The 57671-nt window shown below is 67.4% G+C and carries 49 protein-coding genes (1 of these 49 running past the window's edge); 14 read left to right on the forward strand and 35 right to left on the reverse strand.

Features of this window, described 5'->3' with window-relative positions:
• Nucleotides 1-144 precede the first annotated feature (144 nt).
• From glpK to ACFRJ8_RS03115, 3 genes are all read right to left on the reverse strand, one after another.
• Nucleotides 145-1659: a glycerol kinase GlpK gene (gene glpK, locus ACFRJ8_RS03105; RefSeq protein WP_377984694.1), complete on the reverse strand. Its 1515-nt coding sequence runs from the start codon at nt 1657-1659 to the stop codon at nt 145-147.
• A 42-nt stretch (nt 1660-1701) separates the two neighbouring features.
• Nucleotides 1702-2454, reverse strand: a complete 753-nt coding sequence (locus ACFRJ8_RS03110; RefSeq protein WP_377984695.1) for an MIP/aquaporin family protein — start codon at nt 2452-2454, stop codon at nt 1702-1704.
• 158 nt (nt 2455-2612) lie between these two features.
• On the reverse strand, nt 2613-4394 hold the full coding sequence (locus ACFRJ8_RS03115; RefSeq protein ID WP_377984696.1) for a glycerol-3-phosphate dehydrogenase/oxidase: 1782 nt from the start codon (nt 4392-4394) through the stop codon (nt 2613-2615).
• Between the two features lie 123 nt (nt 4395-4517).
• Here ACFRJ8_RS03115 and ACFRJ8_RS03120 point away from each other — a divergent pair, with 123 nt between their 5' ends.
• The 4 genes from ACFRJ8_RS03120 (at nt 4518) to ACFRJ8_RS03135 (ending at nt 8462) form a co-directional block, all read left to right on the forward strand.
• On the forward strand, nt 4518-5480 hold the full coding sequence (locus ACFRJ8_RS03120; RefSeq protein ID WP_377984697.1) for a sugar-binding transcriptional regulator: 963 nt from the start codon (nt 4518-4520) through the stop codon (nt 5478-5480).
• A 92-nt stretch (nt 5481-5572) separates the two neighbouring features.
• On the forward strand, nt 5573-6442 hold the full coding sequence (locus ACFRJ8_RS03125) for an aldo/keto reductase (RefSeq protein WP_377984698.1): 870 nt from the start codon (nt 5573-5575) through the stop codon (nt 6440-6442).
• A gap of 11 nt (nt 6443-6453) precedes the next feature.
• On the forward strand, nt 6454-7380 hold the full coding sequence (locus tag ACFRJ8_RS03130) for an alpha/beta fold hydrolase (RefSeq protein WP_377984699.1): 927 nt from the start codon (nt 6454-6456) through the stop codon (nt 7378-7380).
• The gene (locus ACFRJ8_RS03135; protein ID WP_377984700.1) at nt 7377-8462 is read left to right on the forward strand and encodes a glycosyltransferase family 4 protein; all 1086 of its coding nucleotides are present in this window, start codon (nt 7377-7379) and stop codon (nt 8460-8462) included. The genes ACFRJ8_RS03130 and ACFRJ8_RS03135 overlap by 4 nt, the downstream gene beginning before the upstream one ends.
• 12 nt (nt 8463-8474) lie before the next feature.
• Here ACFRJ8_RS03135 and ACFRJ8_RS03140 read toward each other — a convergent pair whose 3' ends face one another.
• The 13 genes from ACFRJ8_RS03140 to pyrR all read right to left on the reverse strand — a co-directional run bounded on the left by ACFRJ8_RS03140 (nt 8475) and on the right by pyrR (nt 23985).
• Nucleotides 8475-10655, reverse strand: a complete 2181-nt coding sequence (locus tag ACFRJ8_RS03140) for a primosomal protein N' (protein ID WP_377984701.1) — start codon at nt 10653-10655, stop codon at nt 8475-8477.
• A gap of 210 nt (nt 10656-10865) precedes the next feature.
• Nucleotides 10866-12101: a methionine adenosyltransferase gene (gene metK, locus ACFRJ8_RS03145; protein ID WP_377984702.1), complete on the reverse strand. Its 1236-nt coding sequence runs from the start codon at nt 12099-12101 to the stop codon at nt 10866-10868.
• A 77-nt stretch (nt 12102-12178) separates the two neighbouring features.
• Nucleotides 12179-13492 (reverse strand): bifunctional phosphopantothenoylcysteine decarboxylase/phosphopantothenate synthase, encoded by a 1314-nt coding sequence (locus tag ACFRJ8_RS03150; protein WP_377984703.1) that lies wholly within the window; start codon nt 13490-13492, stop codon nt 12179-12181.
• A 52-nt stretch (nt 13493-13544) separates the two neighbouring features.
• Nucleotides 13545-13805 carry a DNA-directed RNA polymerase subunit omega gene (gene rpoZ, locus ACFRJ8_RS03155; RefSeq protein ID WP_090581074.1) on the reverse strand — a complete coding sequence of 87 codons (261 nt, stop codon included), beginning with the start codon at nt 13803-13805 and terminating at the stop codon, nt 13545-13547.
• Nucleotides 13806-13844: 39 nt separating this feature from the next.
• Nucleotides 13845-14417 carry a guanylate kinase gene (gene gmk, locus ACFRJ8_RS03160; RefSeq protein WP_277525875.1) on the reverse strand — a complete coding sequence of 191 codons (573 nt, stop codon included), beginning with the start codon at nt 14415-14417 and terminating at the stop codon, nt 13845-13847.
• Nucleotides 14418-14455: 38 nt separating this feature from the next.
• Nucleotides 14456-14773, reverse strand: a complete 318-nt coding sequence (gene mihF / locus ACFRJ8_RS03165; RefSeq protein ID WP_277525874.1) for an integration host factor, actinobacterial type — start codon at nt 14771-14773, stop codon at nt 14456-14458.
• 190 nt (nt 14774-14963) lie between these two features.
• A complete protein-coding gene (gene pyrF, locus ACFRJ8_RS03170; protein WP_377984704.1) occupies nt 14964-15830 on the reverse strand; it encodes an orotidine-5'-phosphate decarboxylase in 867 nt (288 codons plus the stop codon).
• Nucleotides 15823-19122, reverse strand: coding sequence for a carbamoyl-phosphate synthase large subunit (carB, locus tag ACFRJ8_RS03175; RefSeq protein WP_377984705.1), 3300 nt, complete (start codon nt 19120-19122; stop codon nt 15823-15825). Before carB ends, pyrF begins: the two co-directional genes overlap by 8 nt.
• Nucleotides 19122-20375 (reverse strand): glutamine-hydrolyzing carbamoyl-phosphate synthase small subunit, encoded by a 1254-nt coding sequence (carA, locus tag ACFRJ8_RS03180; protein WP_377985173.1) that lies wholly within the window; start codon nt 20373-20375, stop codon nt 19122-19124. Before carA ends, carB begins: the two co-directional genes overlap by 1 nt.
• A gap of 37 nt (nt 20376-20412) precedes the next feature.
• Nucleotides 20413-20934: a hypothetical protein gene (locus ACFRJ8_RS03185; protein ID WP_377984706.1), complete on the reverse strand. Its 522-nt coding sequence runs from the start codon at nt 20932-20934 to the stop codon at nt 20413-20415.
• Nucleotides 20931-22319 (reverse strand): dihydroorotase, encoded by a 1389-nt coding sequence (locus ACFRJ8_RS03190; RefSeq protein WP_377984707.1) that lies wholly within the window; start codon nt 22317-22319, stop codon nt 20931-20933. Before ACFRJ8_RS03190 ends, ACFRJ8_RS03185 begins: the two co-directional genes overlap by 4 nt.
• Nucleotides 22319-23377, reverse strand: a complete 1059-nt coding sequence (locus tag ACFRJ8_RS03195; protein WP_377984708.1) for an aspartate carbamoyltransferase catalytic subunit — start codon at nt 23375-23377, stop codon at nt 22319-22321. Before ACFRJ8_RS03195 ends, ACFRJ8_RS03190 begins: the two co-directional genes overlap by 1 nt.
• Nucleotides 23374-23985, reverse strand: coding sequence for a bifunctional pyr operon transcriptional regulator/uracil phosphoribosyltransferase PyrR (gene pyrR / locus ACFRJ8_RS03200; protein ID WP_377984709.1), 612 nt, complete (start codon nt 23983-23985; stop codon nt 23374-23376). Before pyrR ends, ACFRJ8_RS03195 begins: the two co-directional genes overlap by 4 nt.
• 139 nt (nt 23986-24124) lie before the next feature.
• Here pyrR and ACFRJ8_RS03205 point away from each other — a divergent pair, with 139 nt between their 5' ends.
• The gene (locus ACFRJ8_RS03205; RefSeq protein ID WP_377984710.1) at nt 24125-25387 is read left to right on the forward strand and encodes a PrsW family intramembrane metalloprotease; all 1263 of its coding nucleotides are present in this window, start codon (nt 24125-24127) and stop codon (nt 25385-25387) included.
• A 57-nt stretch (nt 25388-25444) separates the two neighbouring features.
• Here the strand turns inward: ACFRJ8_RS03205 and ACFRJ8_RS03210 are convergent, their stop codons facing one another.
• The 16 genes from ACFRJ8_RS03210 to ACFRJ8_RS03285 all read right to left on the reverse strand — a co-directional run bounded on the left by ACFRJ8_RS03210 (nt 25445) and on the right by ACFRJ8_RS03285 (nt 41014).
• Nucleotides 25445-26434 carry a serine hydrolase domain-containing protein gene (locus ACFRJ8_RS03210; protein ID WP_377984711.1) on the reverse strand — a complete coding sequence of 330 codons (990 nt, stop codon included), beginning with the start codon at nt 26432-26434 and terminating at the stop codon, nt 25445-25447.
• Nucleotides 26435-26568: 134 nt separating this feature from the next.
• Complete coding sequence (gene nusB, locus ACFRJ8_RS03215) at nt 26569-26979, reverse strand: transcription antitermination factor NusB (RefSeq protein WP_091251831.1); 411 nt, start codon at nt 26977-26979, stop codon at nt 26569-26571.
• Nucleotides 26979-27542 (reverse strand): elongation factor P, encoded by a 564-nt coding sequence (gene efp / locus ACFRJ8_RS03220; protein WP_018773146.1) that lies wholly within the window; start codon nt 27540-27542, stop codon nt 26979-26981. The genes nusB and efp overlap by 1 nt, the downstream gene beginning before the upstream one ends.
• A 155-nt stretch (nt 27543-27697) precedes the next feature.
• Nucleotides 27698-28216: a tetratricopeptide repeat protein gene (locus tag ACFRJ8_RS03225; protein ID WP_377984712.1), complete on the reverse strand. Its 519-nt coding sequence runs from the start codon at nt 28214-28216 to the stop codon at nt 27698-27700.
• Entirely contained in the window at nt 28216-29307 is a 1092-nt protein-coding gene (gene aroB / locus ACFRJ8_RS03230) for a 3-dehydroquinate synthase (RefSeq protein WP_377984713.1), read from the reverse strand. The genes ACFRJ8_RS03225 and aroB overlap by 1 nt, the downstream gene beginning before the upstream one ends.
• Nucleotides 29307-29861: a shikimate kinase gene (locus ACFRJ8_RS03235; RefSeq protein WP_377985174.1), complete on the reverse strand. Its 555-nt coding sequence runs from the start codon at nt 29859-29861 to the stop codon at nt 29307-29309. The genes aroB and ACFRJ8_RS03235 overlap by 1 nt, the downstream gene beginning before the upstream one ends.
• Nucleotides 29862-29926: 65 nt before the next feature.
• The gene (gene aroC, locus ACFRJ8_RS03240) at nt 29927-31126 is read right to left on the reverse strand and encodes a chorismate synthase (RefSeq protein ID WP_277525862.1); all 1200 of its coding nucleotides are present in this window, start codon (nt 31124-31126) and stop codon (nt 29927-29929) included.
• A 26-nt stretch (nt 31127-31152) separates the two neighbouring features.
• Nucleotides 31153-32046, reverse strand: a complete 894-nt coding sequence (locus ACFRJ8_RS03245; protein WP_377984714.1) for a shikimate dehydrogenase — start codon at nt 32044-32046, stop codon at nt 31153-31155.
• A complete protein-coding gene (gene mltG / locus ACFRJ8_RS03250) occupies nt 32043-33773 on the reverse strand; it encodes an endolytic transglycosylase MltG (protein WP_377984716.1) in 1731 nt (576 codons plus the stop codon). Before mltG ends, ACFRJ8_RS03245 begins: the two co-directional genes overlap by 4 nt.
• Nucleotides 33770-34354 (reverse strand): Holliday junction resolvase RuvX, encoded by a 585-nt coding sequence (gene ruvX, locus ACFRJ8_RS03255; RefSeq protein ID WP_377984717.1) that lies wholly within the window; start codon nt 34352-34354, stop codon nt 33770-33772. The genes mltG and ruvX overlap by 4 nt, the downstream gene beginning before the upstream one ends.
• 10 nt (nt 34355-34364) lie before the next feature.
• On the reverse strand, nt 34365-37043 hold the full coding sequence (alaS, locus tag ACFRJ8_RS03260; protein ID WP_377984718.1) for an alanine--tRNA ligase: 2679 nt from the start codon (nt 37041-37043) through the stop codon (nt 34365-34367).
• Nucleotides 37044-37215: 172 nt separating this feature from the next.
• Nucleotides 37216-37482, reverse strand: a complete 267-nt coding sequence (locus ACFRJ8_RS03265) for a DUF6167 family protein (protein WP_377984719.1) — start codon at nt 37480-37482, stop codon at nt 37216-37218.
• A gap of 20 nt (nt 37483-37502) precedes the next feature.
• Nucleotides 37503-37877, reverse strand: coding sequence for a DUF948 domain-containing protein (locus ACFRJ8_RS03270; protein ID WP_377984720.1), 375 nt, complete (start codon nt 37875-37877; stop codon nt 37503-37505).
• A gap of 180 nt (nt 37878-38057) precedes the next feature.
• Nucleotides 38058-38684: a 30S ribosomal protein S4 gene (rpsD, locus tag ACFRJ8_RS03275; protein ID WP_018773157.1), complete on the reverse strand. Its 627-nt coding sequence runs from the start codon at nt 38682-38684 to the stop codon at nt 38058-38060.
• Nucleotides 38685-38884: 200 nt separating this feature from the next.
• A complete protein-coding gene (locus tag ACFRJ8_RS03280) occupies nt 38885-39283 on the reverse strand; it encodes a cupin (protein WP_377984721.1) in 399 nt (132 codons plus the stop codon).
• 249 nt (nt 39284-39532) lie between these two features.
• On the reverse strand, nt 39533-41014 hold the full coding sequence (locus tag ACFRJ8_RS03285) for a replication-associated recombination protein A (RefSeq protein ID WP_377984722.1): 1482 nt from the start codon (nt 41012-41014) through the stop codon (nt 39533-39535).
• Between the two features lie 71 nt (nt 41015-41085).
• Between ACFRJ8_RS03285 and ACFRJ8_RS03290 the strand changes: the two genes are divergently transcribed.
• From ACFRJ8_RS03290 to ACFRJ8_RS03315, 6 genes are all read left to right on the forward strand, one after another.
• Nucleotides 41086-41730 (forward strand): acVLRF1 family peptidyl-tRNA hydrolase, encoded by a 645-nt coding sequence (locus ACFRJ8_RS03290; protein ID WP_377984723.1) that lies wholly within the window; start codon nt 41086-41088, stop codon nt 41728-41730.
• A gap of 470 nt (nt 41731-42200) precedes the next feature.
• Nucleotides 42201-44654: a galactose oxidase-like domain-containing protein gene (locus ACFRJ8_RS03295; protein WP_377984724.1), complete on the forward strand. Its 2454-nt coding sequence runs from the start codon at nt 42201-42203 to the stop codon at nt 44652-44654.
• Complete coding sequence (locus ACFRJ8_RS03300; protein ID WP_377984725.1) at nt 44651-45376, forward strand: hypothetical protein; 726 nt, start codon at nt 44651-44653, stop codon at nt 45374-45376. The genes ACFRJ8_RS03295 and ACFRJ8_RS03300 overlap by 4 nt, the downstream gene beginning before the upstream one ends.
• Before the next feature lie 113 nt (nt 45377-45489).
• A complete protein-coding gene (locus tag ACFRJ8_RS03305; protein WP_377984726.1) occupies nt 45490-46779 on the forward strand; it encodes a glycosyltransferase in 1290 nt (429 codons plus the stop codon).
• Nucleotides 46780-46820: 41 nt separating this feature from the next.
• Nucleotides 46821-48443, forward strand: a complete 1623-nt coding sequence (locus ACFRJ8_RS03310; protein ID WP_377984727.1) for an ArnT family glycosyltransferase — start codon at nt 46821-46823, stop codon at nt 48441-48443.
• A 25-nt stretch (nt 48444-48468) separates the two neighbouring features.
• Nucleotides 48469-49737, forward strand: coding sequence for a glycosyltransferase (locus ACFRJ8_RS03315; RefSeq protein ID WP_377984728.1), 1269 nt, complete (start codon nt 48469-48471; stop codon nt 49735-49737).
• Nucleotides 49738-49755: 18 nt separating this feature from the next.
• Here the strand turns inward: ACFRJ8_RS03315 and ACFRJ8_RS03320 are convergent, their stop codons facing one another.
• Nucleotides 49756-50718, reverse strand: a complete 963-nt coding sequence (locus ACFRJ8_RS03320) for a GNAT family N-acetyltransferase (RefSeq protein ID WP_377984729.1) — start codon at nt 50716-50718, stop codon at nt 49756-49758.
• Between the two features lie 101 nt (nt 50719-50819).
• Nucleotides 50820-52610: an aspartate--tRNA ligase gene (gene aspS / locus ACFRJ8_RS03325; RefSeq protein WP_377984730.1), complete on the reverse strand. Its 1791-nt coding sequence runs from the start codon at nt 52608-52610 to the stop codon at nt 50820-50822.
• A gap of 145 nt (nt 52611-52755) precedes the next feature.
• Here aspS and ACFRJ8_RS03330 point away from each other — a divergent pair, with 145 nt between their 5' ends.
• Entirely contained in the window at nt 52756-54114 is a 1359-nt protein-coding gene (locus tag ACFRJ8_RS03330; protein ID WP_377984731.1) for an APC family permease, read from the forward strand.
• On the opposite strand, the gene hisS is transcribed toward ACFRJ8_RS03330, so the two are convergent.
• Nucleotides 54111-55454: a histidine--tRNA ligase gene (gene hisS, locus ACFRJ8_RS03335; RefSeq protein WP_377984732.1), complete on the reverse strand. Its 1344-nt coding sequence runs from the start codon at nt 55452-55454 to the stop codon at nt 54111-54113. The two genes, ACFRJ8_RS03330 and hisS, sit on opposite strands and share 4 nt — an antisense overlap.
• Before the next feature lie 277 nt (nt 55455-55731).
• Here hisS and ACFRJ8_RS03340 point away from each other — a divergent pair, with 277 nt between their 5' ends.
• Nucleotides 55732-56538: a peptidylprolyl isomerase gene (locus tag ACFRJ8_RS03340; protein WP_377984733.1), complete on the forward strand. Its 807-nt coding sequence runs from the start codon at nt 55732-55734 to the stop codon at nt 56536-56538.
• Nucleotides 56539-56599: 61 nt separating this feature from the next.
• Nucleotides 56600-57671: the 5' portion of a DUF349 domain-containing protein gene (locus tag ACFRJ8_RS03345; protein WP_377984734.1), read on the forward strand. It continues 641 nt past the right edge of the window; 1072 of the gene's 1713 nt are visible here — the first part of the coding sequence; the start codon lies at nt 56600-56602; its stop codon lies off the right edge, out of view.

The raw sequence follows: 57671 nt of genomic DNA on the forward strand, positions 1-57671 counted from the left end.
GCCGTGGCTGCCCCCCCCTTTCTGGGCCCCCCCCCCCTGGCGCAAAAACGCGGGGGCTCACAACCCCCCGCGCGGCCCAGGTTTCCCTGGCCGGAGCTCTTCATTGTCCGCCGAAGCCGTGCCCGACCGGCGGGTCAGGTGCGATTACTTGACGTCGTCATCAACCCAGTCCATGGACTTGGTGATGGCCTTCTTCCAGAGGCGCATCTGGCGTTCCCGCTCGGCCTGGTCCATTTGCGGCTCCCACCGCTTGTCCTCGGCCCAGTTGGCCGAGCACTCGCCCAGGTCCTTCCAGAATCCGACCGCCAGGCCGGCCGCGTAGGCTGCGCCCAGCGCGGTCGTCTCCACCACTTTCGGACGGATGACGGGCACGCCGAGGATGTCCGCCTGGAACTGCATGAGGGCGTCGTTGGCGACCATGCCGCCGTCGACCTTCAGTTCCGTCAGCGGAACGCCGGAGTCGGCGTTGACGGCGTCCAGCACCTCACGTGTCTGGAAGGCGGTGGCCTCCAGGGCCGCGCGGGCGATGTGGTTCTTGTTCACAAAGCGGGTCAGGCCCACAATGGCGCCGCGGGCGTCCGAACGCCAGTACGGCGCGAAGAGCCCGGAGAACGCCGGCACAATGTACACGCCGCCGTTATCCTCCACCGAGGCCGCGAGGGTCTCGACCTCCGGCGCGCTGCTGATCAGGCCGAGATTGTCCCGCAGCCACTGGATGAGCGAGCCAGTGACGGCGATGGAGCCCTCCAGCGCGTAATGCGGCGCCGCGTCGCCGAGCTTGTAGCCAACGGTGGTCAGCAGCCCGTTCTTCGAGTGGATGATTTCCTCGGCCGTGTTGAAGATCAGGAAGCAGCCCGTGCCGTATGTGTTCTTGGCTTCACCGGCGTCGAACGCCGCCTGGCCGAACGTGGCCGCCTGCTGGTCGCCCAGGATGCCGGCCACCGGAACCTCGCGCAGCAACTGGGAGGTGTGCACTGTGCCGTAGACCTCGGAGGAGGACTTGATGGCCGGCATCATGGAGGCCGGGACGCCGAACGCGTCCAGGATCTCCTGGTCCCAGGACAGCGTCTCGAGGTCCATGAACATGGTCCGCGAGGCGTTGGTCACGTCGGTGACGTGCACTCCGCCGTCGACCCCGCCGGTCAGGTTCCAAAGCACCCAGCAGTCGGTGTTGCCGAAGACGAGGTCGCCGGCCTCCGCCTTGGCCCGGGCGCCCTCGACATTGTCCAGGATCCACTTGATCTTGGTGCCCGAGAAGTACGTCGCCAGCGGCAGGCCCACCTTCTGCTTAAAACGCTCCGGTCCCCCGTCTTTGGCGAGCTCATCCACGATCGGCTGGGTGCGGGTGTCCTGCCACACGATGGCGTTGTAAATCGCCTCGCCGGTGGTCTTGTCCCACACAACGGCCGTTTCGCGCTGGTTGGTGATGCCGACGGCGGCGATGTCGTGACGCGTCAGGTTGGCCTTGGACAGGGCCGAGCCGATCACTTCGCGGGTGTTGTTCCAGATTTCAGCGGGATTGTGCTCCACCCAGCCGGCCTGGGGGAAAATCTGCTCATGCTCCATCTGGCCCGAGGAGACAATGCTGCCGCTGTGGTCGAACACGATGGCGCGCGTGCTCGTGGTGCCCTGGTCGATTGCAACTACGTACTGGTTCATATTGACGTCCTTGTCTGTTTAGCGTGGCAGTTGAACTGAAGGTTAGAGAGGGAGCACAGGCGGGATAATCGGCACGACCGCGGCCACGAGACCGGCAAGGCCGCCGCCGATCAGCGGCCCGACCACCGGAATCCAGGAGTAGCTCCAGTCCGAGGACCCCTTGCCCTTGATCGGGAGCAGGGCGTGCGCGATGCGGGGTCCGAGGTCACGGGCCGGGTTGATGGCGTAGCCGGTGGGGCCGCCGAGGGAAACACCGATGCCCACAACGAGCAGGGCGACCGCCAGCGGACCGAGTCCGGAGGGTGTCCCGCCGAAGGTCAGGATGACGAACACGAGGACAAAGGTGCCGATGATCTCGGTGGCCAGGTTCCACGGGTTGGAGCGGATCGCGGGGCCGGTGGAGAAGACAGCCAGTTTGCTGGCCGGCTCTGTCTCGACGTCAAAGTGCTGCCGGTAGGCCACCCACATGATGACGGCACCCAGGAAGGCACCGACCATTTCTCCGCCGAAGTAGGTCAGGGTTGAGGCGAAATCGACCGGAACGCCGGGAGCGTACAACCTCTTGCCGTTGAGCAGCAGGCCAAAGGTGACGGCCGGGTTCAGGTGCGATCCGGACTGCACGGCAACATAGACACCGGAGAAGACGGCAATGCCCCACCCCCAGGTGACCATGAGGAACCCGCCGTTGTTGCCCTTGGTGCCTTTGAGCGCAACGTTGGCCACAACGCCGCAACCCAACAGGGTCAGCATTGCGGTTCCGAATACTTCGGACAGGAATACTATTCCAAGAGACATCTTTGACTCCTCTATTTTCTGTTGTCGGCCCTTCGCGAGTTTGAAAGACCGTGGGGCCGGCAGCATGTTGGTGCTGCCGGCCAGCCACTGCGCCGGCCGCCGGGGCGGACCGCGCAGTGCTTGCACCCGGGCTTCCCCGCCCGGGCACGCAAGCCGTATCAGGCGACCAGGCTGTGGACCTGGACGCGGTGGAACCGCTCAAGCACCTCCTGCGTGTGGCTGATTTCCTTGGCCCGGCGAGCCGCGTCCCAGCCGAGCGGGCCCGAAAGTGTGTCGGCAACTTCGTTCAGCAGTTCGCCGGTCACGAGGCCCCGGAAGGCCAACGAGGTGCGGCGGATGAGCACGTCCACGAGGTGTCCGACCTGCTCGTGCGCCGCCATGAACTCCAATTCACGGGTGCTGAGCTCGCGGGTGGAGTGCAGCGGCCTGTCGGGTGCACCGGCCGGATCCGCATCCAGGAAGCGGATGACGTCCTCGGCGCGGGTCCCGTAGCGGGTCAGCAGCCCGGTGACGCGGGCGGCGTCGCGGCCGGCCGACATGTGGGCCTTGATCCAGCGCTGGACACCGTCCTCGCTGTCCGGGAAGCCGGCGCCGCCGCCGATGGCGAGCTTCGCCGTCGAGACCTTCCGTACCATGCCGAGTTCGGCCAGGACGTCGCTGCTCAGGTGTTCGGCGAGGGCCCGGAATGTGGTCCACTTGCCGCCCACGAGGCTGAGGACGGCCCCGCCCGCCGCCGCACGGCGTTCGATCCTGTAGTCACGGCTGACGAACCCGGGCTGGGTGGCGTCATGCTTCGGAAGCGGCCGCACACCGGAGAATGTGTAGACCACCTGCTCCCGGCCCACGGGGATGCCCGGGAACACGTGCCCGATCAGGTCAAAGAAGTAGTCGATTTCCGCCTCGGTGCAGACGGCGTCCTGGGCCATGTCGGCGTCGACGTCGGTGGTGCCGACCAGGACGCGGTCCCCCATCGGATAGATCAGCACGATCCGGCCGTCGGTGTGTTCGAAGAAGATTTCCCGGCCGTTGCACGCCGCGAGCAGCTCCGGATGGTCCAGCACAATGTGCGAGCCTTTGGTTCCACCCATGAACGACGACGCCGCCCCCATGGCCTCGTTGGTCAGGTCGACCCAGGCACCGGTGGTGTTCACGATGACGTCGGCGGTGAAGTCGAACACTTCGCCGGTCAGCTCGTCGCGCAGCTGGACTGTAGTCCCGGTGCCCTCGGTGGCGCCGGTGCCGCCTGTGGCGCCCGTCGAAACGAGCGAGACGTAGTTGCTGGCCCGGGCCATGCCGCTGTCCGCACCGCCGGCTTTCTCGCCGTCCTGGAGCACGTCCAGGGTGAGGCGCTCTGGGTTGTGGACTGAGGCGTCGAAGTAGGTGGCCGCGTATTTGATGCCGGGGTGCAGACGGGGCAGCTCGGCCAGGGCGCGCTTGCGTCCGCGGAACTGGTGCCGCGGAACCGTGCCGCCGTCGCGGGAGAAGAAGTCGTACATGCTCAGGCCCACCTTGATCAGGAACGCTCCGCGCTCTGTGTGCTTGCCCTGCTTGTGGGTCAGGAAGCGCATCGGGGCGGCCAGCACTCCGGAGAAGGTGCTGAAGATCGGGATCGTGGTCTGCAGCGGCTTGACGTAATGCGGTGCGATCCCCAGGAGCCTGTTTCGCTCGACCACGGACTCCTGGACGAGGCGGAACTCACCGTTTTCGAGGTACCGGATGCCCCCGTGGATCATGTGGGAGGAGGCACCACTGGCGCCCTGGCAGTAATCGCCACGCTCAACGAGCGCCACATCGACGCCCTGCAGGGCCAGGTCACGGAACGTGCCCACCCCGTTGATTCCGCCGCCGATGATCAAAACCTGAGCGTGCCGCCGCGTCCGCAGCTTCTGCACCGAGGCGCGATCATTCGCCGGTGTGCCGACTGATTCCTTCTGTCCCAAAACTGCTCCCTTGGGTTTGGTTCTGTGCGGCACGCCCGTGGCGCGGCGCCGTTCAACACTATTCTTTGGACTAATGGAAAATGGAGTCAAGCACTATGCACAAACGTGCAGACGGGAAATTTCATGACGCATTCACGCCAGTCCGACGCCCTCCGCGCGGCCCAGCTGTATTACCTCCAGGACCTGACCATGGACGCCATTGCCCGCGAGCTCCGGACGTCCCGGTCCACGGTTTCACGGCTGTTGTCGGCGGCCCGGGATTCGGGTCTGGTGCAGATCCAGATCCGCAGCCCGCTGGACACCGGGCCCGAGCTCGAGAGCATGATCCGTGCCGAATTCAAGGTCGATGTCCACGTTGTCCCGGTGGTGGACACCCTCAATGAGGCGGAAACACTGGACCGGGTGGCCATGCAGGCCGCCCGGACGATCGGACCGCTGGTGGACTCCAACGCCATCATCGGCGTCGCGTGGGGCTCCACCCTCAGCGCCGTGAGCCGGCACCTGACCCGGAAGATCACCCACGACAGCGTGATCGTCCAGCTCAACGGCGCCGGCAACATGCAGACCACCGGCATCACCTACGCCTCCGACATCATGCGACGGTTCGGCAGCGCCTACGGTGCACGGGTGGAACAGTTTCCCGTCCCGGCTTTCTTCGACCACGCCGCGACCAAAACAGCCATGTGGAATGAGCGCAGTGTTCAGCGGATCCTGGAGCTGCAGGCCCGGATGAGCATCGCGATCTTTGGTGTCGGATCGGTCGACGCCGACTATCCCAGCCACGTCTACGCCGGCGGCTACCTCGATGAAGACGACCTGAACGTCCTGGCGACCTCCGATGTGGTGGGCGACGTTGCCACGGTGTTCTTCCGCGCGGACGGATCCTCGGACGGCATCACGCTCAACGAGCGGTCCACCGGCCCGGACCTGGCCCAGCTCCGCCAGGTGCGGCGCCGCATCTGCGTCGTGTCAGGCGCCTCCAAGATCAACGGACTCCGGGGCGCGCTGGCGGCGGGGCTGGCCACCGACCTGATCCTGGATGAGGCCAGCGCCCGCAGGCTGGTCCGGTTCGACGGGCTGTCCTGAGTGGCCCCGGCGCACCGTCACCGGTGCGGCAAGGGAGTGCCGGCGGTCCGGCGGTCCGGCGCCCGCCAGCGCCAGTAGGTAAAGTCATTGTCATGAAACTCTCCCCCCGGCTGACCCTGAACAACGGCGTATTGATCGACCGGCTGGGATTCGGGCTGTACAAGGTCCCCCCGGCCGACGCCGCCAGCCTGGTGACCATGGCGGTCGAGGCCGGCTACCGGCACTTTGACACCGCCGCCATGTACGGCAACGAGACCGGCGTCGGAAAGGGCATCGGTGCCCTGTCGGGATTTGAGGGCACGGGCGGTGAGCCGGGGGAAACCGCGCCTTACGTTTCCCGCGAGGACCTCTTCGTCACTACCAAGGTCTGGAATGACGACCACGGCTACGATGCCACGATGCGGGCGTTCGACACCTCGATGTCGAACCTCGGCCTGGAATACATCGACCTTTACCTGATCCATTGGCCGTGCGCGCGGCGTGGCCTGTTCCCGGACACGTACCGGGCCCTGGAGACGCTGTACCGCGAGGGCAAGGTCCGTGCGATCGGCGTCTGCAACTTCCAGCCGCAGCATCTGGACCGGCTCCTGCAAACGGCCGAGGTGGTCCCCGCCGTGAACCAGATCGAGCTTCATCCCTGGCTGCAGCAGGAAGAACTGCGGGAAAAGCACGAGGTGCTGGGCATCCGCACCGAGGCGTGGAGTCCCTTGGGCCGCGGCCAGGTGCTGAAGGACCCCGTGATCCTGGCCCTCGCCGCCGAACACGACCGCACCGCGGCGCAAATCATCCTCCGTTGGCACCTGCAACTTGGCAACATCGCCATCCCCAAGGCCAGCACGTCCGGGCGGATCCGGGAGAACTTCGAGGTTTTCGACTTTGAGCTCACGCCGCTGGACATGTCAGAGATCGGCGGCCTCGAACGCGGCTTCCGGACCGGCTCCCACCCCGACAACGTCGCATAGGATTCGAACCAATGGAACAAGTGGAAACCGGCCCCTCACGCATGCCTCTGTTCAGCGGCGGACTTGAGGCCCGCACCCGGGCCGCGTCCGCCGAGGTTGACGGCGCCAGGATCGCGTACTGGGTTTACGAACCCGTCCGCGTCACCCCGGAGACCCGCACCATCTTGGTGGTGCACGGATTCCGCGGCGACCACCACGGCCTGCTCCGGGTGGCGGACCAGCTGACGGACATGCGCCTGATCATGCCGGACCTGCCCGGCTTCGGCAGCTCAGCCGCCTTCGGGGGAACCGAGCACAGCGTTCCCGCCTACGCCAGTTTCCTCGGCGGCTTTATGGCCGCGCTGGGCCTGGGCGCTGATACCGTCCTGCTGGGACATTCGTTCGGGTCGATCATCGCCAGCCACTTCGTGGCGGCCCATCCCGGCGCCGTGGCCGAGCTGATCCTGGTCAATCCCATCGCGGCGCCCGCCCTCGAAGGGCCCAAGGGCCTGATGACGAAGCTTGCGATCCTCTACTATGAGGCCGCGGCGCGCCTCCCCCAGCGGCTCGGCCTGGCCCTGCTGCGCAGCCAGGCGATCGTGCGAGTGATGAGCGTGACCATGGCCAAGACCGGGGACAAGGACATCCGCCGGTTCGTGCACGCCCAGCACAGCGCCTACTTCTCCTCTTTCGCGGACCGGGACAGCCTGCTGCAGGCCTTCAAGGCCTCCGTCGGCAGCAACGTCACAGAGGTGGCCGCCGAACTGACGCTGCCCGTGCTGCTGATCGCGGGAGAGAAAGACGAGATCGCGATGCTGGCGGACCAACACAAACTCGCGGCGCGGCTTCCGGACGGGAAGCTGGAGGTCATTCCCGGCGTCGGGCACCTGATCCACTACGAAACCCCCGAACCCGCCGCCCGCTACATCCGACGCTTCCTAAAGGACCACGCCGCGTGAAAATTCTCATCGATGCCCGCTTCACCCGGCTGGACCAGCACGACGGCATTAGCCGCTACGGCGCCAGCCTGATCGCGGCGGCCGCCAGGATCGCCGACGTCTCGATGCTGATCAGCGATCCCCGCCAGCTCGCGCTCCTGCCGGACGTTCCGTACACCGTGATCAACAGTCCTCTGTCCCCGGCCGAGCTCTTCGTGGCGGCGAAGGTCAACAAACTGGGCGCGGACGTGGTGGTGTGCCCCATGCAGACCATGGGCAGCTGGGGCCGCAAGTACGCCCTGGTGCTGACCCTGCACGACCTCATCTACTACGAGCACCCCACCCCGCCCGGGTTCCTGCCGGCCCCGGTCCGGGTCCTGTGGCGTCTTTACCACAAGGCCTTCTGGCCCCAGCGGCTCCTGCTGAACAGGGCCGACATCGTCGCGACCATCAGCTCCACCACGGCGGGCCTGATGGCAAAGTACCGGCTCACCCGGCGCCCGGTCAGGATTGTGGGCAACGCCCCCCAGCACGGCCACACACCGCGCGACCCGGGGGCAGGTGCCGACAAGACCCTGCTCTATATGGGTTCCTTCATGCCCTACAAGAACGTGGAAACGATGATCCGCGGCATGGCGGAGCTTCCGGACATGACGCTCCATCTGCTGAGCCGCATCACCCCGGAGCGGCGGGGCGAACTGGAGGCCCTGGCCCCGCAGGGCGCACACATCGTCTTCCACAACGGCGTGACGGACGCGGAGTACGAGGCCCTCCTGGCGCGCACCACCGCCCTGATCAGCCTGTCCCGGGCTGAGGGTTATGGGTTGCCGCTCGTCGAGGCAATGTCGCACGGTACGCCGGTGATCGCCAGCGACATCCCGATCTTCCGGGAAGTCGGCGATGACGCCGTCAGCTACGTGCACGCGGATTCGCCGTCGGAGTTTGCTGGGGCTGTGCGCGAGCTGGAGGACCCCGACCTGTGGAAGGCCCGTTCCCGCCGTTCGGTGGAGCGGGCAGCCGACTTCAGCTGGGACGAGTCGGCGCGACGGCTCGTGGCCGTCGCCGAAGAGGCCGTCGCGCTCCGGAGCCGGAACAAAAGCTAGCTCTGGCCGCGGCTAGAGGACGTCCACGCCGTCCAGGCGCAGCTGCACCGGGTCGTCGCTGCGCTTGGCTGCGGCTGCCGCCTTGACGGCGCGCATGACGGCCGTGGCGTCCGCCGCCTGGGCGTAGGGGATGAACAGCAGGGTCCGGACGTCCTCGCCGGCATCCCGCGGCGCGGAATCCCGTGACGCAGCATCCCGTAACGGCGTGCGGCCGGCCCCTGCGGCAGCAGGCAGGATGACGGGCGCAGGACCGGCCGTCCGGAGGACGGTTCCCTGCGCCGCCAGCCGCTGCGCAATGGCATCGGTGAAATGGCCGACGGCGGTCCTGCCTCCGGTGACGGAGGCAACCCGCACGGCGGGCGGCAGCTGGAGCTCCTGCCGCAGTGCCAGTTCCCGGCTGGCGTATCCGGCGGGATCCCAGCGCAGGAGGGCCCCCACGCCGGCGGCGTCGTCGGCGGTAATGACCACCAGCCCGCCGTCGTGTGCCGGCCGTACCAGGGCCGCGGCGTTGAACCAGCGGCGGACTGCGTCCTCCCCTGCCCTCAGGTTTTCCCGGCGCAGCAGCGAGTCGCCGTCGAGCAGCAGGGCCGCGGCGTACCCGCCGGTGGCCACGGGTTCGGCGCCGACGGTGGCCACCACGAGGGCGGCCGTCTCGGGAACGGTGGCCTTGATCTGGTCCCCTGAGGAGGTGATGACCGGTTTCCCCGGGAAGGCCCGGCCCAGCTCCTCCGCCGTGCGGAGCGCACCCGTGGCGCCACGCCGGAGGCGGACACCGTTGCACGTGCCGCAGCGCCAGGCCGGGGCGGGGGCCGAGCACCAGCGGCATTGCGGCACGGCGCTGCTCCCGCCCGGACCGGCGATCGCGAGGGGCCCGCTGCAGGCGGTGCAGCGCGCCGGTTCCCGGCAGGTTTCGCACACCAGCGAGGGGGCGTAGCCGGCCCGGGCCACCTGGACCAGGACAGGACCGCGTTCCAGGCCCTCCTTGGCGGCCCGCCAGGCCGCGCCCGGCAGGCGGGCGATGCGGGCCAGCGGGTCACGTTCCTGTTCAAAGCTGTCCGCCGTGTTCAGGACGCGCGGGACGGTGCGCCGGAGGACGGTTCGCTCCGCTTCCACGGCCTGCGCCCAGCCGGAGGCGACCAGCCGTTCCGTTTCGGTGCTGCGCGAATGGGCCGCGAGCAGGCACGCGGCCCCCTCCTGGCCCGCGCGGAGCAGGAGGACCTCGCGGGAGTGCGCGTACGGGGAACGCTGTTCGATGTGGAGGTCGTCGCCGTCGTCCCAGCAGACCACGAGCCCGAGGTCCCGCACCGGCGCGTAGGCCGCGGACCGCGTGCCCACGGCGACCCCGGCCGCGCCGCTGAGGACGCGCAGGAAACTGCGGTAGCGCGGCGTCTGGCCGTCGTCCGCGGTGAGCCGGGCGACGTCGCCGGCAGGAAGGAGTTCCAGCAGGGCAGACTCCACCCGGTCGAGGTCCCGGTAGTCGGGCACCACCACGACGGCGCCGCGGCCGGAGATTCGCACCGCCGCCACAGCTTCAGCGACCATTCGCGGCCAGCCGCCGGACCCGTAGCCCTGGAGGGCTGTCAGCACGGCGCGGGGGGACTCGCCGGCGGCCAGGTGGGCGAGGAACGCCGGGCCGTTGCGGTAGGTGGCCCAGACGCTGCCCGCGGCCGGTGACGGAAGCGACACGGCGGTCGCGACACCGGACACCTCAGTTCCGAACAGCTCGGGGTCGAGCCGGCCGTCCGGGGCGAATTCCTTTTCCAGTTTGGCCATGCGGGGCGGCACGGCGACGCGCAGGACATCGCTGACCGTTCCGGCGTACCGCGCGGCGATCCGGCCTGCGAGCTCGGCCACCGCAGGGGTGAGGACCGGGACGGGCGAGACCACCTTGTGCAGCGGCACGAGCAGGTGGCCGGCGTCGGAGCCGGCCGTGCGTTCCAGCAGGTACCCGGCCAGGTCCTGCCCGTTGAACTTGACCTTGACCCGGGCTCCGGGCACGGCTTCCGCGTCGAGGGCGGCCGGCACGCTGTAATCGAAAGGCCGGTCCAGGTGTGGCAGCGATGATTCGATCAGCACCCGCGCCACCGGCAGCCGCGCGGCAAGGGCGGGCCCCGACGCTTCCGCGGCGGAGGCGGGAAAGCCCTGGAGCAGGGACAGCTGCTGGGGCTCGCCGCCGGCAGGACTGGGACTCACGGCTGGCACCTCCCCTTGGAATCGTTTGACAACAGCACCGGCTAGACAGCATGACGGGCTAGACAAGAAGACCGATTTAAAATCAACCGTCTAAATTGCATGTAGCCAGGCCACCGGAGGGCGGCCTGGCTACAGCACATCACACAGGACTGACAAAAATCGCACCGTCAAACAACCCGACAAGAGGCTTCGGACGGTATGGGCCTGGCCTTAGGCGTTGAAGAACGCCTTCAGCTCGTCCACCCGGTCCAGGCGTTCCCAGGTGAAGTCCGGGTCTTCGCGGCCGAAGTGCCCGTGGGCGGCGGTCTTGGCGTAGATCGGGCGCTTCAGGTCGAGGGCGTCGATGATGGCCCGGGGGCGCAGGTCGAAGATCTCGGCGATCGCGGCGCTGATCCGGGCCGGGTCCACGGTTTCGGTTCCGAACGTCTCCACGTAGGTTCCCACCGGGCGGGCCTGCCCGATCGCGTAGGCGATCTGGATCTCGGCGCGCTTGGCGAGGCCGGCGGCCACCACGTTCTTGGCGACCCAGCGCATGGCGTACGCGGCCGAGCGGTCCACCTTCGACGGATCCTTGCCGGAGAACGCGCCGCCGCCGTGGCGGGCCATGCCGCCGTAGGTGTCGACGATGATCTTCCGGCCGGTCAGGCCGGCGTCGCCCACCGGGCCGCCAATGACAAAGGCGCCGGCGGGGTTGAGGATGTTGTGGGCCCGCGAGGTGTCCAGGTTGGACAGGGCCATGACCGGCCCGACCACGTGCTCGGCGAGGTCGGCCCGGAGCCGGTCGAGGCTGGTGCCTTCGGCGTGCTGGCTGGAGATGACGACAGTCTCGACCGAGACCGGCCGGTCGCCGTCGTAGCCCACCGTGACCTGGGTCTTGCCGTCAGGGCGCAAGTAGGCGAGTTCGCCGTTCTTGCGGACCTCGGTCAGGCGCTCGGAGAGCCGGTGCGCGAGCCAGATCGGCACGGGCATGTAGGACGGTGTCTCGTCGCTGGCGTAGCCGAACATGAGTCCCTGGTCGCCGGCGCCCTGGAGGTCGTAGTCGTCCTCCTGGCGTCCCTCGCGGGCTTCGAGCGAGTTGAACACGCCGCCGGCGATGTCGTTGGACTGCTGGCCGATGGACACCGAGACGCCGCACCGGGCGCCGTCGAAGCCGTTGGCCGAAGAATCGTACCCGATGCCCAGGATGGTCTCACGGACAATCTGCGGGATCTCGACGTAGGCGTCGGTGGTGACCTCGCCGGCGACGTGGACCAGCCCGGTGGTGGCCAGCGTCTCCACGGCAACCCGGGACTCGGGGTCTTTGTCGAGCAGGGCGTCGAGGATCGCATCGCTGATCTGGTCACAGATCTTGTCGGGGTGGCCCTCCGTCACCGACTCGGAGGTGAAGAGCCGGAGCGCGGCGGGCGTGGACCCGTGGAAGGCGGGGATGTGCAGCGGTAAAGTCACTCAACTACCTTACTGGTTGGAAAACGGACGTCCGGCGGCGTGTGTCCCCGTGCTAAGGAGATGTTGGTTACGCCGGGCTATGCCGGCGGTACAGCCCGGCTCAGCTCGGCGCTGATCCGGTCGATCACGGCAGCCGCGACGTCGGATTTGGAACCCGACGCCTCTTGGGGTTCGGAGCCGTCGCGGGAAAGGATGACTACGGAGTTCGTGTCTTCGCCAAAGACCCTGTCCCGGCCTACCTGGTTGACGACCAGCAGGTCACAGGCCTTCCGCCGCAGCTTGGCCCGGGCATACTCGAGGACGTCGCCCCCGGCGTCGCCTGTTTCGGCGGCAAAACCGACGATCAGCTGGTCCCGCGACGCGGCATCGCGGACCTCCACCAGTTCCCGCAGGATGTCGGGGTTGCGCACCAGGTTGATCACCGGATCGGCGACGTCGTCGCGCTTCTTGATCTTGGTCCCGGAGACGTCAGCCGGGCGGAAGTCCGCGACGGCGGCGGCCATGATGACGACGTCGGAGTCGGCGGCGGCGTGCAGCGCCGCCTTCCGCAGCTCCAGGGCGGTTTCGACCTGGACGACCTCGACGCCGGCGGGCGCCGGGACCTCCATGTGGGCTGCCAGCAGGCGGACGCGGGCGCCGGCCGCGAGTGCGGCCAGGGCCAGGGCAACGCCCTGCTTGCCCGAGGAGCGGTTGCCGAGGAACCGCACGGGATCCAGTGGCTCCCGGGTGCCTCCGGCGCTGACAGTCACGGTGAGACCGGCCAACGGCAGGACCGCCAACGGCGCCGCTGACGTGCCGCCGGCCAGGACAGCGTCCACGTCCGGCTGGGCCGCGCCGCCCTGCTCCCCCGCCGCTGCAACAGATGCGCCTGCGAGGGCCATGGATGAGGTGAAGATCGCCTCGGGCTCGGGCAACCGGCCAGGACCGGAGTCGGCGCCGGTCAGGCGGCCGCTCGCTGGTTCCAGCACGGTGACGCCGCGGCTGCGGAGGGTTTCGACGTTGGCCTGGGTGGCGGGGTGCTGCCACATTTCGGTGTGCATGGCCGGGGCCATGAGCACCGGGCAGTCGCCGGCCATCAGCAGGGTGTTGGTGAGGAGGTCATCGGCTTGCCCGGTGGCCGCGCGGGCCAAGAGATCGGCCGTAGCCGGGGCCACGACGATCAGTTCGGCCTCGTGGCCGAGCCGGACATGGTTGACCGTGTGGACTGCGTCGAACACGCTGTTGCTCACCGGGTGCCCGGACAGAGCCTCCCAGGTGGCGACGCCGACGAAGCGGGTGGCCGCCTCGGTGGGGATGACCGTGACGTCATGCCCGGCTTCAGTAAAAAGCCGGAGGAGCGACGCCACCTTATAGGCGGCAATCCCTCCCCCGACTCCGAGGACTATGCGCACGTGATCTCCGTCAGCAGGCAGTCTGTTTACTTGGCTCTTCCCGCGGAGGAAATTACTCTGCGGCTTCGATCGGCGTGGAGACGAGCTTGCCTTCGTTGATCTCGCGCAGCGCGATCGACAGGGACTTCTCGTTCAACTTGGTGTCGACCAGCGGGCCAACGTACTCGAAGAGGCCCTCGTGCAGCTGGGCGTAGTACGCGTTGATCTGGCGTGCGCGCTTGGCACCGAAAATCACCAGTCCGTACTTCGAGTCGGCGGCCTTCAGCAGCTCGTCGATCGGCGGGTTGATGATGCCTTCAAGGTTCGTGGACACGAATTCTCCAAATTCTAACGGGCTGATGGCTTCCCGCAGCTAGTGCGGGTGGGGGGTCAGCCCCATGAGTGAAACAAGCTCGTCCGCTGCCCGGCGAACGTCGTCATTGATGACGGTATGGTCGAACTCCGGTTCAGCAGCAAGCTCTACTTTACCGGTTTCCAGCCGCCGCCGCTGTTCCTCGGCACTTTCCGTGCCGCGGCCCACAAGTCGACGCACTAATTCGTCCCAGCTCGGGGGCGCAAGGAACACGAACTGCGCGTCCGGAACGGCCTGCCTTACCTGGCGCGCTCCCTGCAGATCGATTTCCAGAAGGACCGGGCGGCCGTCGGCGATGGCCTCGTTGACCGTGCTCTTCAGGGTGCCGTAGGTGTTCTGTCCATGCACCACAGCCCACTCGAGGAATTCGCCTGCGGCCACCAGCGACTCGAACTCCTCCTTCGACTTGAAGTAATAGTGCACTCCGTCGATTTCCCCCGGCCGCGGAGCCCGGGTGGTAGCCGAAACGGACAGCCACACCTCGGGGTAGTTGTCCCGGATGTAGGTGGACACGGTGCCTTTGCCAACAGCCGTCGGGCCGGCGAGGACTGTCAGTCCCGGTTTCTTGCTCACATATTCCTTTGGCGGTGGGGGCAGCTCGGCGGAGCGAGCTATTTGTCGTCAATAAAATCTACCAGCGCGCGGCGCTGGTGGATTCCCAGGCCGCGGACCCGACGGGATTGCGCGATGCCAAGCTGGTCCATGATGGCCGCCGCCCGGACCCGGCCGATCCCGGGCAGGGCTTCGAGCAGCTCCACGATTCTCATGCGCGCAATGGCGTCGTCGGTTTCGGCGGCGCTGATGACTTTGGCGATAGACAGTTCCCCCGTCTTAAGGCGCTCCTTTGCTTCGGCCCTGGTGGCCCTTGCGGCAGCGGCCTTGCGGAGGGCGTCGGAACGCTCCTGCGGAGTGAGGGGTCTCAAACTCACTGGAAGTCCTCCCTGCATGGCGGGACGGGGCACTCGTACCCTTGCCCCGAACCTACAGTCTGGCGGCGGCAGAAATCAATGGAAATCTGCGCCCGGCCCGGGTCCGGGAGCACCGGACCCTGGCCGGCGTCCGGAAAGCCCGCGGCCCGGATCCGGGAGACCCGGACCCGGGCCGGACTGACGGCTGGCGCTAGGCGGCGAGGAGTCCGTCGAGGGTGCGCCGTGCAGCATCCCGGAGGGACTGCAGCTGCGGTCCGGCGCCGAGGATGTCCCGGCTTGAGGTGCCCAGGACCTGGGAATAGGCGGCACCGAAAGTGCGGCGCAGGTCCGCGGCAGTGGCGCCCTGCGCCCCCAGGCCGGGGGCCAGGATGGGCCCGCGGACCGCCGCCAGGTCGAGATCCAGTGCGGTGAGCGCGGAGCCCACCGTGGCGCCGACCACCAGGCCCACGGAACCGAGCGCACCGTCATAGCGGCGGTTCTCGGCCGCGGCCGCTTCCGTGATCCGTCGCGCGACGGAGTCCGCCCCGCCGACGTGCTGGACGGAGGCGCCTTCCGGGTTCGAGGTCAGCGCGAGGACGAACACGCCGCGGCCGGTCTCGGCCGCCAGGTCCAGGGCGGGCCGGAGCGACTCAAAACCCAGGTACGGGCTCAGCGTGACCGAGTCCGCGGCCAGGGCCGAGCCGTCCCGCAGCCAGGCGTCGGCGTAGGCGGCCATAGTGGAGCCGATGTCGCCGCGCTTGGCGTCCGCGATGCTCAGCACGGACGCATCCGTCGCCGCGGCCAGGGTCCGTTCGAGCACGGCGATTCCGGCGGAGCCGTGCCGCTCGTACAGGGCCACCTGCGGCTTCACCGCGGCAGCGAGGGAGCCCACGGCCTCCAGGACGGAAAGCGAGAAGCGTTCCAGCCCGGCGGCGTCGTCAGTCAGCCCCCAGCGCTGCAGGAGCGCCGGGTGCGGGTCGATGCCGACGCACAGCGGGCCGCGGTCAGCCATGGCCCTTCCCAGCCGGGAGCCGAAGGACTCCCGGCCGGGGGTTCCGGGCGTGGATGACTCAGGCATCCTGCAGGGCCTTCAGGTTCGCTGCGTGCTCCTGCAGGCTCGTGACGGACCATTCATAGGTGCGCAGCGCCTCGATGGCCTGGACGGCGGCGTTGAACTCGGCCACTGTGGTGATGCACGGGATGCCGATCGACGTCGCGGCGGCACGCAGTTCGTAGCCGTCGCTGCGGGCCTCGCCACCGGAGGGGGTGTTGAAGACCATGTCGATCTCGCCGGCAATGATGAGGTCGGCGATGGTGCCTTCGCCTTCGGCGCTGGAACCCTCGGCGACCTTCCGGACCGGGGTGGCCTGGATGCCGTTGCGGCGCAGGACGTCGGCCGTGCCGCCGGTGGAGACGATCTCGAAGCCGAGGTCCGAGAGCCGCTTGACGCCCATGATGACCGAGCGTTTGTCCCGGTTCGCCACCGAGACAAAGATCTTGCCCTCGGTGGGCAGCGCGTTGTTGGCGGCCGCCTGGCTCTTGGCGAAGGCCGTGTCGAAGTGCTTGTCGATGCCCATGACCTCGCCCGTGGAGCGCATTTCCGGGCCGAGCAGGGAGTCGACCACCTTGCCCTCGGGGGTGCGGAAGCGGCTGAACGGCAGCACGGCTTCCTTGACCGAGACCGGCGCATCCAGCGGCAGCGAGGAGCCGTCACCGCTCTCCGGCAGCATCTTGTACGCGCTGCGGAGCTGGTTGATGGTGACGCCGGTGCCGATCAGAGCCGCGGCCTTCGCCATCTGGACGCCGGTGGCCTTGGAGACGAACGGCACGGTGCGTGAGGCGCGCGGGTTGGCTTCGAGGACGTAGAGCACGTCGGAGGCCAGGGCGAACTGGATGTTGATCAGGCCGCGGACGCCCACGCCCTCGGCGATCGCCAAGGTGGCGGTCCGGACCCGTTCCAGCACGTTGCCGCCCAGGGTGATGGGCGGCAGCACACAGGCCGAGTCGCCGGAGTGGATGCCGGCCTCCTCGATGTGTTCCATGATGCCGCCGAGGTACATTTCCGTGCCGTCGTAGAGGGCGTCGACGTCGATCTCGACGGCGTCTTCGAGGAAGCGGTCGATCAGCACCGGGTGGTCCGGGGTGATCTCAGTGGCGTTGGCGATGTAGCGGGAGAGGTTGGGCTCGTCGTAGACGATCTCCATGCCGCGGCCGCCGAGGACGTAGGACGGGCGGACCAGGACCGGGTAGCCGATTTCGTCGGCGATCTTCTTGGCGTCCTCGAAGGACACGGCGGTGCCGTTCTTCGGCGAGACGAGCCCGGCCTTGTCGAGCACGCGGGAGAAGGCGCCCCGGTGTTCGGCGAGGTCGATCGCTTCCGGCGAGGTGCCAAGGATCGGCACGCCGGCGTCGGCGAGCTGCTGGGCCAGTTTCAGCGGGGTCTGGCCGCCGAGCTGGACGAAGACGCCCATGACGCCGCCGGTGCGCTCCTCGGCCGCGATGACCTCGAGCACGTCCTCCAGGGTCAGCGGCTCGAAGTAGAGCCGGGTGGAGACGTCGTAGTCCGTGGAGACGGTTTCCGGGTTGCAGTTGACCATCACGGTCTCGTAGCCGGCCTTGCGCAGCGCCATCGAGGCGTGGACGCAGGAGTAGTCGAACTCGATGCCCTGGCCGATCCGGTTGGGGCCGGACCCAAGGATGATGATGGACGGCTTGGCGTGCAGCGCGACCTCGTCCTCCTCGTCATAGGACGAGTAGTGGTACGGGGTGTAGGCGGCGAACTCGGCCGCGCAGGTGTCCACGGTCTTGTAGACGGGGCGGATGCCGAGGGCCTGCCGCACGCCGCGGACCACGTCCTCAGAGTTGTGGGTCAGGGCACCGATCTGCTCGTCGGAGAAGCCGTGGCGCTTGGCGCGCGTCAGCATCTCCGGAGTCAGCGCCGCGGCCTGCCGGATTTCGAGGGAGATCTCGTTCAGCAGCTGGAGCTGGTCCAGGTACCAGGGGTCGATTTTGGTGGCCTCGAAGAGCTGTTCCACGGTGGCACCGCCGAGCAGGGCGCGCTGGACCTGGTGCAGGCGGTCGGTGGTGGGACGCTTGGACTTCTCGATCAGCTCCGCGACTTCCCATTCCGGGACGTGGCTGAAGTCCAGCTGGGAGCCCTTCTGCTCCAGGGAGCGCAGGGCCTTCTGCAGCGCTTCGGTGAAGTTCCGGCCCATGGCCATCGCCTCGCCCACCGATTTCATGGTGGTGGTCAGGGTGGGGTCCGCTGCCGGGAACTTCTCGAAGGCGAAGCGCGGGACCTTCACCACCACGTAGTCCAGGGTCGGTTCGAAGGACGCCGGGGTCTTCTGGGTGATGTCGTTCGGGATCTCATCCAGGGTGTAGCCGAGGGACAGCTTGGTGGCGATCTTGGCGATCGCGAAGCCGGTGGCCTTGGAGGCGAGGGCGGAGGAGCGGGAGACGCGCGGGTTCATTTCGATCACGACGACGCGCCCGGTGTCCGGTTCGACGGCGAACTGGATGTTGCAGCCGCCGGTGTCGACGCCGACCTCACGGATGACGGCGATGGAGATGTCGCGCAGCCGCTGGTATTCGCGGTCCGTGAGGGTCAGGGCCGGGGCGACGGTGATCGAATCCCCGGTGTGCACGCCGACGGGGTCGAAGTTCTCGATGGAGCAGACCACAACGACGTTGTCGTTCTTGTCCCGCATCATCTCGAGCTCGTATTCCTTCCAGCCGAGGATGCTCTCTTCGAGAAGCACCTCGGAGGTGGGGCTGTACTGCAGGCCCTGGCCGACGATCCGGCGCAGGTCGCCCTCGTCGTAGGCCAGCCCGGAGCCGAGGCCGCCCATGGTGAAGGAGGGCCGGACGACCATCGGGTAGCCGAGGTCCCCGGCTGCTGCGAGTGCCTCGTCCATGGTGTGGATGATGTGGCTGCGGGCTGACTCGGCGCCGCAGCGCTCCACGACGCCCTTGAACTTCTCGCGGTCCTCGCCGAGCTCGATCGCGGCGATGTTGGCGCCGATCAGCTCGACGTTGTACTTCTCCAGGACGCCGTTCTTGTCCAGCGCGATGGCCGTGTTGAGGGCCGTCTGGCCGCCCAGGGTCGGCAGCAGCGCGTCGGGGCGCTCCTTGGCGATGATCTTCTCCACCACTTCGGGGGTGATCGGCTCGATGTAGGTGGCGTCGGCGAACTCGGGGTCCGTCATGATGGTGGCCGGGTTGGAGTTGACGAGGATGACCCGCAGGCCCTCCTCCTTGAGGACGCGCAGGGCCTGGGTGCCGGAGTAGTCGAATTCGGCCGCCTGGCCGATCACGATCGGGCCGGACCCGATGACCATGACGCTCTTGAGGTCAGTTCTCTTGGGCATTACTTCTTGTCCTCAGTCTTGGAATCGGTGGCAGTCTTTGTGCCTGTCTCTGTCTTTGAAGAAGCGTCCGCCATCAGCTCGATGAAGCGGTCGAAGAGGTAGGCGGCGTCGTGCGGGCCGGAGGCCGCTTCGGGGTGGTACTGCACGGAGAAGGCGGGGATGTCCAGGCAGGCGAGGCCTTCGACGACGTCGTCGTTGAGGCTCACGTGGCTGACCTCGACGCGGCCGAAGCGTTCCTCGGGGGCCTGTGTGGCGCCGTTGAGCGGGGCGTCGACGGCGAATCCGTGGTTCTGCGAGGTGATCTCGACCTTGCCGGTGCGGCGGTCCATCACGGGCTGGTTGATGCCGCGGTGGCCGTAGCGCAGCTTGTAGGTCCCGAACCCGAGGGCGCGGCCCAGGATCTGGTTGCCGAAGCAGATGCCGAAGTACGGGATCTTCTCGTCGAGCACGGAGCGCAGCAGCGCCACCTGATTGTCCGCGGTGGCGGGGTCGCCGGGGCCGTTGGACATGAAGAAGCCGTCGGGGTTGACGGCCTGGACGTCGGCGAGGGTTGCCGTGGCGGGTAGCACGTGCACCCGGACACCGCGCTCGGCGAAGCGGACCGGGGTCATGCGCTTGATGCCCAAGTCGATAGCGGCGATGCTGAAGCGCGGCTCGCCGTCCCAGCCGAAGTCCTTGGGCTCCACGGTGTAGGCGGTGTCCACGCTGACTTCCTCGGCGAGCCGTGAGCCTTCCATCGGCGCGCTGGCCAGGACGGCGTCGACGAGTTCCTTGTCCGTGGCGCGGGCCGATTCGCCGGAAAAGATGCCGGCGCGCATGGTCTTGTGTTCGCGCAGGTGGCGGGTGATGGCGCGGGTGTCGACGCCCTGGATCCCGACGATCCCCTGCTCGACAAGCTCATCGTCCAGGGACCGTTCGGAACGCCAGTTGGAGGGCCTGCGCGCGGCGTCGCGGACAATGTAGCCGGCTACCCAGATGCGGCGGGACTCGGCGTCGTCGGTGTTGACGCCGGTGTTGCCAATGTGCGGCGCGGTCTGGACTACGAGCTGGCGTGCGTAGGAGGGGTCGGTGATGGTCTCCTGGTAGCCGGTCATGCCGGTCGCGAACACCGCCTCACCCAGGGCCGTTCCGGTGGCGCCGTAGCTGGTGCCGCGGAAAATCCGGCCGTCCTCGAGCACGAGCACGGCGGGCGTGGATGCTGCTGCAGCGGGGGTGGTTGTCACTGCTGTTTCTGATACTGCTGTTTCTGGCACTGTTTTCACTGACACTGCGTTGGAGTCCGTCACGTCGTTACTTTCCACTATCGGCTTCTGCCTGAGGGGCTGCGGAGATCAAATCTTGGAGGGTGGTGAGGAGCACGGCCTTGTCCTCGGCACGGCGGGTCCGGTAGCCGGTGTCCAGCTCGTGGGAACCGAGCATCCAGCTCAGCACCAGCAGGCCGTCTTTCTCGACGAACTTTCCGGCCATGCCGCTTTCCTGCCGCACACCGGTGAGGCGTGAGGCCGGGATGAAAACCGGGCCGGCGCCCGCGCGTTCGAACAGCACGCCTTCGGGGTGCACGCTGAGCGTGGCGTTGGTGCGGATGCCCAGATTGTGCACGGCGATCCGGTCCAGCCAGTCGCCGGCGGTGGTGGACGCGACGTACTGGCCGTCGGCTGCGGCCAGCGGGGCGCCGAGCTCGGCGGGAACCTCGGGGAGGGGCTCGACGTCGGACTGGCGGCGCAGGCGGTTGCGCCAGCCGACGGCGATGAGGACGAGCGCGACGCCGGTCAGGGCCAGCGTGAAGAGCAGGGAAAGGTCCTTGACCGTCATGGGCGGCGGCCCGCCGGTCCGGCGTCGACGGCGTCGGCCGGCCACCGGTAGGGGGTGTTCAGTTTTCCGTCGAGAACGGTCGGGTGGCCCTTGAAGAACGTCGCCACTACCTTCCCGGGCAGTTCCCGGCCGGCAAACGGAGAGTTACGGCCCATGGTTGCCATCTTAGAAGGGTCCACGGTCCAGCGCGCAGCCGGGTCCACGAGTGTGACGTTGGCAGGCTCTCCGGCCTCGAGCGGGCGGCCCTGGTCCTGGACCCGGCCGATGGCTGCCGGTGCCGTGGAGGTCACCCGGGCGAAGTCTTCCCAGCCCATCAGGCCGGATTCGATCATGGTGTGCTGCACCACGGAGAGCGCGGTTTCCAGCCCGGTCATGCCCATGGCCGCCTGCGCCCACTCGCATTCCTTGTGCTCGCTCGGGTGCGGGGCGTGGTCGGTGCCGACAACGTCGATCGTGCCGTCGGCCAGGGCGGCGCGGAGGGCCTGGACATCGGCGTCGGTGCGCAGCGGCGGGTTGACCTTGTAGACGGGGTCGTAGCTGCGGGCGAGCTCATCCGTGAGCCAGAGGTGGTGCGGGGTGACCTCGGCCGTGACGTTGACGCCGCGGGACTTGGCCCAGCGGATGATTTCCACGGACCCGGCAGTGGAGACGTGGCACACGTGCAGGCGGGAGCCGACGTGCTGGGCCAGCAGCACGTCCCGGGCGATGATGCTTTCTTCGGCGACGGCAGGCCAGCCGGCCAGGCCCAGGACGGCGGAGACCTCGCCCTCGTTCATCTGGGCGCCGGCGGTGAGACGGGGTTCCTGCGCGTGCTGGGCGACGACGCCGTCGAATGCCTTGACGTATTCGAGGGCGCGGCGCATCAGGACGGGATCGTGCACGCAGATCCCGTCGTCGGAGAAGACCCGCACGTGGGCCCGGGAGTCGGCCATGGCGCCGAGTTCGGCGAGCTGCTCCCCCGCGAGTCCCACGGTGACGGCTCCCACCGGGCGCACGTCCACCCAGCCGGCGGTCCGGCCAAGGGTGAGGACTTGCTCAACGACGCCGGCGGTGTCCGCCACCGGAGTGCTGTTGGCCATCGCGTGGACGGCCGTGTAGCCGCCGAGTGCGGCCGCGCGGGTGCCGGTTTCGACGGTTTCGGCGTCTTCGCGGCCGGGTTCGCGCAGGTGCGTGTGGATGTCCACCATGCCCGGGAGCGCGACGAGGCCGGCGGCGTCGATTACTGTGGCGTCCCTTACCCCGGCGACGTCGGCATCCAACTGCGGGCCGCGGGCGGCGATCACGCCGTCCCGGATCAGGAGGTCCTCGGCTGCTCCGCCCAGGATCGACGCGCCTCGGATGAGGTAGGCGCCGCTGTTGTCTGCGTGCTGTTGCTGTTCGGCCATCAGTGGCTCTCCTGGTGGGAATAAGTGAGGTTCGGATTGGCGGCGTGGGCCGCGGATGCAGCTACAGATGCAGGTACGGATACAGGTACCGGCTCCCGGTGCTCCCCGGAAAGCAGCAGGTAGAGTGCCGCCATGCGGATGGAGACGCCGTTGCGGACCTGCGCCAGTACGGTGGAGCGGGGCGAGTCGGCCGCGGCCGCGGAAATTTCCAGGCCGCGGTTCATCGGACCCGGGTGCATGATGATGGTGTCCTTGAGCCCGAGGCTGTCGAGGGCCCGGAGCCGGTTGTCGTCGAAGCCCCAGCGGCGCGAGTACTCGCGGGTGGTCGGGAAGAAGGATGCATTCATCCGTTCGCCCTGGACCCGGAGCATCATCATGGCGTCCACGCCCTGCGCGAGGGTCTCGTCGAGGTCGAAGCTAACGGCGCAGGGCCACTTTTCGACGCCGATGGGCAGCAAGGTGGGCGGCGCAACGAGGGTGACTTCGGCGCCAAGGGTGGGCAACAGCCAGACGTTGGAGCGCGCCACCCGGGAGTGCAGCACGTCGCCCGCGATGGCGACGCGCATGCCTTTGAGGTCGGCTCCGGCCGACGGCGTGCCGGCCAGCTTGGACCAGTGCCGGCGCATGGTGAACGCGTCCAGCAGCGCCTGGGTGGGGTGTTCGTGGGTGCCGTCGCCGGCGTTGATGACGGCGGCGTCGATCCAGTCGGTCGCGGCGAGCCGGTGCGGGGCGCCGGAGGCCCAGTGCCGGATGACCACCGCGTCGGCGCCCATCGCGGCGAGCGTCTGGGCGGTGTCCTTGAGTGACTCGCCCTTGGAGACGGAGGAGCCTTTCGCGGCGAAGTTGATGACGTCGGCGGAGAGCCGTTTGGCGGCTGCCTCGAAGGAGATCCGGGTGCGGGTGGAGTCCTCGAAGAACAGGTTGACCACGGTGCGTCCGCGCAGGGCGGGGAGCTTTTTGACCTCGCGCTCCCCCACGGCCGCCATTTCCTCGGCGGTGTCCAGGATGCGGATGGCGTCGTGCAGGCTCAGGTCCTGGGTGGAGAGCAGGTGCCTCATGCGGTGGCCTCGATGACGACCTCGTTGACGGGGGCGCCGTCGGGGACTCCGTCTACAGAGTCAGTTTCCTCGAGGCGGACGCGGACCTTCTCGGACGAGGACGTGGGCAGGTTCTTGCCGACGTGGTCCGCGCGGATGGGCAGTTCGCGGTGGCCACGGTCGATCAGCACGGCGAGGCGGACAATCCGCGGGCGGCCGAGGTCGATGATGGCGTCAAGGGCTGCCCGGATGGTGCGCCCGGAGTAGAGGACGTCGTCGATCAGCACAACAACTTTGTTGTCGATCCCGGTGCGCGGCAGCTGCGTGGGGTACGGCGGCCTGGTGGGCTGGTGGGAGAGGTCATCGCGGAACATGGTGACGTCGAGCTGGCCGACAATCGCGGAGGCGTCCACGGTGGGGTCGGCGGCGGCGATCTTGGCGGCGAGGCGGACGGCGAGGGGATAACCCCGGCGCGGTATGCCCAGCAGGACGAGGTCCTGGGAGCCCTTGTTGGCCTCGAGAATTTCATGGGCGATACGAGTGAGGGCGCGGTCTATGTCAGCCTGGTTGAGGACAACCCGGGTGAGCATCACCTTCGCCGGACCCGGTGCTGAAGGCACAGAAGTCAAAGCTCGTCTCCCCTTTCCCCGCCTCACGGGACGGAATTAAAAAAGGATTATTTGCTCTTTCAAATTACCACAGCGGGACTGACGGCCCGCCGCCGCCGCCGGAATGCGTTTAACCTCACACGGACATAGGCTCGACTCCATGACGACGAACGAGCCACGGCCCGGGCAGGACTACCTTGGCGCCTCAGGACAGCGGCCGCTGCCCCAGCAAGCCAACCCGACGTGGCTGGGACATGTCCGCCCGGCCGACTACCGGCGGGCCCCGGCCAACCCCCGCGACCACTTCCAGCCGGCGCTCCCTCAGGCCCTTCCGGCGGTGCCGGGCGGCCGCCGTTCCGCCGGCGTTGCTGGCCTGGTGCTGGCCGGCGGGTTCCTCGCGTTCATCAGCCTCTTCCTGGTCCTGCCCTTCCTCCTGGGCAGGACCGGAATCTCTGGCTTTGTCATCGGTTTCATCGCCTCCCTGATTCCGCTGGGGACCGTGCTGTTGACCGTGCGCTTCATCGACCGCTGGGAACCGGAGCCCAAGCCGCTGCTGCTTTTCGCCTTTGTCTGGGGCGCGGCCGTTTCCATCGCGGTCACGATGCTGATCCAGCCGTACTTTTCGCTGGTGGCGGGGCCGGCCTCGGGGCTGGACTATACGACTTTCGCGGTGACGGTCCAGGCGCCGGTGGTGGAGGAATTCGCTAAGTCCCTGGGGCTCCTGGTGCTCCTGGTCTTCGCCCCGAAACACTTCAACGGGCCGGTGGATGGTGTGGTGTTCGCCTTCACCATCGCGGCTGGTTTCGCGTTCACCGAGAACATCCTGTATTTCGGCCGTGCCATCGCCGAATCCAGCGACCCCGGCACGGACCTTGCCGTGGTGTTCTTCCTCCGCGGCGTACTGTCCCCGTTCGCCCACGCCATTTTCACGGGAACCACCGGCCTGATCATGGGTCTCGCCGCGCGCCGCGGACACACCGGGCTGGGCGCGCTGGCATTCGCCGTCGGCCTCGTCCCCGCGATGCTGCTGCACAGCGGGTGGAACCGCATGGGCCAGGACTTCCTGGCCCAGTACGTGCTGGTGCAGGTGCCGATCTTCTTGCTGGCGGTTCTGGTCATCGTGCTGCTGCGGGTGGCGGAGCGCAGGCTCACCCGCCAGCGGCTCAAGGAATACGCGGCCGCGGGCTGGTTCACCGCGGCCGAGGTGGAAATGCTGGCCACCGCCGCCGGCCGCCGTTCCGCACTGCGCTGGGCCAAATCCGTCGGCCGGGGCGCGCAGATGAAGGCCCTGATCGATGCCGCCACCCAGCTTGCCTTGACCCGGCAACGGATCCTCAGCGGCCGGGACGTGCCGGCGCACCTACTCGATGAGCAGCACCAGCTCGCCGAGATCGCCGCGCTCCGGACCGCCGTCGTCGGCTAGGAGCACGTCAACGCGCTGCCAGTTTCTGTGTTCTCCCAGATTCAGCGCTTGACAGTTTCAGCCTGTGGCCAGTTTCCGCAGCAGCTCGAAACCTGGGCGGTCAACAGGAGCTGCCGTCGCCGAAAGCAGGACCACTGCGGTCTGTGCGTCCCGGTCCAGGCCGATCCAACTGCTGAACCCGCCCGTGCCGCCGTTGTGCCAGGTGATCCGGCGTCCCTTGGCCTCAAGCGTGAGCCAGGCAGCGCCGATGCGGACTGCCGGACCGGCGAAGTCCGCCACCGGGTCCAGCGCGGACCTGCCCGGGGCGGAGCCGTCGAGGAGTGCCTGGGCGAGCCGGGCGAGGTCCTCGATGGATGCCCGGATCCCGCCGGCCGGGGCCAGTGCCTCGCCGGTCCAAGGCTGCCGGGGACGGCCCCGGCGGCTGTGGCCCGTCAGGGCATCCGGACCCAGTTCGCCGGGGGTTGCCGGCATGTACATCCTGTTGAGCGCCAGCGGCCGGCAGAGGCGTGCCGCGACAAGGTTCCGGTAGCTCATGCCCGCACCGGCCGCGATCGCGTGGCCGAGGAGTTCGAAGCCGAGGTTGGAATACCGCGGCCGGGGCCCCTGCAACCGGGGCCCGCGCAACCGAACCGCGCGGGCCTGCTCCAGCAGTCCCGCCAGGCTCTCCCCATACGGATTCGCCCCGCGCAGGAAAAACGAGGCCGTGCGCCTCAGCGGTGACGCGGAACCGGGGATTCCCGGCAGCAGTCGCGGCATGCCCGAGGCATGCCGACTCAGGGAGTCAAGGCTGGCGCCCGCGGCCGCGCAGCTTCCGAGCGGGAGCAGCTGCCCGAGCGCGGTGTCCGGGGAAATCTCGCCCCGCTCGCAGGCGTCCGCGTAAAGCAGTCCGGTGATCCCCTTGGAGATCGACCCAATTTCGAAGTCGGCGTCCTGGGCGACTCCGCTGGCAGCCAGGGTTGCCTCTCCCCCAACGATGACGGCCGCGGCAAACCTCGGATGCCTGGCCCCCAGCCTGGCCCGGAGAAATGCCTCGAGTTCGGTATCCACCTGCCCACGATATTCGGTGGGCCCAGCCGCGTGAAAGTGCAGCCCCGGAAAGTGCTGCCCGGCGAACGAAAGAACCCCGCCCAGGCTGTCCTGGACGGGGTTCTTCGTGGTGTCTGGGCTGATTGCCTGAGGAACTAGGCCAGCAGGGAAGGCTTCAGCTGCTGCAGCCGGCCCAGCAGGCCGTTGATGAACGACGGCGACTCGTCCGTGGAGAGCGTCTTGGCCAGGGCCACAGCTTCGCTGACTGCCACGCCGTCCGGGACGTCGTCGTTGTAGAGCAGTTCCCAGGTGCCGATCCGCAGGATGATGCGGTCCACGGAGGGCATGCGCTCCAGGGTCCAGCCCTGCGAATAGGTCTCGAGGAATTCGTCGATGGCCGCCTGGTGAGACACCACGCCTTCGACAATTTCGAGGGTGTACGGGTTGACGATCTGGTCAGTCTGCTCGCGGCGGGACTTCAGTACGTCGAACGCCGAGGCCGAGCGCTGCTCGGCCTCAAAAAGCACATCGAGGGCCCGGTTCCGGGCCTTACCGCGCGCACTCACTAGTCGTTGACCCGGCCGAGGTAGCTGCCGTCACGGGTGTCGACCTTGACCTTGGTGTTGTTCTCGACGAACAGCGGCACCTGGATCTCGTATCCGGTTTCGAGCGTGGCGGGCTTGGTGCCGGCCGAGGAGCGGTCGCCCTGCAGGCCCGGCTCGGTGTAGGTGATCTCGAGGACGACGCTCGGGGGCAGCTCGATGTAGAGCGGGTTGCCCTCGTGGATGGCGATGTTGACCATCTGGTTCTCGAGCATGAAGTTGGTGGCGTCGCCGACGGTGGCGGCGGAAACGGTGAGCTGGTCGAAGTCCGAGGTGTCCATGAAGACGAAGTCGGCGCCGTCCTGGTACAGGTACTGGTAGTCGCGGCGGTCCACCGTGGCGGTCTCAATCTTCAGTCCGGCGTTGAAGGTCTTGTCGACCACCTTGCCGGACATCACGTTGCGCATCTTGGTGCGCACGAACGCGCCACCCTTGCCGGGCTTGACGTGCTGGAACTCGATGATGTTCCAAAGCTGGCCCTCAAGCTTAAGGACGGTTCCGTTCTTGATGTCGTTAGTGGTTGCCACTGTATCCTCTTAGTTTCTCTCTGGTTCCATCGGGCCGGTGCTATCGGCCAGACGTTCTATGCCGGGCCGGCATGCCAAGCGGCCCGCCAGCGCGTATTTGTCAAAAATCCAAGTTCTATTCTACCGGTTCCCGCGGACAGCTGGCTGACCGGGGCTCAGGACTGCTGTTCCAGCACGTCCCGCGCGCGCTGCAGCGCCACCGTGGAGGCGTAGATCAGGGCCGCGTCGGCGGACCCGGCCACGCGCAAATCCAGTGCCTTGGCGAACGATTCGACAGCGGCGGCAATGTTCCCGCCGGCGAAGTAGGACCGGCCGAGGTGCTGGCGGACGGCCCCCTCCTCCAGGGTCCCCTGGGTCTCGGCGAGGAGCTGGCGGAACACTTCCACCGCCCGGTCGAACCGGTTCGAAACCCGGAGCACGTCCGCCTCGAAGATCCGCAGCCGGAGCGAGTCGGGGTCCTTGTAGCGGGCCTCGGCCAGGAGCTCGGCGGCCTCGGCCGCGTGCCCTTCGACGAGCCGGACGAGGATCAGGTCCCCCGGGTCGGCGGAGGCCGCCAACGCCTCGGCCAGGACCTCGTCGTTGACGATCTGGGGCATCAGGGTCTGCGGGTTGATCCGGATCCCGGGAAGTCCCGCGTCCGGCCACTCGCTGGTGCCGCCCTTGACCATGTGCATCAGGAGGCAATCTCCTGGTAAGCGGCAAACAGCAGTGACGTGTCCGGGACGTCGAGGATGCCGGGCCGGCCGACGCCGTCGAGCACCACGAACCGGAGCAGGTCACCGCGGGACTTCTTGTCCCGGCGCATGCCGTCGAGGAGGGCCTGCCAGCGGTCGCGGCGGTAGGTGATGGGAAGCCCGAGGCTTTCAAGGATGGTGCGGTGCCTGTCGGCGTCGGCGTCGCTGAGCCGCCCGACGCTGCGGGCGAGTTCGGCCGCGAACATCATGCCCACGGAGACGGCGGCACCGTGGCGCCAGGAGTAGCGCTCGGCGAGTTCGATCGCGTGGCCCAGGGTGTGGCCGTAGTTCAGAATCTCGCGCTGGCCGGTTTCCTTCAGGTCCTCGGAGACCACCCGGGCTTTGACGGTGATGGCCCGTTCGATCAGTTCCCGCAGCAGGTCCGAGCGGGGATCGATGACCGCTGACGGGTCCTTTTCGATCAGGTCCAGAATGGCCGGGTCGGCGATGAAGCCGCATTTGATGACCTCGGCCATGCCGGAAATGATCTCGTTCTTCGGCAGCGTCTCCAGCGTGTCGAGGTCTGCGAGGACACCGGCGGGCGGGTGGAACGCGCCCACCAGGTTCTTGCCCTCGGCGGTGTTGATGCCGGTCTTGCCGCCCACCGAGGCGTCCACCATGCCCAGCAGGCTCGTGGGCATGTGGATGACCTTGACGCCGCGCAGCCAGGTCGCTGCGACAAAGCCGGCCAGGTCCGTCACGGCGCCGCCGCCGACGGCGACGACGGCATCGGAGCGGGTGAAGTCGTTTTGCCCCAGCACCTGCCAGCAGAAGGAGGCGACCTCGATGTGCTTGCCCTCTTCGGCGTCGGGGATTTCTGCGGTCAAGGCGGTGAAGCCGGCGGCGGCCAGCTCTTCGCGGACGGTGTCCCCGGTCAGCCGAAGCGCGCGGGGGTGGATGACCAGGACCCGTTTGACGCGCTCGCCCAGCAGGCCAGGCAGGCTTGCCAGGAGGCCGCGGCCCACTACGACGTCGTAGTTCTCACCCGGCGTTTGTCCGGTGACTTTGATGACGGTTGATTCGTTACTCACTATTCAACTTCCTTTGTCGCCGCCGGAGTGGGCACGGCCGCGGTCTTCGCGACGGCGTGCTCCCCCAGCGCATCTTCCAGCCGGTGGGCCAGCTCCGGAACGCTGCCGCTGCGGACATCGAGGACCAGGTCGGCGAGCCGTTCGTAGACCGGCTGCCGGGCAGCGAACAAGGTCCGCCACCGGCCCATGGCGTCGCCGGCCAGGAGCGGCCGGCCCGAATTTCTGGCAATGCGTTCCGCCACAGTCTCGGCGTCGCATTCGAGATAGACAACGGTACAGCGGCCCAGGAGCTGCTGCGTACCGGAGTCAAGGACAGCCCCGCCGCCAAGCGATATGACGGTGGTGCTCCCCTGTGCTTCTTCGATGGCCTGCGCCACGGCCCGGGCCTCGAGCTCACGGAAAGCGTGCTCGCCCCGGCTGGCGAAGATCTCGGCGATCGTCCCGTGCTGGGCCACCACGAGCGCGTCCGTGTCCACGAACGCGCACCCGAGGTGCTGCGCGAGCTGGTGTCCGATCGCCGACTTGCCGACGGCCATCGGTCCGATCAGGACCACCGGGTTGAGGTGTTTTGCCGCGGGCGTCGCCGCGGCGGAGCGCCCGTCGGTGTTTCCGGCCGGCACTAGTGGCCGATCGAGTCCAGGGACGCCGGAATGCTGTCCAGGTAACCCTTGATGTTGCGGGCGGTCTCCTGCACGGAGTCACCGCCGAATTTTTCGGTGACCGCTTCGGCGATCACGAGGGCCACCATGGCCTCCGCCACGACGCCGGCGGCGGGGACGGCACAGACGTCGGAGCGCTGGTGGTGGGCCTTGGCGGCCTCTCCTGTGCTGACGTCGACCGTCTTAAGCGCGCGGGGCACGGTGGCGATCGGCTTCATGGCGGCACGGACGCGGAGGACATCGCCAATGCTCATGCCACCCTCGATCCCGCCTGCACGGTTGGACGTGCGGATGATCTTGCCGTCCGCGTCCTTGACGATCTCGTCGTGGGCGGCCGAGCCGCGGCGGGCCGCGGTGCGGAAGCCGTCGCCGACCTCAACGCCCTTGATGGCCTGGATGCCCATCAGGGCAGCCGCCAGGCGCGAGTCGAGGCGCCGGTCCCAGTGGACGTAGCTGCCCAGTCCCGGCGGGAGCCCGTAGACAAGCACCTCCACGACGCCGCCGAGGGTTTCGCCTTCCTTATGCGCGACGTCGACCTCGGCCACCATGGCGTCCGAGGTTTCGCGGTCAAAGCAGCGCAGCGGATCGGCGTCCAGGGCGATCACGTTGCCCGGAACCGGCAGCGGCCGGCCTTCCGGCACGGCAACGCTGGCGATGGACACGGTGTGGGAGACGAGTTCGATCCCGAGCTGCTTGAGGAACGCTGCGGCGACCGTGCCCAGCGCCACCCTCGTGGCCGTCTCGCGGGCGCTGGCCCGCTCCAGGACCGGGCGTGCCTCGTCGAAGCCGTATTTCTGCATGCCGGTGAAGTCGGCGTGGCCGGGCCGCGGCCGCGTCAGGGGGGCGTTCCGGGCCTGGTCGGCCAGGATTTCCGGCTCCACGGGATCGGAAGACATGATCTGTTCCCACTTGGGCCATTCGGTGTTGCCGACCTGGATGGCGACAGGGCCGCCCTGGGTCAGGCCGTGGCGGACTCCGCCGAGGATCGTGACCTCGTCCTGCTCGAATTTCATCCGGGCGCCGCGGCCATAGCCGAGCCGCCGGCGGGCCAGGGCCTCGCTGATGTGGGCGCTGGTGAGCTCCACACCGGCGGGGACGCCTTCAATTATTCCGACCAGTGCCGGGCCATGGGATTCTCCGGCAGTCAACCAACGCAACATACATTCCATCCTGCCATGTCGGGCGGTTAGAACACCCGTCGGGGTGCCCCGACTGCGTCACACATCACATCTATGACTCCGGCCGGGAGGCCCTCGCCCAGTCCGGTGAAATGCCGCACCTGCTCCACGGCCTGGTAGATGAGCATTTCAAGTCCCGGGACCACCGTGCCGGCAGCTTCCTGCCAGACCGCCGCGATCCGGCTGGGCCACGGATCATAGGCGACGTCCAGGAGCACGCCCGGGCTGCCCGTCAGTTTCGCCGCCAGTGCGTCTGCCAGTTCCCTGGCAAGTGTGTCAGCCGCGCGTGGCGGCAGCGTGGAGATGACGACGTCGGCCGCGGCGGCGGCGGCGGCCGCACCGGCGAGGGGAAGCACCTGAATGGGGACCGCCAGGGCGGCGGAGGCCGCGCGGGCCTCACCGGCACGGCTGGGATCGCGCACGAACACGTCGGCAGCCGCTGCCCCCAGTTCCTTGAGCGCCGCGATGGCTGCGGCGGCCGTTCCGCCGCCGCCAAGGATTACGGCGGTGGGCGCGGGGGCGGCCCCCGCGTGCCGGAGTGCGTTGACGATCCCGGCGACGTCCGTGTTGTAGGCAACCAACTGGGTTTGGTCAGCACCGCCGGCGTCGGGTTCGAACGCAACGGTGTTGACGACGCCGAGTGCGCGCCCGACGCCCCGGACTTCGTCCACTTCCGCCACCATGGCCGATTTGAGCGGCATGGTGACCGAGAGCCCGCGCCAGGAACCGTCAGCGCGCGCCTCGTCCCTGACCTGCCGCATGAAATCCGGCAGGGCCGACTCTGTCACGTCAATGGCGGAGTAGGCGATGTCCAGGCCCAGGTGGGCGTAGGCGGCGCGGTGCAGCGCCGGCGACTTCGAATGGCTGATGGGATGCCCGAGGACGGCCGCCCGCAGCGTCATACGCAGCGTCCCGGGTTGGCCGCGCACCAGGCGTTGTACTGCTCCACGTATCCGTTGTGCTCGGCCAGGGTCTTGGAGAACTTGGTCTCCTTGGTGTCCAGGTTGATGGTGACCCAATAGAGGTAGCTGTTGGACTTGGGCTTGGCGGCCGCGTCGATGGCCGTCTTGCCGGGCGAGCCGATGGGCCCGGCGGGCAGCCCCTGGTTGGCGTAGGTGTTGTAGGGATTCGACTTGTCGGCCTTCTGGGCCTCGTCGATGTGGAAGCTGCGGATGCCCAGGCCATAGGTGACTGTGGCATCGGACTGGATCAGCCCGTTCGTCTCGGTGTTGTTCGGCTTGAGGCGGTTGTAGATGGCGCCGGCGACGTCGCCGTATTCGGCCTGGCCGCCTTCGGCCTGCACGATGCTTGCTACCGTCACGACGTCGTACTGTTTCGCGGAATCGGTGACGCCCTGGGCCTTGAGTTCATCCAGGGTGTTGCCGACGAGCTTCTGCAGAATGTCCTTGGCAGAGGAGCCCAACGGGAAGCGGTACTCCCCCGGCGCCAGGTAGCCCTCGAGGTTCTTGGCTTTCTTCGGGACGCCAAACTGTGCGGGCGCATCGCTGAGCGCCTTCAAATCGGCAACCGAAATCCCGGTGCCCTCGGAAATCGCCTGCAGGGATTCGCCGATCCGCAACCCGGCGCTGAGCGCAAAGTACATGACCTTGCCCTGGCCCTTGTTGAGCAGGACAGACACGGCATCGGAGTTCTTCATTTCTTGGCGCATCGAGAAGGTGCCGGGGTTCAGTGCACCGCCGGAAGCGGTGAACTCCTTCAAGAAGGTGTCCGCGTTCGCCACGACCTTCTGCGACTCCAGCTCGGTGGCCACGGACCTCGGACCGGCGCCTGGTTCGACTGTGATGGTGACGTTACCGGTCCCGGGGCCGGGGTAATCGGCCATTTTGTCCATGCCCAGGAGGGGCTTGAGGAACTGCGCGCCGACAGCGATTGCGACGACAAAGACCGTCAAGGACAGCACCAGGGCCAGGAAGCGGCGGCGGCGGCGGACCTTCTTGGACGGAACCTTGTTGTAGCGGACCGCTCCGGCCATCAGCTCGTGGCCGGGCTCGCCGTGGTACTCGGCCTCCGGATGCGCCTGGGCGTGGTGTTCGACGGAGTCGTCGTAAACATCGTGGGCCTCATCGTGATGTCCCCCATCGTGGGGTTGGAGCGCGTAGCCGTCGTGAGGTCCGGTGCCGGGGGCAGCCCCGCCATGGAGGGTTTCGTAGCCCTGCTGGCCGGCTGTCGCATAGACGGCGTCCTCGTGGCCAGCGTCCGCGTGGCCGGGCTCTTCGCGGACGGGGATCATCTGGGTGAAGTCTTCGCGGGCGGGCGTCTCATCAGCCGGAACGTCGTGAACTGGCTCTTCGTGCACAGCTTCTGTGTGCACTGGTTCGTCGCGCACGGCTACTTCATGGACTGGTTCGTCGTGCACGGGCTCTTCGTGAACAGCGTCTTCGTGCACAGTCGGTGCTGCGTCGGGCAGTTCCGGGGCGGCCTGCGGCAGTTCGCGCTCCGGCGTCGGCGTTGGAACGTCTTGTCCCGTCTCAAAAGCCTGCGGCGGGATCACGCTGTGTCCCTGCGTCGCCAGGAACTTTTCCCGTGCCCGGATCTCTTTACGCGTCAGCGGTCGGCCGGCACCACTAAGGGCGTCACCGGAGGAGTCATCACTGTTGACCGGGCTCACTGTAGCCTTCCATTGTCTGAAGAATGCGTCTGTACTGCCGGGCCGGTCTGTGCGCCGCCTCCGGTCGGCCCCGGCGCAGACTCCGCGTACACGCGGTTTCCGACCTCCGTTCCCCTGGCCTTTTGCATATCAATCGCATGTTGCAGAATACCTGCCGCCGCAACCTGATCAACAACTGTACGGTGATTTCTGCTGCTCATGCCAGCCTCGTGCAGGTTGCGGTGGGCGGTCACGGTGCTGAGCCGCTCGTCAACCAGGCGCACGGGCACCTCGGATCCGGCGTCCTGCAGGGCCCGGGCAAGCAGCTGGGCATACTCTGTGGCCATCCTGGCCGAGGCGTGCTCTTCGCCCTTCATGGTGCGCGGCAGGCCCACGAAAATCTCCACGACGTCCAGCTCCGCGGCCAAGGCGGCCAGGATGCGCACGTCCGTGTTCTTTTTCACGTTCCGCTGCAGCGTGCGCAGCGGGGTCGCCAAGATTCCATCCCGGTCGCAGACGGCCACGCCAACGCGGACGGTGCCGACGTCCACCCCGAGCTTCACACCCCGGGGATAGACGCCGGCCACAGCAGCTTCAGACACGTAGGATCCGCTATCGCCGGGTAATGGCGTCCACGACGGCGCTGAGGGCAGCGCCGACCTTGGCGGCGTCCGTGCCGCCGCCCTGGGCGACGTCGTCCTTGCCGCCACCGCCGCCGCCGAGGATGCCCGCGGCGAGGCGCACCAGGGCACCGGCTTTGACTCCGGCGGCCCGGGCGGCTTCGTTGGTGGCGATCAGGATGATGGGACGGTCGTTGCTGACACCGGCCACCGCCACGGCGGCGGGCTCGGAACCGAGACGCGTCCGCAGGTCCAGTGCCAGGCCGCGGAGGTCGTCCGCGCCGCTGACCTGACCGGCGTCGTGTGCGATGACTTTGACGCCGGCGGCGTCCTTGGCGGTGCCAACCAGCTGGCCAGCGGCGGCCGTGAGCTGCTCTTTGCGCAGCCGCTCGAGTTCCTTTTCGGCCGTCTTGAGCTTGGTCAGCGTGCTGGAAATCCGGTCCGCGAGCAGCCCGGAGGGAACCTTCAGCATCTCCGTGAGCTCAGTGACCAGGGCCCGCTCGGCGGCCAGGTGCCGGAAGGCGTCCATGCCTACGAAGGCTTCGACTCGGCGGTTTCCCGAGCCGACGGACTGATCCCCGAGCAGGGACAGGCTGCCGATCAGCGAGGTGTTCTCGACGTGGGTGCCGCCGCAAAGTTCGCGGGACCACGCACCGTCGATTTCCACGACCCGGACCTCGTTGCCGTAGTTCTCGCCGAACAGCGCCATGGCTCCAAGCGCCTTGGCCTCGGCGAGGCCCATGACCTTGGTTTCCACCCGGAAGTTGTTGCGGATGGCAATGTTGGAGACTTCCTCGATCTCGGACCGGGTGGCCGCGCTCAGGCCCTCGCCCCAGGCGAAGTCGAAGCGCAGGTAGCCGGCCTTGTTGAAGGAGCCGCGCTGCAGGGCCTCCGGGCCGAGGATCTGGTGCAGGGCCGCGTGCACGATGTGCGTGCCCGTGTGGGCCTGCTCGGCGGCGTGGCGGCGTTCCCGGTCCACGGCGGCCTGAACCAGTGAGTCGGATCCGATTTCGCCTTCACGGACAATCGCCTTGTGCACGCTGAGGCCCTTGATAGGGCTTTGGACGTCCAGGACCTCGACCACGAAGCCGTCACCGGTGATCAGCCCGGTGTCGGCGGCCTGGCCGCCGGCCTCGGCGTAGAACGGCGTCTCGGCCAGGACCAGTTCGATTTCGTCGCCAGTGGAGGCCTGGGCGATCTTCCGGCCGCCGGACAGGATCCCGCGGACCTTGGACTCGCCCTGGAGTTCGGTGTAGCCGGTGAAGACGGTCTCGCCGGCGGACAGGAGCTCCTGGAAGGCGCTGAGATCGGCGTGCGAACCCTTCTTGCCCTTGGCATCGGCCTGGGCGCGCTGGCGCTGTTCGAGCATGAGCTTGCGGAACTCGGGCTCGTCGACTTTCAGCCCGGCTTCCTCGGCCATTTCCAGGGTGAGGTCGATCGGGAAGCCGTAGGTGTCATGCAGGGCAAAGGCGTCGGCGCCGGAGAGTGGCTGGTTGGCGGCCTTGGACTCCTTGACGGCGTCCTCAAGCCGGGCGGTGCCGGACGCGATGGTGCGCAGGAAGGCCTTCTCCTCGGCGTAGGCAATCCGGCTGATGCGCTCGAAGTCGGTCTCCACGATCGGGTAGACGCCCTTCATGGCGTCCCGCGAGGCCGGCAGCAGCTCGGGCAGGCAGGCCTTTTCGACGCCGAGCAGGCGCATGGAACGCACGGCGCGGCGGATCAGGCGGCGCAGCACATAGCCGCGGCCCTCGTTGGAAGGGGTGACGCCGTCGGCGATCAGCATCAGGGCCGAGCGGATGTGGTCGGCAACCACGCGCATGCGGACGTCGTCGGTGTGGTGCGGGTCCTCGGCGGACTCAGCGGAGGTGTACTCCCGGCCGGAAAGCGCCGCGGCACGGTCAATCACGGGACGGACCTGGTCGGTCTCGTACATGTTCTCGACGTCCTGGAGGATCATCGCGAGACGCTCCATACCGAGGCCCGTGTCGATGTTCTTCTTGGGCAGCTCGCCGGTGATGTCGAAGTCCACTTTGGAGCGGACGTTGTCGATCTGGTACTGCATGAACACGAGGTTCCAGATCTCGACGTAGCGGTTTTCATCGGCGATGGGGCCGCCCTCGACGCCGTAGGACGGGCCACGGTCGTAATAGATCTCCGAACAGGGACCGGCGGGGCCCGGCTGGCCGGTGGACCAGTAGTTATCGGACTTGCCCATCCGCTGGATCCGCTCGGACGGCATGCCGGTGTTCTTCAGCCACAGCTGCTCGGCCTCGTCGTCCTCTTCGTAGACCGTGACCCACAGCAGCTCCGGCGGCAGTCCGTACCCGCCGTCGTCCACGCTGGTGGTGAGGAGCTCCCACGCGAACTTGATGGCGTCTTCCTTGAAGTAGTCGCCAAAGGAGAAGTTGCCGCACATCTGGAAGAAGGTGCCGTGGCGTGCGGTCTTGCCCACTTCCTCGATGTCACCGGTCCGGATGCACTTCTGCACGCTGGTGGCCCGCTGGAAGGGGGCCTCCTCGCGGGCCGTCAGGTACGGGATGAACGGGACCATGCCGGCCACGGTGAACAGCAGGGAGGGGTCGCTGGAGACCAGGGAGGCGGAGGGCACGGCGGTGTGCCCCTTGCTGACAAAAAAGTCGATCCAGCGCTTGGTGATCTCCTGCGACTTCATGAGCTGATTTCTTACCCTTCAATATTCACTGCGTTATGTGGCCCGCGTCTGTGCTGCGCGGGACAAGCTGAGGTGGCACTGATCCGGGCCCGTCAATCCGGGACTCCTTTTGGGAGGTGCCGACGTGCCGGCACGCCCTTAACGGGCACCGTACTTACTAATTCTCTCCCGGCTAGCGCCGGATCGCATCCCGGCGGCCAACGGGGCCGCCTGCAGCGATATCGGTCGCCGTGTCGATGCCAAGGGCGGAGCGGAGTTCGGCTTCCCGCTCGCCCATGCCTTCGCGGACGGCGTCGGCGAAGTCGTACAGGCCATCCGCCAGCCGTCCCACCGCACGGTTGAGCCCCTGGGGACCAAGGGCGGACTGGGCTTCGGTGACCTTGCGGAAGGCGATGACGCCGATCGCGACGCCGATTCCCATCCAGATAATTCTGTTCATATCAGGTGCTCCTGGAGGGCTTAGCGGCTACGCCGGCCGGTGGCGGGCTTTTTGCGGGTGGAGAAGGCGGAGCGAACGCCGTAGCTGAACGCAGCCACCTTGATCAGCGGTGAGCCGACGGTGGCGGCCATGAGCGAGGACAGTGCCGAGATGTTGGCGGAGGCATCCGAGACGTTGGAGGAAATGCCGTCGACCTTCTTCAACTGCTCGTTGGTGGTGGTCACCGTGGCGGTAACCTCGTCCATGAGCGGGGTGGCGCCGTCGCTGATGGACCGGATGGAAGTCCGCACTTCGTCGAACACTCCCCCGAGTTTCAGGATCGGCACGGCGAGCAGCAGGACCAGCAGTGCGAACACCCCTGCCGCGATCAGGCCGGCAATATCGCCACCAGACATAGACACTCATCTCCTTGAACTGCAGTGGATACCTGCTCGTTGCGTCGGGTTCCGACGGATTTGGCCGACAGTTTCTACGTGCACGCAGAATCGGCTCCCGGGGAACTCCCCCAAGTACCTTACATACAAAGAAGCCCGCGGCGCGTGCCACGGGCTTCTTTGTAGGTGTTGCCTTTGAAATTAGCGTGCGTAGAATTCCACGACGAGCTGCTCTTCGCAGGTCACGGGGATCTCGGAACGCTTGGGGCGGCGCACCAGGCGGGCCTGCAGGGCGTCAAGCTTGACGTCCAGGTAGGCCGGAACGATCGGCAGGACGTCGCGGTGAGCGCCGGCTGCTGCAACCTGGAACGGAGGCATGGTCTCGCTGCGGCTGTGGACGTGAACCAGCTGGCCCTCGCCGACGCGGAAAGACGGGCGGTCAACGCGGATGCCGTCAACGAGGATGTGGCGGTGCACAACCAGCTGGCGGGCCTGGGCGATGGTGCGGGCGAAGCCGGCACGCAGCACGAGGGCGTCGAGACGCATTTCGAGCAGTTCGATCAGGTTTTCACCGGTCAGGCCCTTGGTGCGGCGTGCTTCTTCGAAGGCACGGGTCATCTGGGCTTCGCGGATGCCGTACTGGGCGCGCAGACGCTGCTTTTCGCGCAGACGTACGGCGTAGTCGGAGTCCTGCTTCTTGCGGGCACGACCATGCTCACCGGGGCCGTACGGGCGGCGCTCCATGTACTTGGCGGCCTTGGGGGTCAGAGCGATGCCGAGTGCACGCGAAAGGCGTGCGGTCCGGCGAGCACGAGTGTTGTTAGCCACTTGTGTCCTTCCAATATCTGCGGTGTGTCAGTGTTACTGGCCTCCACGATGGAGAGCATCGGCCAACCGCTGCCTTTTGCTACTGGGCACAGGGCAACCCTCATCAAATGCGAAGTTTCGATGGATTGTGCGTCCGTACCTTGCCAGACAACGAACCAGCCTACCATGAATGGACCCGCGGCCCGAAGCCAGTACCGAAGTCAGATCCGGGCGTGCACCCCCCGGGCACCGTTGCGCCCGAAGGACGCCGCACCCAGGAATTCCACGGCCACGAACGGTTTCGGACCCACTACCCATTCGTCGTGGCCCGGAGGTATCGCGTAGGTGTCGTTGGCGTGGATCGTGGAGTGCAGCCCTTCGGCCGTTTCGACTTCCATTTCTCCGGATATGCAGAAACCGAGATGGTGGTGCAGGCACACGTCGGTCTGCTCGTAGGGCCTGGTGTTCTCCGACCACCGCCAGCCCGGGCCCAGGATCAGTCGGGCCACCGAGTAGTCGTTCACTGTGCAGAGATCGAATTCGGCCTTGTCCGGGCACCGCTTCTTGTCGGGCACATCGAAGGACTTCACTGCCATGGCTGTAACGAAATTGATACTCATGGGACACTGCCTGGGGACGGGACGGGGCGGGGACGCTCGCGCTGGATGATGTGGGATGGAGCGAAGCTGGCTACCGTTCCGGGGTCCGGAGAGGGAGAGCCGGCGATGTGACCGCGCTGTCCCCTGCGCCGCACGGACGGCCAGCAGGTCAATGCTGGCGTAATTCCACGTTAGACCTCTTGGCCCCTATGTCAACGGCGGATTCCGCGCTGCGTGCCGGGGCGGAATCCGCCGCTGGTCACGGGCCGTTCACTTGCCCCGGATGATCTTCCGGAGCCGCTCGAGCCGGGTGGCGATGTCGCGTTCGGCTCCGTTGGCCGTGGGCTCGTAGTAGTTCCGCCCGACGAGGTCGTCCGGCGGGTACTGCTGGGTGGCCACGGCATGCGGGGCATCGTGGGCGTATCTGTAGCCCTTGCCGTGACCCAGCTGTTTTGAACCCGGGTAGTGGGCATCGCGGAGGTGGGCCGGGATGCCGTTTCCAAGCCCGGCGCGGACGTCCGCGATCGCCTGGTTGATCCCCATGTAGGCGGCGTTGGACTTTGGCGCGGTGGCCAGATGCACCACGGCTTCAGCCAAGATGATGCGGCCTTCCGGCATGCCGATCAGCTGGACGGCCTGGGCCGCCGCGACGGCGGTCTGCAGCGCCGTCGGATCTGCCATGCCGACGTCCTCGGCCGCGGAGATGACGATCCGGCGGGCCACGAACCGGGCGTCCTCACCGGCTTCCAGCATCCGGGCGAGATAGTGCAGGGCGGCGTCGACGTCGGAACCCCGGATCGACTTGATGAACGCGCTGGCGACGTCGTAATGCTGGTCCCCGGCCCGGTCGTAGCGGACGGAGGCGACATCCAGGGCCCGCTCCGTGTGCCGCAAGTGGATCGTGACGGGCTCCGCCGTCCCCGCGCCGGCTGTCTCGGTATCGACTGCGTCGATGTCGTCCGCGTCTCCGAAGGCGACGCCAGCCGCGGCCTCGAGGGCCGTCAGTGCCCGGCGGGCGTCGCCGCCGGAGAGTCGGACAAGGTGCGCCAGCGCGTCGGCGCTGAGCTCTGCCTTGCCGTTCAGGCCGCGAACATCCGATACGGCCCGCTGCAGCAGGCCCTCGACGTCGGCGTCAGTGAGAGGTTTCAGGGTCAGCAGCAGCGAGCGGGACAGCAGCGGGGACACGACGGAGAACGACGGGTTTTCGGTGGTGGCCGCCACCAGCACCACCCAGCGGTTCTCGACGCCGGGAAGCAGCGCGTCCTGCTGGGCCTTGTTGAAGCGGTGGATCTCGTCGAGGAAGAGGACCGTGGTGGTCTTAAAGAGGTCGCGTGCGGTCAGCGCCTCATCCATCACGCGGCGGACGTCCTTGACGCCGGCGGTGATGGCGGAGAGCTCGACGAATTTCCGGCCGGGGCCCTTGGCAATGACGTGGGCAAGGGTGGTCTTGCCGGTGCCGGGAGGACCCCAGAGAATCACCGAGCTCGGCCCGGCGGGGCCGGTCGCGTCGGAGCCGGCAGCCAGCTGGCGCAGCGGGGAGCCTTGGCCGAGCAGGTGCTGCTGGCCCACCACGTCATCGAGGGTGCGCGGCCGCATCCGGACGGCGAGCGGGCTCCGCGGCGAGGCTGACCCAGCACCAGACCTGGTTTGACCCCGGGAATGGCCGGAATCGTCGCCGCCGCGGTTGCCAGCTTCGCCGGTGTCGTCGCTTCCGTCTGCGTCGTCCCGCCCTGCGCCAAAGAGATCATCCACATAGATAGGCTACTTCTAGTTCCTGCCCGCCCTGCCATCATCACTTCCACCCCTGCAACGGAGAGCCTGCCATGTCCAATCCCGAGACCCGAGTGGCTTTCGTCTCCGGCGACCGGCTGCCGGGCTGGGTGGACCGCTTCGCCGCGAGCCACGGCACCCTCGTGGAGGAGGAGCTCGACGCCGGGCTGCAGCTGCGCGCCGCGGACGGCGCCGTGGCCGTCCTCCGGGCGCCCTGGCCCGTGGACGGCCGGCCCGGGAGCGGCCACGACGCCCTCTCGCGGCTGGCTTCCCTGGCCGGGCAGCCGCGGAGCATCGGCGCGGTACTGGTCCGGCGCGGCGGATATTCGGTGGCTGTGGTCAGTGCCGGCTCCGTGCTGGCGTCCAAGACCGGCACGCGCCACGTCCAGTCCCGGACGGCTGCTGGCGGCTGGTCCCAGCAGCGCTTTGCCCGGCGGCGAGCCAACCAGGCCGACGCCCTTGTGGAAGCAGTTGCCGAGCACGCCGGAAGGATCTTCGCAGAACACCGGGTCGAATATTTGGCGCCGGGCGGCGACCGGACACTGGCGGACCAGGTGCTCGCCGAGCCCGTGCTAAAACGCTACGCCGGCCTGACGCGGCTCGCGTTTCTGGACGTCCCGGATCCACGGGCTGCGGTCCTGAAGAAGGCCGCCGCGGAGCTGTGCTCGGTGCGGATTCTGGTGACCGATCCGCAGTAGCGGTTCCTGCCGTGCAGTTCCCGGCCCGCCGGTTTCGGTTTTTTGCCACATCTTTTTTCGTTTCCCTGCCGTTTCAGGGCCCGACGGCTTCGGCCGGGCGCGCGGCTGCCGGAAGGCGCTGAGCTTGGCTTCCACCGGATGACCAAGTAGTTAGCCAGGGTCCCCGGCCACCACCTGAGTACACGCCATTGCCCGGCGCCGTGCGAAGTCGAGTAATTCATACTCGTTTCCCTTGCATTTTGCCGCCCATAGACTCAAACGCATCCTTTGTCACTGAAATCAATCGCTAATGGGGAATTCAATGTGCAACATTGACCATCCGATTCCCAGAATGACAAATCCGGAATCATCTCCCACCGCAATCCATATTTACAACGGCAGAATACGCAACGCACAGGATGCGGCGGGCCGTGGATAACCGACAACGCCCCCGACGCTTAATAGCGCTCATTCTGGCGTTTCTTATTCCCTTGAATTTTATCGTCGGCGCCGTTGCCGTGGCGGCCGACGCCGTCAATCTCGTGAGGAACTCATCTCTTGAGGAGGGTACCGTGGACGCCACTTGCTTCAAGCGGGCCGGCTGGGGAACGGAAGGCGACTGGAACTTCGTCGAGGGCCGCCTCGGCGGCAGGGCAGTCTCCGTCACTCTCCAGGGCCATACGGCGGGCGATCGCAAACTTGTCCAAGAGGAAACTGCCCAATGCGCACCGGCCGTAGTCCCGGGCCAGAGTTACACCATCCAAGTCTGGTACAAGTCCACGGCGCCGGCGTCGCTCACCCTGTTCCGCCATTCCGCCCAGGGCTGGAGCTACTGGGGCGACATCCAGCAGCAGGCACCGGCAGCAGGCTGGACCCTCGCCACAGCTACTACACCCACGATCCCCGACGGAACGGATTTCATTAGTTTCGGACTATCGCTGGGAATTGACGGAACGCTGGCAACCGACGACTATTCCCTGACGGAAATCCAGGCTCCGGTAAATAACACCAGCGAATTGATAATCAACGGAAGTCTCGTAGAGGGAACTCCTACACCGTCGTGCTTTATGACGGCCGGCTGGGGAAACCGGCAAATAGCGAGTTCGCTCTCAAATGACGTCCCGACGAATTCTCCCCCCGGAGCTCGGTCCTTTGCCATAAACGTCACCGCTTATCAATCCGGGGACGCAAAACTTATCCAATCGGACGCGCCGGGCTGCGCACCCGCCGTCACGCCCGGGGAGCAGTACGACCTCAAAGTCGATTACAAGTCCACCGCGGCGGGTCCGTCCGGCCTGACCGTCTTCAGCCACACTGCCAACGGCTGGCAGTACTGGACCGATCTCAAGGAGTTGCCGCCGGTTTCCGGCTGGACGACGGGCCAGGCACGGACGCCGTCGATCCCCGCCGGCGTCGACCGGATTTCCCTCGGGGTGTCCATCGCCGGGAACGGCACCTTGTCCACCACCAACTACTCGCTGACCAAATACGACACCGCGGGGCCGGACCCTGTGGGCGGCCCGGATGCCGTCGGATCCTGGGAAACCCTTTCCGCCCAAATGCCCGTGCGGGCGCTGCATTCAACCCTGCTGCACGACGGACGCCTGCTGCTGATCGCCGGTTCGGGCAACGACGAGACGAACTTCAATGCAGGCTCGTTCCGGGCGGTGGTCTGGTCACCCACAACGAACGAATTTAAGAACATCCCCGTGCCCTACGACATGTTTTGTGCCGGCCACGTGACCCTGCCGGACGGGAAAGTGCTCCTCGCCGGAGGCACCCAGGCCTTTCCCGCCGCCAACGTGGGACCGACAACCTTCCAGGGATCCAAGAAGAGCTATTACTTCGACCCTGCCGACGACACCTTCCATCAACTGGCCGACATGGCCGGGGCCCACTGGTACCCGTCGCTGACCAAACTTGGCAACGGCGATATTTGGTCCGCCGGCGGGCTCGACGAAAAGGCGCAGGGCACCGTACTGACGGAGATGTTCGACACCTCCGCCATGAGGTGGCTGCCGCAGAACCAGGTGCCGCAGACGTGGAGCTTCTGGGGCACCTACCCGCACATGTTCCTCCTCGAAAACGGCAGGATGTTCTACTCCGGGGGTCACACCTTCGGCAACGGGCTGCCGGGGACGGGATCGTCGATCTACGACTGGAGCACCGCACAGATCTGGGACGTTCCCGGTCTGCGGCAAAAGGATCTCAGGGACCAGGCCGGCTCTGTGTTCATTGGTCCGGTCCAGGACCAGAAACTCATGATCGTTGGCGGCGGCAACGCCGACGGCAATACGCCCGGCATCAACCTCGTGGACATCATCGACCTCAAACAGCCGAGCCCGCACTACGTGCCCGGCCCGGACCTCCCGGGACCCGGCAAGATGTACGTCAATGTCCTCAACCTGCCCGACCGCTCCGTGCTGGCCGCGAACGGCGCACAGTTGAACCGTTCGGGAAACATCCAGACGGCTGCCATCTACACGCCGTCGGCGAACTCCTGGAAGACTGTGGCGGCGGACCCTGTGGGCCGCAACTACCATTCGACGTCCATTCTCCTGCCGGACGGCCGCGTGGCGGTCATGGGCTCCAATCCGCTGGATAATTCTTTCGAAGCCAGGATCTCGGTCTACAGCCCGCCGTACCTGTTCAAGGGGCCCCGGCCGGCCATCACCTCGGCTCCGGGCCAGGTTGGCTACGGGCAGAACATGCAGATCGGTGTGACGGGCGATGTCACGGCCGCCTCGCTCATCCCGCCAATGTCCCAGACGCATCAGACCGACACCAACGCGCGGGTCATCGACCTTCCGTTGGCAGGCACGGGCGCGGGCCGCACAGCGCAAATCCCCAATAATCCGAACCTCGTGCCGCCGGGGCCGTACATGCTCACCGTGTTGTCCGCTGACGGAATCCCCAGTGTTGCCCGTTGGGTGTGGGTTTCATGACGCGCCACAAGGCAACTACAGCCAGCGCAGCACGCGGGGCACGCGCCGTCGTCGCCCTGACGACGGCGGGCCTGGCAGCCGCCGCGGCCATGGTGTGGGGCGGGATGTCCGCCGTCGCCACCGTCAGCGCCGTCAACGTCGCTCCGCGCGCGAGCCAAGTACCGGCGGCTGCCGAGCCGGATCGAGCGCCCACAGGCGCCCGGCCGGGGCCGTCCGCCACCACATCCGCCACCACCGCCGCTGCCAAGGGCGCCACAGGCCCGGCCAACACACCGAAACTGGGACCCATTCCCCCGGTTTCCGCGGGGCCCAAGGCGTCCCAGTCGGCAGGCGACTCACCCGAGGTCTCCCTCGCTGAGGCGGCCCGGGCGGAAACGGGTGCTGCCGCCTCCTTGCCGGAGGGCGGCAATGCCACGGGCCTCAAGCAGCGGGGCCCCGTTGATCCGGCGGCGGTATTGTCCGATTCAAGCCTGTCCCTGGGCGGATGTCTGCCCCAGTACGGCTCCGACGGACAGTGCCTGCCCGCCATTCCGCCGAGCATGAGCCGGCATCTGAAGGAGATGAAGGACGCGGGCCATGATCCCGGGTCCATGCCACATTCCTGGACCTGCTCCGAGGTCCGCACGTACTTCAAGAGTGGACTGTCAGTGCGCAAAGCGCATGTCGATCCGCAAAAGCTCGACGCCAACCACGACGGCGTCGCCTGCGGTGCGGCCGACTAGCCACCCCGCCCGTTCCCGGATCCGCCTGCGGTCCGGCTGACTACCCACCCCGGCCGACGATCCTGCCTGTTTCCGAGATCCCCTGCGTCCACCCACCCCATTGGAGCTCCGTCATGTCCGCTACCTTGCTGGCCAGCGCCCTCGTCCTCACTATCGCCTTGGCGCTCTTTGCCATCGCCGTGTCCACCCTCTACCTGAACACCTACGCATGGTGGGACCCCAAGACGCAGGTGCGGACGTCCTACTCCGGCCTTCAGTCGAGGGAGGGGCATTCGTTTTCCCTGATCATGCCGTGCCGGAACGAACGCGAAGAGGTCATGCGGGCCACCTTGGCGGCGCTCCTGGCGCAGACCCATTCGCGCAAGGAGATCATTATCTCGGTCGGGCATGACGACACGGCGACGGTGGAAATCGCGCACCGGCTCGCCCGGGAGTTTCCGGAGTTCGTCCGGGTAAGCGTGGATATCAGCGAGAGGAAAAACAAGCCGCGGCAGCTGAACAAGGCGCTGTCGCTGTGCCGCAATACCGTGGTCGGGGTTTTCGACGCCGAGTCGATCGCCGCGGAAGAACTGCTGGCCCATATCGACAGCGTCTTCACCACCAAGAACGCCGACGTCGTCCAGGGAGCCGTACAGCTGATCAACTACAAGGACACGTGGTATTCGCTGCGCAACTGCCTTGAGTACTTCACGTGGTTCCGGTCCAGGCTGCACGCTCATTCCCGGCAGGGCTTCATACCCCTCGGCGGCAACACCGTGTTCATTAAGCGGGAACTGCTGACAGCGGTGGGCGGATGGGACGGCTCCTGCCTCGCCGAGGACTGCGATCTCGGCGTGCGCCTGTCCACGCTCCGCCGCAAGATCGTGGTGGCCTATTCCCCGCAATTGGTCACGCGTGAGGAAACGCCCGACAGCCTGTCCGGGCTGATCCGGCAGCGCACCCGCTGGTCCCTCGGATTCATGCAGGTTTTCGCCAAGGGCGACTGGAAGGCCCTGCCGTCCCGGCGGATGCGGACCATCGCCTGGTGGACGCTGATGCAGCAGCATTTCATGGCCCTGGCCGGGGTCTGCATCCCCATCGCAATCGCCGCGGCGATCTGGGGCAAGTTTCCGCTCGTGGTCACACTGGTCACCTTCCTGCCGCTGATACCCACGCTCGTGACTGTGGCCTTCGATGTCTGCATGCTCCATGAATTCGGCCGCGACCATAAGTTCGCCATCAGCTGGTACGACTACTTCCGGCTCATTGCCGGCACTCCCCTGTACCAGATGGTCCTGGCGTTCGCGGCCCTGCGGGCTTTGTTCAAATTCGTGCGCCGCGATTTTGCCTGGGAAAAGACCGATCATTCCGGATCCCACCTGGCCTACCTTCTCCCCGGCGCTGCCGAGCCCGCACGCCACTAGCACCCCATTTGCGTTTTCAACGGCCCCCATAGGAGGCAGTCATGACAACCACGGAACTAAAACCCGATCAACCCGCGGCGCCGGCTCGCGAGCGGAGCGGAAGGGCCGAAAACGCGCCCAAACACCGCGGCACGGCGCACGGCGCCCCGTTCAACCTGAGGTACCTCGCGCTATGGGACAGGACGGCCATCGCTGCGCTGATGGTCGCCGCGGCCGTGCTCAGCCTGTGGAACCTCGACGGCGCGCCGAGCTACCAGGACGACGAAGGCACCTACACCTCCCAGGCCTTCGCCGTGCACTCGGGGACCCTGGCCCCCTACACCTACTGGTATGACCACCCGCCGCTGGGATGGATCCAGATAGCGGCACTGAACTGGCTGCCAAATCTGCTCGGGCTCGGCGACGGCACCACCATCGGTGCCACCAGGTACGTGATTTCGGTGTACTTCGTAGCCAGCGCGGTGCTGCTCTACATGGTGGCCCGCCGGCTGGCCATGCGTATTCCATTCGCGGCCCTGACCACTGTGCTCTTCATCCTGTCCCCGCTCTCCCTTGTGCTCGGGCGGCAGATCTACCTCGACAACATCGGTGTGCCCTGGCTCTTACTGGCGTTCTACCTTGCGTTGTCCTCGCGGGACGCGCTGTGGCACCACGTGGGAGCCGGGCTCTGTTTCGCGATCGCCGTGCTCTCCAAGGAAACCCTGTCCATCTTCGGCCCCGCCCTGCTGCTCGCCCTGATGTACCGGCCCAAATGGAGCAACCGGTCATTTTCGGTGGTCGGCTTCCTCACCGCCGGCGGGCTGCTGCTGGCCTTCTACCCGCTGTCGGCACTGCTTCGGAACGAGCTCCTTTCCGGTCCCGATCACGTCTCACTCCAGGACGCCCTCGCCTACCAGCTCCTGAACCGTTCCGGCTCCGGCACCATCTTCGAGGCCGGCTCCAGCCGCGCGGAGTTGCTCTCGGGCTGGCTCTACTTTGACAAGTACCTCATCGCTGCCGGACTGGCCGCCGCCGTCGTCTGCGTGCTGCGCCGGCAGTCCCGGATCCTCTTCATCGCCATCGCCTCCTTCGCCACACCGGTGGTGCTCGGCCAGGGCTATCTCCCCGCGATGTACATCATCGGTGTGATCCCGTTCCTCGCCCTGGCATGCGGGTCGGCCGTGGATATCACCTGGAGCGGCGTGGAAAGACTCGCCCGGCGCACGCCCGGCCTGACCCGGCCCCTGCGGGCGGCTTTCGTCGCCGTACTGTCGGCGTCTTTGCTCCTGATGTCGCTGCCGCAGTGGTTTGAACAGGACAGGACCCTCCTGACCGCCCAGACCAACTCCAACTGGCGCAGCGCCATGACCTGGGTCCAGGACAACGTCTCACGCAGCGAGGTGGTGCTCGCCCCCTACTCCATGTGGCACGACCTGAATTCAAGTGGGTGGAACAACGCCTGGACCATGATCGCCACCGAGAAGCCGGACCTCGACAAGCAGTTCGACATCGAACGGCCCGGCGGGTGGCGCGAAATCCGCTGGATCATCGTCGGCCCGTCCGTCACGGCCAACATCGACTCGCTGGGGCTGACCCGGGTGAAGACAGCCCTGCAGAATTCCGAGGAAGTCCAGACATTCGGCGAATGGAGCGTACACCGCGTCACCAATCCTCCGTCCAATTAGGACGCAGACCAACAGGACGGCAGTCATGAAACTTTCAGTCATCGTCCCCACGCGCAACGAGGCGCCCAACGTCCAACAATTGATCAGCCGGGCCGCCCAGGCCTGCCGCCACATCGACGCCGAACTCGTGTTCGTTGACGACTCAGCGGACAACACCCGGGACGTCATTGCCGCCGCCGCAGCGGCGGAACCAATGCGCATCAGGGTGATCCGCCGGGAGGCGCCCGCGGGCGGCCTGAGCGGAGCCGTCGTGGATGGCATGCGGTCCAGCGACGCCGAGTTCTGCATGGTGATGAGCGGCGATCTCCAACATCCGCCGGAACTCATCCCGGCCCTGCTCGCGGAGCTTGAAGACAACGACGCCGACATCGTGATCGCCTCGCGCTACGGGGCCGGCTGCAGTGGCCGCGGGCCGAGCGGGAGCAGTGGCGGCGGCCAGAACCGGGGCAGCGGCGGCGCCGTGGCCACCTGGTCCCGTCGTGTGATCTCTGCCGGTGCCACGCGCATCACGCTGTCACTGTTTCCCTTGCGGCTGCGGGGCTGTTCCGATCCCATGACCGGGTTCTTTGGCCTGCGGCGCTCCGCTATTGAGTGCAGCGCACTACGGCCCAGCGGGTTCAAGATCCTGCTGGAAATCCTGGCCCGGCACCAACTCAGGGTGTCCGAGGTTCCGTTCATGCCCGGGCCGCGGACCGCCGGGAAGTCCAAGGCGGGACTGGGCCAGGGGTTGCGATTCCTCCGGCAGCTGGGCGAGCTGCGCGCCGGAACGGCCTTTCTGTTTGCCGCCGTGGGGGCGGTCGGGGCCATGCTGAACCTTTTGATCATGGCCTTCCTGCTCTCCAACGGAACGCATTTCGTCGCGGCCGCCGTCGTGGCCGCGGAGGTCACCATTGTCTCGAACTTCCTCATGCAGGAAAACATTGTCTTCGGCACCCTGCCGCACAAGGCCAACGGCTTGCGGACCCGGTTCGGGCAATCGTTCTGTTTCAACAATCTGGAGGCCCTGGCCCGGCTTCCGGTCCTGATGCTGGCGGTGAACGTCCTGAACATCGACGCCGTCCTGGCGCAGGCCGCGACGCTCGTGGCGGCGTTCGTGGTGCGGTATTTGTACCACTCGAGGATTGTGTATTCGGCGGGGTCCGAGCGCACTCGCGGCGCCCCGACGGAGCTGGACAGCAAGGCCCTGGCGGACGGCGGGGGGTTCGCCCGCGGCCGCATCCGCCTCCGCAGCCTCTGGGGGCGTGGCCTCGGGACGCGCGGCCTCGGGGCTGGGCACGCCGGAGAGGGAACGTGACGCCTGCCGGACGGACGGCTAGCAGCCGGTCAGGTGCCGCTTCGGCCTGTCCTGCCGGTAGAGGTACCGGCCGGCTTCCCGGAAACCGGCGCGGGCGTACAAGCTCCGGGCACCGGCGTTGGATGCCATCACCAAAAGCCAGTACCCGGTCACGCCGCGGTTCCCGCCCTCACGCAGCAGTGCCCGGATGATCCGGCCGCCATGGCCCAGCCGCCGCGCATCCGGACGCGTGGCCATGCAGTACAGGCCACCCCACGAGGGTCCGGTTGGTCCTCCGGGCCCGGTGCCCGGCAAAGCGAGCCGCGCGACGGCGGCGGGCGCACCGCCGTCGTCCCGCACCAGGGCGTAAAGGGCCGGGCACCCGGCCAGGATGCGGCGCGCCACGGCGAGCTCGTCGGCTCCCCCGCGGCCGTCGACGCTCCACCACAGCTCCAGCCACTCCGCCGACGGTTCGGAGGAGATTTCCACGGCGGGGTCCCAGTCGCCTGAATTGGCGACGGCACCAGCGCCGGAACCTGCGCTGGGATCTGCGCTGGAGTCTGCCCTAGGATCTGCGCTGGAGTCTGCCCTAGGCACTGCCCCAGACCGACGGACCAGAACCAGGGTTTCGGACTGCCGGGTGAAACCCTCGTCATCGAGGACCGCCTGCAAGGCCGCCAGGCGCCGGCCGTCAAAGATCTGGAAGATCAGCGGAAGCCGGCGCTTCCGGTACCAAAGCCGCGCCTCCCGGAGTGCGGCGAGCTGCCGGTGCGGGTCGTCACCACCAAGATCGCGCGGCCAGACCGAGTTTGCCCGTTGCGTCACGCCGGAGGCCGCCCGCAGCACCCAGCCGCCGGATTCCTCCCGTTCCGCGGCCGGCCACGCGGCATCCATCAGCGCCTCCAGCCCCGGGACGGTTTCGGAGTAGGTTTCCGGACTGGCTTCGGGACTACCTCCAGGGCTCGATTCGGCGTCCGTTGCGGGGTGCGGGTTCAATGCCATCGAGGTTCTCTCCATCCGGAACGAATACGGCCGGTTATGACAGCAGCAGGGGCTCTCCGGTTGCCCGGGGAGCCCCTGCTGCTCATGCTGATGCTGCCGGCTTAGTTCTTGCCGTCCTCGGGCTTCTTCTTGGCAGCCTCCGGCTTGAAATCGACGCCGGCTTCCTTGCGCTGCTGCGCCGTGATGGGAGCGGGAGCCTGGGTCAGGGGGTCGTAGCCGCCGCCGGACTTCGGGAACGCGATGACGTCACGGATGGAATCCACGCCAGCCAGCAGGGCAACAACCCGGTCCCAGCCGAACGCGATGCCGCCGTGCGGAGGGGCGCCGAACTTGAAGCCCTCCAAGAGGAAGCCGAACTTGGTCTGCGCGTCTGCCTTGTCCAGGCCCATGAGCTCGAAGACCCGTTCCTGGACGTCGCGCTCGTGGATACGGATCGAGCCGCCGCCGATTTCGTTGCCGTTGCAGACGATGTCGTAGGCGTAGGACAGTGCCGACTCGGGATCCGTGTCGAAGGAATCCATGAACTCGGGCTTGGGCGAGGTGAACGCGTGGTGCACGGCGGTCCACTGCCCGGCGCCGACGGCGACGTCGCCGGAGGCAACCGCCGCGGCGGCCGGTTCGAACATCGGCGCGTCCACGACCCAGCAGAAGGCCCAGTCAGCCGGGTTGATGAGGCCGGTACGGTGGCCGATCTCCACACGGGCAGCGCCGAGAAGCGCACGGGACGGGGTCTTCTCGCCGGCTGCGAAGAAGATGCAGTCACCGGGCTCGGCACCGACGGCGTCGGCGAGGCCCGCACGCTCGGCGTCGGTGAGGTTCTTGGCGACGGGACCGGCGAGCTCGCCGTCTTCCTTGTACAGGACGTACGCCAGGCCCTTGGCGCCGCGCTGCTTGGCCCATTCCTGCCAGGCGTCGAGGGCTCGGCGGGCCTGGGAGGCGCCGCCGGGCATGACGACGGCACCGACGTAGGGCGCCTTGAAGACACCGAAGTTGGTGTCCTTGAAGAATTCGGTCAGCTCGGTGAGCTCCTGGCCGAAGCGCAGGTCCGGCTTGTCCGAGCCGTAGCGGGCCATGGCGTCGTGGTAAGTGATGCGCTGGATCGGCGTCGGAATCTCGACGTCGATCAGCTTCCACAGAGCTTTGACGATGTTCTCGCCCAGGCTGATGATGTCGTCCTGATCCACGAAGCTGGCCTCGATGTCCAGCTGCGTGAATTCCGGCTGGCGGTCCGCCCGGTAGTCCTCATCGCGGTAGCAGCGGGCAATCTGGTAGTACTTTTCGAAGCCGCCCACCTGCAGGAGCTGCTTGAACAGCTGCGGGGACTGCGGCAGCGCATACCAGGAACCGGGCGCGAGGCGTGCGGGGACCACAAAGTCGCGGGCGCCTTCCGGCGTCGAACGGGTCAGCGTGGGGGTTTCGATCTCCACGTAGCCGTCCTGGTGGAGCAGCTCGCGGGCCACGCGGTTGGCTTCCGAACGCAGGCGCAGGTTGCGGGCGGGGCCGGGGCGGCGCAGGTCCAGGTAGCGGTGCTTCAGGCGCGCTTCCTCGCCCACCTCAACGTGCTCGTCGATCTGGAACGGCAGCGGATCAGAGGTGTTGAGGATGGTGACCTTCTCGGCCATGACCTCGATCTCGCCGGTGGGAAGCGCCGGGTTCTCGTTGCCCGCGGGGCGCTGGGAGACCGTGCCGATAATCTGCAGCACGTACTCGTTGCGCAGGCCGTGGAAGACCTCTTCTTCGCGGACCACAACCTGGGCGACGCCGGACGCGTCGCGCAGGTCAACGAATGCGACACCACCGTGGTCACGACGCCGGCCGACCCAGCCGGCGAGGGTTACGGTTTGTCCAATGTGCTCGGAGCGAAGCGATCCGAGGTCATGTGTGCGCAGCACAGCATTCCTTTCAGCGGAAAATCAAAAGTGACGTTGAAAACGATGTTCAAGAAACCGTGTTCAAAAAAGCGATGTTCAAAACTCATTAGGATCGCTTCAGGAACGATCCCGTTTGAGTTTACCCGTTGGAAAGGCCCCTCCCGCCATGGCAACCCGGCACAACGGAACCCAGCCCGGTGACGGGCCAGCCCCGCAGCGGCCGCACCAGCGGCTGCAGCGCCGGCTCGGCGTGTTTGATTCCACGGCAATCGGCCTGGGTTCCATGCTCGGCGCCGGCGTGTTCGTCGTGTTCTCCCCCGCCGCCGCCCTGGCCGGGCAGCTGATGACCCTCGCCGTGGCCGTCGCCGGCGTCATCGCCTACTGCAACGCCGTCGCGTCGGCGCAGCTGGCGGCCAAATACCCTGCCAGCGGCGGTACCTATGTCTATGGGCGCCGGCAGCTGGGCGAGTGGCCCGGCTTCATTGCGGGCTGGGGATTTGTGACGGGCAAGACGGCGTCCTGCGCGGCGATGGCGCTGACGTTCGGGCACTACGTCGCGCCGGCCTACGCCACGCCACTGGCGGTCGCCGCCGTCGTGGTTCTCACCGGGGTTAACCTCCTCGGGATCACCCGGACCGCGCTGCTGACCAGGGTCCTGCTCGCCGTAGTGCTGGCCACGCTCGTCTTCGTCGCCGTGGCGTCGCTGCTGGGCCCGCACCCGGAGGGCGCCCCCGCGGTGTCGGCGGCACCGGCGTACCCTGCCGCGCCCGCCGGCGGCTGGGGCGTCCTGTCCGCGGCCGGGCTGATGTTCTTCGCCTTCGCGGGCTATGCACGGATCGCCACCCTGGGTGAGGAGGTCAAGGACCCGGCGCGCACCATCCCGCGGGCCATCCTGGCCGGGCTGGCCGGCGCCTTCGTGATCTACTTCGGCCTGGCCGCTGTGCTGCAATGGCACCTGCCGCCCCAGCAGCTGGCGGGTTCGACGGCGCCGCTGCTGGACGCGGTGGCAGTCTCGCAGCTCAGCGTCGGCCTTCCCTTCGTCCAGGCCGGGGCGGCGGCCGGCTGCCTGGGCGCGCTGCTGGCCCTGATCACCGGGGTCGGCAGGACCACCCTGGCGATGGCCCGGGAACGTGACCTGCCGGCCCCGCTGGCCAGGCTGGGCGGCACCCACACCGTCCCGGTGGTCGCGGAACTGGCCGTCGCCGCCGCCGTCGTCCTGCTGCTGAGCACCGACGTGATGACCGTGGTCGGATTTTCCAGCTTCGGGGTGCTGATCTATTACGCCGTGACCAACGCCGCGGCCTTCACCCTGTCCGGACGGCCCTGGCATGCGCCGCGCTGGCTCAATGTGCTGGGCTTCCTCGGCTGCCTGGTCCTGGCCGTCACCCTGCCGCCGGCCTCCATGCTGGTCATGGCGGGGGTACTGGCCGCCGGGTTGGCCGGGCGGTTCCTCGTCCTGCGGGTGCGCAGGAACCGGGAAAACACCAGGACTCCCCGAGCGAACAGGACTCCCGGGAACAACTAGCGCGCGGCGGTCACGCGCACGTGCAGGTCCTCCTCGGAGGGCATCCACGCGTCCGGGTCGGCGTCGTACTGCTCGCCCGTGCGGATGTCCTTGACCTGGTGCTTGCCGTCGTCGTCCGTGAACCAGACAAACGGAATGCCGCGCCGGTCGGCGAACTTGATCTGCTTGCCGAACTTCTCGGCCTTCGCGGCGACCTCCGTGGCGATGCCCCGGCCCCGCAGCTGCGCCGCGACATCCTGTGCCGCCCCCCAGCTGTCGTCGTTGTTCAGCGTCACCAGCACGGCGGTGGGCACGGAGCGCGTGGCCTTGGCAAGATCCTGGCTCAGGATCCGTGACACCAGGCGGGTCACACCGATGGAGAGGCCGACGCCGGGGAATTTGCGGTTGCCCTTGCTGGCCAGCGCGTCGTAGCGGCCGCCGGAGCAGATCGAGCCCAGCTGCTCGTGCCCCACCAGCACGGTTTCCACCACGGTGCCTGTGTAATAGTCCAGGCCGCGGGCGATGCTGAGATCGGCTACCACTCTTCCCGGGGCGTGCTGGACGGCCGCCGCAATGACTTGCTCCAGCTCGTTCAGGCCTTCCTCCAGCAGCTCATTGGTGACGCCCAGCGCCCGGACCTGCTCCACGAAGGACGTGTCCTGGGTACGGATGCTGGCGAGCTTCAGGGCGGCCTGCGCCTGATCGTCAGTGGCGCCGAGTTCCTCCTTGAGCAACTCGGCCACCTTCGCGGGCCCGACCTTCTCGAGTTTGTCGATGCTGCGCAGAACGCCCGCGGTGTCCGTGAGTCCGATCCCGGTGTAGAAGCCCTCGGCCAGTTTGCGGTTGTTGATCCGCAGCAGGAAATCGGGGATGGGCAGCGCATTGAGCGCCTCCGCGATCACGAGCGCGATTTCAACGTCGTAGCGGAACGGCAGCGCGCCGTCGCCGACGACGTCGATGTCCGCCTGGGTGAACTCCCGGGCCCGCCCCTCCTGGGGACGTTCGCCGCGCCAGACCTTCTGGATCTGGTAGCGGCGGAACGGGAAGGCCAGGTAGCCGGCGTTTTCCACGACGTACCGGGCGAAGGGCACGGTGAGGTCGAAGTGCAGTGCAAGGGCATGCGGGTCGGTGCGGGGCACCGTGTCCGCCTCCTCTTCCTGGAGCCGGCTCAGCCCGTAGACCTCTTTGTCGATTTCGCCCTTGCGCAGCAACTGGCCCACTGTTTCCACGGCGCGGGTCTCGATCGAGGAGAAACCATGGAGCTCGAACGTCCGGCGCAGCGTGTCCAGCACATGGAGTTCCACCAGCCGCTCCTCGGGAAGCCACTCGGGGAATCCTGACAGGGAGGCTGTGCGTGCCATGGTGAAATTTTCTCCTCTGGTTACTACTGCGGTATCTCGTTGCTACTGCAGTATCTTCGGGCACGGTCCCTACGCGGCATTCATCTGTCGAAACGTAACGAAGATAAGCGGCGGACCGGCCAGTCGTGCATAAACTGTGTGCGGCAGTCAGTTTATGCGTTCGGCGCCCGCTTCTTCCAACGGAGCCGGCCCCGGCGGGAGTGCCGGCAGCTTGCTGCTGCTACCGCAACGGCGCCTACGGCCCGGCACGGTAGCGGCCATACAACCAGGAGGACCTTTGGCGGCCAGTTCACGCAGCGCACGCGAGGCGAAGCGTCGCGTCCAGCAGATGGAGGCCAGGCGCGGCCTGCGCCGGGACCAGGACAAGCGCCGCAGGCGCGACAACGTCCTGGCCATCAGTGCCGGCGCCGCGGCGATCGGCCTGGCCCTGGTCCTGCAGCTCACCATCTTCGCCTCCAACCCCACCGAGGAAGAGTTCGCGGCGGTGCAGGAGGGGCTCCAGAGCCCGTCAGCGTCCGCCACACCGACAGCTGCCCCCACCAATGCCGCGAACATCCCCAAGCCGGAAACCGCCGCAGGGAAGACCTTCACGGGCGAACTCAAGCTGAACCGCGGCGCGCTCGGCGTCGAACTCGATGGCACGAAGGCCCCGCAGGCCGCGGCGGTCTTCAAATCCCTCGCCGACCAAAACTTCTACAAGGGCCTCAGCTGCCACCGGCTGACCACTGCAGAGAACTTTGGCGTCCTGCAGTGCGGTTCCAAGGCCGGAGACGGCAGCAGCGACCCGAGCTACATGTGGGGCCCGCTGGAAAACACCCCGGCGGACAACAAATACCCCGCCGGAACGATCGCCGTGGCCCGGGCCAGCGGGAACGCCAACAGCAACGGCACGCAGTTCTTCGTTGTGTACAAGGACACCGTCATTCCGGCGGATGCCGCCGGCGGCTACACGGTGGTGGGCAAGGTGACCTCGGGGCTCGACGTGGTGAGCGGGATTGCCGCCGCCGGACTGAAGCCCGGCGCCAACGCCACCGACGGCGCACCTGCGGAACCAGTCACGATAGACTCGTTCTCACTGAAGTAACCAGCTGCGGCCCTGAAGGCCGTGGTCCCGGTATTTCCCTCCAAGCGAAAGACTTCTAGCGGTGACAGACAGTCAGAAATCCGACGAAACATTGGCAACAGCAGCTGCCAACGAAACCGAAGCCGAGGCAACCCCTGCCGAGAATGCAGGTGCTGCAGTAGACGCTGCCGGCGAGACTGCGGCAGCCCCGGCCGCCGCAGACGACGCCGTACCCGCGGAACGCGCTGAAGCGGCGGAGCCCGCCGAGGCCAGCGAGCCCGCAGAGCCCACTGAGGCAGCGGCGCCCGAAGCGCCCGCCGAGGCAGCAGCGGCGGAGACGCCAGAAGCAGCAGCGGCGGAGACGCCAGCCGAACCGGCCGCCGAGCCTGTTGCTAAAGCCGAGGCTCCTGCTGCTCCGGCGCCGGCCCCCTCTTCGGCCGCGCGTCCCGCGCCGAGCCCGGCAGCGTTTGCTGCCCGGCCGAAGGCCAAGCCGTCTTCGGCCGCCCCGGCTCCCGCGCCGGTGGCAGTGTCCTCCGCAGCCTCACTGGCGGAAGCAGCCCGCTGGGGCCGTGTTGAAGGCGACGGCCATGTCTTCCTGACCGTTGACGGCACGGAATACCCCGTCGGCCAGTACCCGGGAGTCAGCGCCGACGAGGCCCTGGGCTACTTTGCCCGGAAGTTCGACGACGTCGTGGCCCAGATCGTCCTGCTGGAACAGCGCGTGAGTTCTAAGGCCCCCACCGCGGACATGCAGAAGACCGTCACGCACCTGCGCGAGCAGCTCGCCGAGCGGAACATGGTGGGCGACTTCCGCTCCGCCGAGGCCCGGCTGGACGCACTGGTGACGCAGATCGGCGAGCTTGAAAAGGCTGAGAAGGCCGAGCACGACGCCGTTCGCGCCGCCGAGCTTGCCGCCCGCGAGGCCATCGTGGCCGAGGCAGAGGAAATTGCCGGCCACGATCCCGCACAGATCCAGTGGAAGACCTCCAGCGCGCGGATGAACGAACTGTTCGAGAGCTGGAAGACCGCTCAGAAGAGTGGAGTCCGGCTGGGCCGCAGCAACGAGGACGCGTTGTGGAAGCGGTTCCGTGCCGCCCGCACGGTGTTTGACCGGCACCGCCGCGCCTACTTCTCCCAGCTGGACAGCACCAATT

Origin of the sequence: Arthrobacter sp. NPDC056886 (assembly GCF_042788715.1) — a bacterium.
Classification (GTDB): Bacteria; Actinomycetota; Actinomycetes; order Actinomycetales; family Micrococcaceae; genus Arthrobacter.

Coding starts and splice junctions, on each gene's coding strand:
- glpK (WP_377984694.1), bottom strand. CDS start 1,659: ATGAACCAGTACGTAGTTGCAATCGACCAGGGCACCACGAGCACGCGC.
- ACFRJ8_RS03110 (WP_377984695.1), bottom strand. CDS start 2,454: ATGTCTCTTGGAATAGTATTCCTGTCCGAAGTATTCGGAACCGCAATG.
- ACFRJ8_RS03120 (WP_377984697.1), top strand. CDS start 4,518: ATGACGCATTCACGCCAGTCCGACGCCCTCCGCGCGGCCCAGCTGTAT.
- ACFRJ8_RS03125 (WP_377984698.1), top strand. CDS start 5,573: ATGAAACTCTCCCCCCGGCTGACCCTGAACAACGGCGTATTGATCGAC.
- ACFRJ8_RS03130 (WP_377984699.1), top strand. CDS start 6,454: ATGGAACAAGTGGAAACCGGCCCCTCACGCATGCCTCTGTTCAGCGGC.
- pyrF (WP_377984704.1), bottom strand. CDS start 15,830: ATGCCTGAGTCATCCACGCCCGGAACCCCCGGCCGGGAGTCCTTCGGC.
- carB (WP_377984705.1), bottom strand. CDS start 19,122: ATGCCCAAGAGAACTGACCTCAAGAGCGTCATGGTCATCGGGTCCGGC.
- ACFRJ8_RS03185 (WP_377984706.1), bottom strand. CDS start 20,934: ATGACGGTCAAGGACCTTTCCCTGCTCTTCACGCTGGCCCTGACCGGC.
- ACFRJ8_RS03190 (WP_377984707.1), bottom strand. CDS start 22,319: ATGGCCGAACAGCAACAGCACGCAGACAACAGCGGCGCCTACCTCATC.
- ACFRJ8_RS03195 (WP_377984708.1), bottom strand. CDS start 23,377: ATGAGGCACCTGCTCTCCACCCAGGACCTGAGCCTGCACGACGCCATC.
- ACFRJ8_RS03205 (WP_377984710.1), top strand. CDS start 24,125: ATGACGACGAACGAGCCACGGCCCGGGCAGGACTACCTTGGCGCCTCA.
- ACFRJ8_RS03225 (WP_377984712.1), bottom strand. CDS start 28,216: ATGCACATGGTCAAGGGCGGCACCAGCGAGTGGCCGGACGCGGGACTT.
- aroC (WP_277525862.1), bottom strand. CDS start 31,126: ATGTTGCGTTGGTTGACTGCCGGAGAATCCCATGGCCCGGCACTGGTC.
- ACFRJ8_RS03245 (WP_377984714.1), bottom strand. CDS start 32,046: ATGACGCTGCGGGCGGCCGTCCTCGGGCATCCCATCAGCCATTCGAAG.
- alaS (WP_377984718.1), bottom strand. CDS start 37,043: ATGAAGTCGCAGGAGATCACCAAGCGCTGGATCGACTTTTTTGTCAGC.
- ACFRJ8_RS03265 (WP_377984719.1), bottom strand. CDS start 37,482: ATGAACAGAATTATCTGGATGGGAATCGGCGTCGCGATCGGCGTCATC.
- ACFRJ8_RS03270 (WP_377984720.1), bottom strand. CDS start 37,877: ATGTCTGGTGGCGATATTGCCGGCCTGATCGCGGCAGGGGTGTTCGCA.
- ACFRJ8_RS03280 (WP_377984721.1), bottom strand. CDS start 39,283: ATGAGTATCAATTTCGTTACAGCCATGGCAGTGAAGTCCTTCGATGTG.
- ACFRJ8_RS03290 (WP_377984723.1), top strand. CDS start 41,086: ATGTCCAATCCCGAGACCCGAGTGGCTTTCGTCTCCGGCGACCGGCTG.
- ACFRJ8_RS03300 (WP_377984725.1), top strand. CDS start 44,651: ATGACGCGCCACAAGGCAACTACAGCCAGCGCAGCACGCGGGGCACGC.
- ACFRJ8_RS03305 (WP_377984726.1), top strand. CDS start 45,490: ATGTCCGCTACCTTGCTGGCCAGCGCCCTCGTCCTCACTATCGCCTTG.
- ACFRJ8_RS03310 (WP_377984727.1), top strand. CDS start 46,821: ATGACAACCACGGAACTAAAACCCGATCAACCCGCGGCGCCGGCTCGC.
- ACFRJ8_RS03315 (WP_377984728.1), top strand. CDS start 48,469: ATGAAACTTTCAGTCATCGTCCCCACGCGCAACGAGGCGCCCAACGTC.
- ACFRJ8_RS03320 (WP_377984729.1), bottom strand. CDS start 50,718: ATGGCATTGAACCCGCACCCCGCAACGGACGCCGAATCGAGCCCTGGA.
- ACFRJ8_RS03330 (WP_377984731.1), top strand. CDS start 52,756: ATGGCAACCCGGCACAACGGAACCCAGCCCGGTGACGGGCCAGCCCCG.
- hisS (WP_377984732.1), bottom strand. CDS start 55,454: ATGGCACGCACAGCCTCCCTGTCAGGATTCCCCGAGTGGCTTCCCGAG.